This window comes from Phaeocystidibacter luteus (genome assembly GCF_008933115.1).
In the GTDB taxonomy this organism is placed as follows: Bacteria; Bacteroidota; Bacteroidia; order Flavobacteriales; family Schleiferiaceae; genus Phaeocystidibacter; species Phaeocystidibacter luteus.
On the sequence record NZ_WBVO01000003.1, the window covers coordinates 1 to 57,671 of the forward strand.

A 57,671-nucleotide genomic window follows, 5' to 3' on the forward strand; every position below is an offset into this window, starting at 1 on the left:
GGAGGTTTCTTGGGAAAAATAGGGATGAACGTGGTGAATCATCGTATTTGTTTCGCGCAAAACCGCAAAAAGCAAAACCGCAATAAATGATCATCAGAGTCCATAAAACCGCAAAAAGGGGGGCGGGGAGTGCCTAGGAACCATAAGAATGGAGTGATGGCTGGAATTGTTAGAGACAGGCACGGTGCTTTAGCGCGTGCCGGGCATTCCTAACGCCATTCCCCGCCGGCTGGCGGGGAACATTCTATTAGCCTCGTGGCTTTAGCCCGAGGTTGATTAGGGTTGATCTATGCAGCCTATACTCACAATTGATTCCCTATCCGGATTCTGCCATCCTCAAGCCTGTTTTAAGCGTAATCTAGATATATTGTGAATCTATGCTTCGTCGGATATTACCATTTTTCGTCTTATTCACAACGGGCTTCAGCGCTATAGGTCAAAGCGAGGATACTATCATTTCATCGATGGATTCTCTGGTTGTCGAAATGAAGCTTGTTACAAGGTTGTATCCAGATAGTATTTTCCGCCTTGAAATGGAGACTAATGATATTCAGGGATGTATTTTGATAAGCTCGCCCGAATATTGTGACATATATTTCAATCAGGACACAGTGGTGTTTGTGAGCCATATCGGCAATACTTCAGTTAATTACCTTACTTCCGAATTTTGGAGCTTCCTATCAAATTGGGCGGACTCGCGAATTTCAAGTAGCAAAGGTTGCGGAAGCTTGTCAAGGAGAGTTATGGGCTATGTGGTGTTTACCTTCGAGGATAAACAGTACATGATTAGTTACTGTAAGGATGACTGTGATGGGCTTAAGCTTCTCTTAGAGTATGTGGAGGCCAAGGGCGTAAGCAATCCTCATTAGACATAATTAGGTCGAATCCTGGTTAACTCTAAAATTGATAGCTCAGTCCGATATTCGCTATTCCTCTGTAGCCGTAGCCGACTTCAGCTGTTATCCCTAGCTTCTTACCGAATCGTGCGCCAATTGCATTTACATGAAAGTTGAAGAAACCATTGTCCAATTCGTCAAGCTCATCTTCAAACTCAGTGTCCGTACCAGTGTAGTTGTCCGTTTGACGTGTATAGGCAACTGAAATGCCTGAATATACTTGGAGCCAATTTGTATTTACGTAATGATAGTCAGTTCCGAATCCCACAGTGAGGAAGATGCTAGAGACAGACCCGTCTTGTGAACCATTAATAAACACATCCTTGTCAATGGTTTGGAAATAGCCATCTGCCAAGAAAAACCAATTGTCGTAAACTGAGATTGCGTATTCCAGTCCATAGGTTGGTGCCGCGTTGACGTTCTCGTACGTAACGCTTCCAGCGGAAACAGCTGTAATTGCCAGATTGGCGAAGTCTTCAACAATTTCTTGAGACGAAGCAAACCCGACATTCAAAGAGAGATCATTCGTGCCTTTAGTCTGCCCCATAGATACTAGTGCTAACAACATAAAAGTTCCGATGAAAAGGTGCCTAAGTTTCATGTAATAAAGATTTTGGTTGAAGTAAGATAAGTAAAAGATTGACTCGAATGTTTAGTGCTATAATCGACTGCCAACATTCCCTCGTAGGGGCCTGATGTGGTTGGTCAGTCGGATGGCGGGCAGGCTGCAAAACCGCAAAAAGCAAAATCGCAATTATCAAAATGCTCGTGGTGGAAAGAAAAACGCAGAACAGGTGAGGGAAACGCCTGAATCCACAGCAATAGGCACGGTGCTTTAGCGCGTGCCGGGCATTCCTAACGCCATTCCCCGCCGGCTGGCGGGGAACATTCCATTAGCCTCGCGGCGTTAGCCCGAGGTTGCGTGGTGAATCATCGGTATCGTTCGCGAACGGCAGCGAGTTCAGAAATCAGGTTGAGCAGAATCTCTCTGTGATTCCTCATGCCTCCTTTACAATACCTCCATCCTTTAGCCGGACCCTCAGCTTTTATTTGCACGAATACCGGAATCCCGCCAATGTATCCACCGCAATACGCGGTATCGGAAATCAGATCTAGATACCACATGCATAATGGAGGTCCCGCATTGACCGGTAGTTTGTACCTCATAATGCTATCTCCCTGCTGGACATACACCCACGTACTATTGTTCTTGAATAATAGGATATCAACGCTCAGAACATGTTCAGGAGTCATGGGAATACATCCGCCATGCTGTTCTGAAAAATGAATGGACACATGGTTGAAACTTGAATCCTCTTCAGACGGCTCAAACGTGGCAAGACATGAGGTCTCACTCGAATCAAGTGTACTCTGGGCAGACATGTGAATGCACAAAACTGTGCAAATGAGGATACAAACGGATTTCATGGTATAGGATTGACGAAAATACTCGGAATAGAGTTGAGGAGGAAGTCTCTCGCGGAGAAAATGGATGAACGTGGTGGGTGGCCTCACCCGCCGTTGGTCGGGCAAGCTACAGAGAGACAGAGGGCACAGAGGTTTCTTGGGGAAAATGGGGATGAACGTGGTGAATCATCGTATTTGTTTCGCGCAAAACCGCAAAAAGCAAAACCGCAATTATCAAAATGCTCGTGGTGGAAAGAAAAACGCAGAACAGGTGAGGGAAACGCCTGAATCCCCAGCAATAGGCACGGTGCTTTAGCGCGTGCCGAGCATTCCTAACGCCATTCCCCGCCGGCTGGCGGGGAACATTCTATTAGCCTCGCGGCTTTAGCCCGAGGTTGCGTGGTGAATCATCTGGTGGAGATAATTCAAGTCACATTGGTTTCAATCCTCTGTCTTTTGTCGAGGTACGAGGCAATCCCCTATATTTGCCCAACTCAATTTTCAAAGCAGAGATGAAGTACCAACGCATTCTCCTCAAGCTAAGCGGTGAAGCCCTCATGGGCGAGCAACAGTATGGAATTTCAGGCGATCGCCTGAAGGAATACGCCCTCGATATCAAAGAAGTTGTTGAAGCCGGAGCCCAAGTGGGAATCGTTATCGGCGGCGGAAACATCTTCCGCGGCGTTCAAGGTGCTTCCCAAGGTATGGATCGCGTTCAAGGCGATCACATGGGGATGCTCGCTACCATGATCAACGGCCTCGCTCTGCAATCTGCACTCGAGGAGGTTGGCGTTTACACCCGACTTCAATCTGCCATCAAAATGGATCAAATCGCCGAGCCTTTCATTCGTCGTCGCGCTGTACGACACCTCGAAAAGGGTCGTGTTGTGATCTTCGGTGGCGGAACCGGAAACCCGTATTTCACGACCGATACCGCGGCGACGCTTCGCGCTGTTGAGATTGATGCCGACGTAATCCTCAAAGGAACACGCGTTGATGGAATCTATACCGCCGATCCAGAAAAAGACAGTACCGCCACAAAGTTCGATACGCTTTCGTTCGACGAAGTGTACAAGCGCGGCTTGAACGTGATGGACCTTACGGCGTTCACACTCTCCAGAGAAAACAACCTCCCTATCGTAGTATTCGACATGAATACAAGAGGAAACCTCGCCAAAGTGGTGAAGGGAGAGAATATCGGAACACTTGTAGAAAAGTAATAGGCCTTTCAACTCGCTGAATTTCGTAGCTTTAGGTAAATCTTTCGCCTAATGCGCTCTCACTTATTCGCAACGTTGCTATTTCTTTGCTCAACTTGTAGCTATGCCTACACGTTTTGGGTTGACAACTATCAAGATACCGGGGTCGGATCTTTACGTTACTCAATAAATCAATCTGCTCTGGGCGATACCGTTGCCCTTTCAACTACCCTATTAGACATGGGGGCAGATACCATTTTTATTGATTCCCTAATACTTGTTGACCATGGATTTGTCTTGCTTGGTATACCTGCACCTTATCAACGAATCTACGTTAGCGGGCGTGGATATAATGGTATTCTGAAAAGGAAGTTGTCAGCTGGATTGATGGGGAAGTTCCACTTCAGTGACATGCATTTTATCGATTGTCTCAAGGTCGGAAATCACGGCGGAGCCATAGAACTGTACGGCTTGTCCTCACTTGAAATAGTCAATTGCTCCTTCGAACGTTGTGCAACATCAAGTGCGCCCGGAAGCGGTTTTCATCTTGGCGGAGCTGTAGAGTGCCATCAATTGGATACGGTTATTATTACTTCTTCAAGTTTTGTGGATTGCAAATCAGAGAGCGGTGGAGCCGTATCCTGCTGGCCGATGTATTTTGTAAGTATTACCGACTGTCACTTTCAGTCCAATTCAGGTCGAGCTGATGGTGGGGCGTTAAACGCTCAACTGTATGCTCAAATTCCAGGTACAAGAATCGTATTGAAGGGTTGCAATTTCGTTGGTAATGACCTCAACCTCAATCCAACTAACACATTCAACCGAAATGGTGGCGCCGCCGCGCTATATGCTAAGCATGTGCAAATAGACAGCTGCGTTTTTCAAGGGAATTCAGGTGGACTTCCAGGTTCCAATTTGGCTTGGAGTGGAGGCGGAGCCCTCAAACTAGTAGGCGAAAATTGTCTAGTTCGCAACTGCGAGTTTAAAGATAACTCGGCGCGTCGAGGCGGAGCTATAGTCTTCCAAGGAGTTGGCCATTTTTTAGATTTGACGTTCTCAGGTAATCAATCTGAATCAACAGGAGGAGCCATTGATGTTAGGACTACCCTGCAAGATACTCTTACACTTGAGAGAGTAACGATGATAGAAAACTATGCAAACTATGGAGGGGCAATTGCTACAACTCCACCGCAACAAGAGACTGTTAATCTAAATCTAATCAACTGTTCAATCTTAGAGAATACAGTCAAACTGAGCGGTTCTGCAGGGTATTTTGTTCGAGAATCAAATGTGAATGTGATAAGCTCCATCTTCACGGGTGACCAATATCAAATAACGGATTTTGAAATCGATTCTCAAGCTAGCCTTCAATCTAAGGGATATAATGTATTCTCTTCATCGCAGGTTGCGTTGAGCTCAACCGACATCGTAGTCAATAGTGCCCGAAGGTCAAGTCTTGGATTATCAACATTAATTCCCAGTCAGTATTTCACACGATCAATGCGACCTCAGCCGGGAAGCATACTCATAGACAGTGGAAACCTGAATGATGTTAGTAGGTCGCAATCTGGTCCAATCTCTGGGACTCGGGATATCGGATCGGCAGAAGGCGGCTATGTCCAAACCGACACCATCTATGCATGCGATACCGTTACCTGGTGGGGAGACTTATATTCCACACCCGGCGATTACATGAAATACCTCTACAACGCTAATGGGATGGATTCAATTGGTGTTCTGACGATTTTGCCGATTTCCGACTTGACCGTTTCTTCTCAAGGTGGTGTCTTGGGACCCCATGGAACAAGCTCTACTGCGACCTATCAGTGGGTAGATTGCGATATGCAGTACGCCCCGATCATTGGTGAAACGAATCCAACATTCACCCCAACCTACAATGGCAGCTTTGCCCTTGTTCTAAATGATGGAGGCTGTATTGATACTTCAGATTGTATTCTTTATCAGGAAGTAAGCTTGACCGAGCTTTTGACATCGGAGGAATTTATTTACCCTATTCCTAGCACTGGGCAATTCTTTATATCTTCTGAAATAGAGTATTCAAATTACCAGATCTATTCAACCAGCGGCTCTCCGATTCAATCGGGAAGTATTACGGATTCTCAGATTGATGTATCCGATGAAGTAGCAAATGGCATTTACGTATTAGAATTATCTGAAGGTGACGGACGACCACAGAGATTCTCGATTGTGATTTCTCGATGAACACTATCTTCGCGGTTAGACAATACGTCTGACTGAATCGAAAAAAGTGATATTTTCACACCATGGAAGAAGAAATAGATCTTATCCTTGAAACAACTAAGGAAAGCATGCAGCGCAGTATCGAACACCTCGAAAAAGCGCTTTTGAAAATCCGTGCCGGTAGAGCAAACCCTTCTATGCTAGGAGGAGTGAAAGTAGATTACTACGGAACACTCACACCGCTTTCGCAAGTGAGTAACATCAATACGCCTGACGCACGTACGCTTTCCGTACAACCCTGGGAGAAGTCACTCATTCCTGAAATCGAGAAGGCAATTATGAACGCCAACCTTGGGTTCAACCCCAATAACAATGGCGAAGCCGTTATCGTTTCGATTCCACCACTAACCGAAGAACGTCGTCGCGATCTAGTAAAAATCGCCAAGGCCGAAGCCGAAGATTCTCGTATCGGTATTCGTACCGCTCGTAAAGATGCAAACGACGAAATCAAAAAGCTCGAAAAAGATGGCCTCCCAGAAGATACCGTGAAGGACATCGAAGGTGAGATTCAAGAGCTCACTAACGCGTATATCAAAAAGGTGGACGACCACCTCGTGAAGAAAGAAGAGGATATCATGAAAATCTGATATCATTCATCTAGACAAAAAGAATCCCGCTCTTGGCGGGATTTTTTATTTCTTCAACCTGAGCCTTTCAGTATTTCCATCAGCTTCGGTTTCTTCATCGGCTTCACCACGTATTCCACAACCTCGGGAATAGCCTCAGCACGACTCATTTCACTCGAGTCTACAGAAGAACTGACCATGTATATCTTGACCTCTCTCAAACGTTCATCCTTCAATTGAAGAAAGTCCTCCAAGAATTGCCAGCCGTCCAAAACGGGCATGTTAATATCAAGCAGAATCACACATGGCAGCTCGCCATCCGATTCAATGAGATGGTTGATTTGGTCTAGTGCATCAAGCCCATTCCCAAAAGAATTCACCGTCAAGGTGTCATCCAGGCTCTTTAGAATTCGACGCATCCCATAAACGTAGATGTCATCGTCATCAATAATGTAAATCGACTTGACGCTCATTTTAGGTCATCTATTACAGGAATGCTCACTGTGAAGGTAGTCCCCTTGTCAGGAACACTTTCAACATCAATAGAGCCGCCTAGAGATTCAACTTGACTTTTACTGATAAAGAGTCCCACCCCTCGAGCTTCCGGATGCGAGTGGAACGTACTGTACATTCTGAAAATTCTATCTCTGTATCGATTTAAATCAATACCAAGGCCATTGTCCGCAATGGATAGCTTGACAAAGCTTGCCGTTTCTCTCAACGTAATTGTAATCTCCAAACTCCTATCGGGATGCCTGTACCTAATCGCGTTGCTCAGCAAGTTGAGAATGATGCTGTCTAAGTAAGCCGGCGTGAAATACACGTACTTCTCTTTCGGGAGATTATGATTACACGTGGCTCCAATCTGTCTAAGTTCTCCCGTGAGTATATCGAGAGTCTTCAGAACAGCATCTGTTAGATTGATCTTCTCAATGTTCTTGTCCACCGCGTTTTCAACTCTAACAACCTCATTCAAATGGTCTATAGTCTCCGAGAGATTATTCGTCACCTGATCAATTTTGTCCAGTAATTGAACGCGATCTTCTGGATCGGTACTCTCGCGAACGAAGTTGACAAGCATCTCTAGATTACTGGAGTGATTGCGAAGGTTGTGACTTACAATGTGCGCGAAATTGATCAGTTTTTCATTCTGCTCTGTCGCCACAGCGAGCGTCTCCTCCATGAGCAACTGTGCCCGCTTGCGTTCATCTATATCTTGAAAAATGCCGCGTACCTTCACCACTTGGCCTTGCTCATTCTTTACAGTGCTGCCCACCGACTGCACGTATTTAGAGTTGCCTTTTGCCGTGACGATCTGGTAGGTGTTCGAAAAGGAAGAGCCTTCTTTAATAGCTACTTCTAAATCTTTAGAAATACGCTTAGCGTCTTCAGGCTTATAAAACCCTATGGCCCTTTCAACATCAACATTCTCCGTATAGGGTAGTTCGTGAATGTCATAAATGGTCTTGCTCCATTTCAGCGTGTTGTCAATCAGATTAACTTCCCATCCTCCAACTTGCGCCAGCCTACCCGTTTCCTCAAAGAACATTTCGTTCCTCTCGAGTTTCTCGCGGACCGCAATCTCTTCGTCAATATCCACAATGGTTCCCGCCATGAATACGGGCTCACCTTTCTCATCATTTATGGCGTTTCCAGATGATAAAAACCACCGGAACTCTCCTGTTTTCATGCGCATGCGAATCGGTACACGGTATGGCCTACCATCTTCAAGGTGCGCTTTTACTGCTGTATTGACCTTTTCGACATCCTCTGTATGCAGTAAGAAGTCTATGAATGTTTTTAATTCTGGTTGGAGTTCCCCTGGTTCGTAGCCAAGAATGCGGTAGTATTGGTCAGACCACTTTTCTTCATCGGTAACCATATCCCATTGCCAAACACCGACGTCCATCAGCTCGATGGCTTTTCGAAGTCGATTTAATTCAGCTAGGTTGGTCTCTTCCACTGGAGCGTTTTGAAAGCTAGTGGAATGAAGATACTTCTTTTATTCGTTATTCCCTTATCCAATCTACGATTGACTGCGGGATTCGCGAATCAATTCCATCCATCATAGCAGCCCTTCTTTCTTCGTCTGACATATTCACACCCTTCTCCATACTGCCCACTTGAAACATAGAATGATCCGCTCCCTCCACTTCAACGTACGTTGCGGAACCTGGGTGTTCAATGTTCATCATACGTACCATTTCCTTCGGTGATTCATCCGAACAAACTTCGAAATCGGCTGTGCCATAGAAGATTAAGACCTTGCCCTCGTACGCAAGCCAAGAGGGAACAACCTCGAGTTCATCCACACTCTGGAGAGCGTCATAATTCCTGTAGAGAATGACATCGCCGCCAGTCCAAGCCAGCCCGTCTTCCATCTCATCCACCAATTCTGGATTGCTCTTCGCAATTTCTTCAGGCGATTTCTTTAAGTAGAAAAGGTGATAGGCTAAGTTGTAATAATCGCCCATGCGCTGCTCTACTTCGCTGTAGCTGAAACCCTGACGAACGAGTTGGAAGCGCCACATTTGTAAGAAGTACTCTCTCCATGGTTCGTGACGGGTTCCGTAAGCCGTTATACCAACTGAAGGAACTTCACGGGCAACGATTGGCGCGAGATAACCGCCCATAGAATGACCGAAAATGAAGAATTGCTCAGTATCCACCCAGTCAAATTCACGGACGAATTTACCAGCCTCGGTGAACGACTGTACTTCGTAGTGAAAGTCGGTGTCCATACAATCATCTGTACCCTGGCTATCACCCACGCCGGGCTTTTCTACTCTTACGAAGGCAATTCCTGCATCTGTAAATGCCTTAGCGAGCTGGCGATAGGGATGTCCAGACCAAGTGCTTTCAATACTACCGCAGGTATATCCTTGAATGAAGTAAACCGTAGGAAACGGACCTTCTCCTTCCGGAAGGTTGGCAACTCCTCGCAAGTATCCGCCGTCGAACGGTACTTCGAAGTATTTCGTTTGCGGACTGTCGCCCGATTCTAACGGAAGCGGTTCTCCAGTTCCCACCAATTCAATCGTCTCTTCACCTCTCCTAACCGTGTATCGGACCTCATCACCCTCACGTATGTTCTGTAATTCTGGACTTCTTAAGTCGTTGAAATCTTTCAGTTCAACATCGTTGATTTTGAGTAGGATGTCATTCGCCTGAAGCTTTGCATTCGTGGCCGTTCCTGCTGGCCCTGTGGTAGCAACTTGTACAGAGTTCTCTGGTCCAGGTTGGAGTCTGAATCCATGGAAGATTCGGCGCTGGAGATGCTGGCCATTGCAGCCTATGCTTAGGATAATTGAGCTGAGGATGAGGAACTTCTTCATGAAATAGTGTACTTTGGTGCTATAATACTCCTAATGGCCCTGCTACGCTTGTTCCAAATTGCGGATTATGGGCATTCCATTTTTACATGCGTCACACCGCGTTACTCCGAAGGATATCGATGCCAGCGGAAGTAGCCGAATCATTCTTTCAGAATATAAGTCTTTTGAGCATTCTCTACAGAGCGATGTACTCTCCCTAAAGTATGTTCTAGATGGGGTTGAAGAGTATACCGTCAATGGGAAATCACATCTCGTTCAAGCGGGTCAATTTCTGCTCGTTCAACCTGGAGATGAAGTGAGTGTGGGCTGGAGTTCTCCTGATGCCGTTCGCGGTGTATGTTTTTATTTTGATGATGCGTTTACTCGAGAGTTTTTCCAAAACGGCCATTCCACGATGGTGCCATCACGAGTTTTTGTGGCCGACAAGCGCATACACCAATGGTACACAGATTATCGTAATGGCGAAACTACCGCCGAAGAGTCCTGGTGGCTAGGGGCAGGTTTGACAAATGAAGTTCTGCAGCAGTATCATTCTCGTGCTCAGAAGCTCATCACCGGTCGACCGACAACCAGAAGGGCCTTGCTGCAAGCTATTTATGATGCAACTCTTTATCTGGAGAACCACGCATTCGATAAGTTTGATCTCGAAGAGTTGGCCTTCAATGCATGCATGTCGAAGTACCATTTCTTGAGAGTTTTCAAGCAGATTACGGGTGTTACTCCTCAAAACTACCATCAACAGATCCGTTACCGCAGAGCATGCGAGCTCTTGCATGAAGACGGAATGCAGATTCAGGAAATAGCTTGGGAACTAGGTTTCCATGAACTCGCAGCTTTTTCAAAGTTTTTTAAGAAACACTCGGGTTCTACACCTAGTGCGTGGAGGAGAGGTCTAAATCAACTCAAAATAGCTTGAGTGGCGGAGTTGATTACTTCCCGAACTTCATCGTCGCTCACGTTTTCAATATCGTTAAAGGGCAACACGAAGCCACTCCATCCGCCTTTGCTCTCGGGAGCTATCCATTTGCCTATTTCGTCGTGCGACTCTGTCATAGGCTTGTATTGTTCATTTTTCCAGCCATAGAGGTAAATGTACGGTTCGTCAACCATGGTATCGGCGGGAGCAACTCCTACACCCAAGGCTAATTCGGAGGTCACTTCACCATACAAACCACTATCGAAATGATGTGGCCAAACACGTATGTCTCTAGGATGTGTTAGAATACTTTTCGTGCCTTGTAGCAGTTTTTCAGCCCTTGTTCGCCACCTCATCCAAGCTCCTAGCATGTCGCTATTCGGGTTTGGTAAGGCTTCAGAGGTATAGACCTCGTCATCTGGCAATTCGTAATGCAGCTGAATTTCACTTACATCCTTTTCACCAATGGTCTTTGCCGTGGCTTCCCACCAGGATCTCACTTCCGATAATTGGGCTTGAGCGAGTTGTTTTCGTTCAACGGCAACTCGGCTGCGATCCTCCCAAATGAGTTCGTAGTCGGAAGGAGAAAGGGTCAGCCTGTACTCATTTCCAGTCGCTCTAAACCATCGCCCTTCTAGCCGTTGACGTTCATGATTCCACTCCAGATTGGTGTGAGAATCATCGTCTTCAGGTGATAAAAAGGCCTTGGCTGTCAACGTGAGGTACTGAGCTCCGCGGTGTAGCGCTATGTCTGCTTCTTTTACGAGGGCAACGGGGGTGTACTGCATCCAAAAAAATTAAGGTGAGCCGTATTCTGACTCACCTTAATGTTACGTAATTCTATCGAGAAATCTGATTTATTCAGATTCGTGAAGCGCTAGCAATGGTACTTTGCTATGGAAAGCAACCTTGTTCGTCAAGCTCGAATGGAAGAGTCCGCGGATGATACCATACTTACGGGTGAGCAATGCGAGCATATCCGCTTCTTTTTCTTTTGTGAAGTTGAGGATTGCTTCTTCGACATTAGCTTCTTTCAGAATATGGAAGGAATGCTTCACTTCAGAAAGGTGATGGTCGAACTTGTGACGTTGACCAGTGGCTAGATCAGCCTGACCTTCTTGCTGAATATGAAGGATCAGTACTTCTGCTTGGAAAAGCTTGGCTAGTGAGGCAAGTCTGCGCAGAGCACGATCGTTCTTCTGAGAGCGGAAATCGGTACAGTAAACGATTTTCTCGATCATCTCGAAGTTCGCGTCGGCAGGGATAGCAAGTACAGGCACATTCGTGCTTTGAAGAACACTTGCGGCATTTGATCCGATGAGCACTTCTTCAATTCCGCTCGCTCCTTTGGTTCCCATCACAACGATGCTTTCGGGATCCTTCCTAGTTATTTCTTTGACTACTCGGATGGGGTTGCCCATCATGCTTTTGTGCTTGGCATTTACGCCTTTAGCTTCGAGTTTGGCTACGAGTTGCTTCAAACCGTTTTCGCTGTTCTCCCTCATAATGTCAATAAGGGAAGTGCTCATTACATTTTGAGCATAAGGAAGATCATACGCGTTCAAAAGAAGGATTTCCATGTCTCCTTTTTTGGCGATATCCATGGCGAATTCTAGAGCCTTGTCGGCCGATTCGGAAAAGTCTGTGGGAAAGATGATGCGTTTCATGGTGCTGAGTTCTACTCTTATAAAATTACGAAATCGCCATCAGAAAAAAACATGATTAATGACAGCTCGGTGCTTCACCGTTCACCATTTCGGTCTTTAGCATCTCATCACCCGGACTCACATACGGAATGCTGAGGCCTAATCCTCTAAGGATGAAAAATATGGACATGATGCCAACTACCACCGGTATTGCGTAGCGCACTCGTCCTTTTAACGCATTAATAATGTACGAGCCACTTCTTGCGATAATCAGAAGCACGGGACCCGTACCCAGCCCGAAGCCGGCCATAAACACAATTCCGTTCATCGTTGTCCCACTGCCAAGTGCTCCCAAGAGGGCGGCGTATACCAAACCACAAGGTAGAAGCCCGTTGATCAGGCCGGTCATAAAGAAATGATGTGGCTTGCCATCTTTCAGTTTCTTCGTGAACGCAAGTTGCATCTTGGTGTACATCCTTCGGTAGGGCCCCCATTTCATCAATGTGGGCCACTTACTGATTAAGCCAAGCAATAGCATAGCACCAACCAATATGGAGAGCGGTTGCTGCCAGCCCGCGAGTGATAGTCCCGCACCTAAAGTGCCCACGAGTGCACCTAGCAGAACGTAAGTGGATAGTTTGCCAACCTGATGGCTGATATGTCCTAACCAAAAGCCGGAGCGTCTCACGGGTAGTGCAAGCGCAATCGGACCACACATGACAGCACAGTGCAGACTACCCATGAGACCTATAATTGTTCCGGCTATTAGAGATTCCATTAGAATCGGTCCTTAAATTCCCAACGGTATGTTTCGCCCTGACTTTCTCCCACAACTTCAACATTCCAAAGGCCTGCAGTAGCAGGACGTTTTATGCTGATGCTATTCGTCTCTGGGTTTTCAACTTCGTTTGCTACATCTAAAGCGGCGTTATCTGGACGTAAAAGCTTGATGCTGATCTTTGACCAGTCGCCTTCAGGAAGTACAATTTCTAGGCTCTGAGCGCTTTTGATGAGGTCAACCTCTCCAGCGCTCATGCCATTTTCGATAGCTCTTTTCTCTTCGTCGTACGACACTTCCTGGGCGTAGTAGTCTTCAGAAGTGAGATCAACTCGCTGTTGGAAAGTTCCATAAACGAGTGTGGCAATGAAGGCGATGAATCCCAGAAGGAATAGGGTAATGCCGTGCCCCCAGTTAAATTTAATTTTCATGGTAATGCGCGTTTAGTAGGAAGTCGACCAGAACCCGGACCTTCAAACTCGAAGTCCTGATATTCTACTGGTTCGCCATTCACAAGTATTTCAAATACAATGTTGTCTCTGGAACTGTTGAGTTCCGTTTGAGGAATCTTCACAAGCAGGGTTGCATCTACAATCCCACCGCCAGCTATGCTGTCTGGTAAGGCAGGTGCATATACAATAGTTCCATTTTTGTTGGCGAGGTTGATGGATACGTTCACCGGATTAGGCGATTTGTTGATCGTCTTCACCGTTATCATGTTCATTACCAATTCATCCTCTACAATGGTGAAGCTTTGATTCTTCGCCTTAAGGAATTTCACCTCTATAATCGGGCGATCCGAAAGCAGGAAACCCATCAATATGAGCAGTACGCCGAGTACTCCAGAATATGCTTTGGCTCGCGTCGTGAACTTCCACTTTTCACCCGTTTCGATTTCATCTTCCGAGGCGAAGCGTATCAGTCCTTTTGGTTTATCAATGCGCTCCATTACGTCGTTGCAAACGTCAATGCAAGCCGTACAGTTGATACACTCTAGTTGAGTGCCGTTTCGGATGTCGATTCCGGTTGGACACACATCCACACACTGGTGACAGTCGATGCAGTCGCCTTTACCGGCCTCTTCGCGATTTTCCTTCTTTTTGAACTTGGCTCGGGTTTCACCACGAACCTTATCGTAGGCGATAACCACACTTTTTCTATCGAGCATCGCACCTTGAAGTCGGCCGTAAGGGCATACCATGATGCATACTTGCTCGCGAAACCAGGCGAATACAAAGAAGAAGATGGTGGTGAAAACTACGAGACTGATGAAGTTCCCCCAGTGTTGGGTTGGACCTTCTTGAACCATCAACCACCAGCGGTCGGTGCCGATGAGGATCATCAAGAAGGTGTTGCCAATTAGGAAGGAGATTATCCAGAACAGCGAGTATTTGAAGCTTCTTTTTAGAAGTTTCTCACGTGAAGTCCACGGGAGTTTTCTCAACCTTAGTTGCTGACCTCTATCTCCATCAATCCAGTACTCAATGCGGCGGAACACGTGTTCCATGAAGATGGTTTGTGGGCACATCCAACCGCAAAAGATTCGTCCAAACACCACCGTAAATAGCACTACAAAGAGTACTCCGGTGATCATGGAAATGACCAACAGATAGAAATCTTGCGGCCAGAAAGTAGATCCGAAAATGACGAACTCACGTCCGAGTACATCGAGCTTTAGAAACGGCTCTCCACCAATGCGGAGCCAGGGAACTGCAAAGAAGAATACCAACAACCCCATGGCAACTCTGGTACGAGCTTTCATCCAGTAGCCGTTCACGCGTTTTGGAACGATCCACTTTCTTTTGCCGTCTTCATCCACGGTTCCAATGGAATCGCGGAAGCTGTCGTCCATGGGGGAGTAGGTTTTCATTACTCGGCTGCTTCGCTTGTTTCTGCGTCAGTAGTTTCGGTTTCGTCTGCAGCTTCTTCTACAGTCTCACTTTCTGCTTCTGCAACGGGCTCTGGTGCAACCCAGAGTTCGCCATCAGCTGGAAGTGCATCTGGTGGGTTTGTTCCTTGAAGCATCAGCACGTAGCTCGCGATCTGGTGGATTTTCTCATCAGAATAACGCGTTCCCCAAGGTGCCATAGACGTACCCGCAACACCTTCTTTAATAGTGGTGTACACGTTGGAGATCCCTCCTCCGTGCTTCCAGTATTCGTCGGTAAGGTTTGGACCTGTACTACCGCCGCCATCTGCTTTGTGGCATGATGCACAAACCGAAGTGAAAATGTCTTCGGCAAAGGCCAATTCACCCATGCTGGTAATAGGCTCCAACTCGTCGGCATTCAATTCTACAATTGCCCCAGAGGAAAGTGCTGCCTTTTGCTCAGCTTCGAAGGCCGCGTATTCAGCCGCTAGTTCTTCTTGGCTATTCATACCGTCTCCTGTAACATGGAATCGAATCAGGTACACAACGGCGAAGATGATGGATACATAGAAACCGTAAAGCCACCAAGGCGGAAGTCGGTTATCAAGCTCTTGAATACCGTCATAATCGTGGTCGGTGAGGATTTCATTTTCTCGCTCAATCGGCACTGCGGCGGTGAGGGCTTGCATAATTTGGCTTGATTCCTCAGCCTCTTTTTCTTGAACCTCTTCCCAGCGGCCTTGCGCCTTGAGGCTTACTTCCTTCATCACATCTAATGCATTCTTTACGACTGCAAATGAGATGATAAGGAATATGAGGATGGTGAAACCAATCCATACCATAGGATTGTTGAGTGCGTCCTTTAGAGCCTCGCCGGCAGCGAAGGAAGGTACGCTTACAAGTACAGCCAATAGGGAGGCTACTATTCTCTTTTTCATGACTTGTAGTTTGAGGTTGGTTCGTCGCCCTCTAGTGGCAGTGAACTGATTTCACGGATGGTTGACTTATCCTGACGGATCACATGGATGAGAAGCCCGATGAAAAAGCTGAAGAATATGAGGAAGCTGATGATCGGGAAGATCTCTACGTTTTCGATGGCCGCCATTGGGCCTTTGAGAAATTTAATCATGATTACTCGTTTTCAGCTGTTTCTTTGGCTTGGATATCGGTACCGAGGCGTTGTAGATAGGCGATAAGCGCTACAATTTCCTCTTGAGGGTCTACATCGCTAATCTTAGGATTGCTGTTGAGCATGTCGGCAATCTGTTGCGCTTGCTCGTCCATGTGCATTTCCCAATTCTCAATGTAGTCGTCGGTATATGGAACACCGAGTGTTTGCATAGCCTCGAGTTTTCCTCTCGTCAGGCTGCGGTCGAGCGTTGCATCGTTAGATGAAACGTTGCCATTCTCATCTTGAATCTCGTAAGTGAAGAGCCATGGGTAGCGAGGCATGATAGATCCTTCAGAAGTAATAGTTGGATCCCACATGTGCTGGTAATGCCATGCGGCGCCCCCGGCTCCAGGTTGGCGTTGACCAATACGGTGAAGGTCTGGACCAGTACGCTTAGAACCCCATAGGAATGGATGGTCGTAAACGAACTCGCTCGCTTTGGAATATTCGCCGTAGCGCGCTTCTTCACTTCTAAACGGACGAACCATTTGAGAGTGACAGGCATTACATCCTTCTCGAATGTAAAGATCGCGACCTTCGAGTTCGAGCACGGTGTACGGCTTCACGTAATCGTGTTGTGCAACACCGCCCTTAGACAAGATGGTAGGAACGATTTCAACGAGACCACCAATCAAGATTACCACGGTGCTGAGGATGAGGAGTTGAACAGGGCGACGCTCAATCCAGCGGTGCCAGTATTCACCTTTGTGTGCCTTGTAGGCTTTTGCAAGTGGAGCTGCTTCAGCCTCTTCGTTTGCAACCAATTTACCGGTCTTTACAGTCTTATAGATGTTGTAAAGCATGATAAGTGCACCAACTAGGTAAAGTGTACCACCAATGGCGCGAGTCACATAGAACGGGAAGAGTTCGGTAACGGTTTCGAGGAAGTTGTCGTATACCAATCCCCCATCTGCATTAAACTGCTTCCACATCAAACTCTGGGTAAATCCAGCCACATACATTGGGATGGCCCAGAAGAGGATGCCTAGGGTTCCAATCCAGAAGTGGGTGTTTGCGAGGCGCTCGCTATATAGTTTCGTTTTGTAGAGCTTCGGAATGAGGAAGTAAATCATACCGAAGATGATGAAGCCATTCCATCCGAGTGTTCCGATATGCACGTGTGCCGGAATCCAATCGGTAAAGTGAGCAATGGCGTTTACGTTTTTGAGTGAGAGAAGTGGACCTTCTAAAGTGGCCATACCGTAAGCGGTGATGGCTACCACGAAGAACTTCAGAACGGCGGAGTCACGAACTCTATCCCACGCTCCACGCAGGGTAAGAAGGCCGTTGAGCATACCACCCCAGCTCGGTGCGATGAGCATGATAGAGAACACAACGCCAAGGCTTTGCGCCCAGTCTGGCAAGGATGTGTAAAGAAGGTGGTGAGGACCAGCCCAAATGTAAATGAAGATCAATGCCCAGAAGTGGATGATTGAAAGTCGGTAGGAGTACACCGGACGATTCACCGCCTTTGGAACGAAGTAATACATCAATCCAAGAACCGGAGTAGTAAGGAAGAAGGCCACCGCGTTGTGTCCGTACCACCATTGCACGAGTGCATCCTGAACCCCGGCGAAGATGGAGTAGCTCTTCCACATTCCAACTGGAATTTCAAGGTTGTTGATGATGTGAAGAACCGCTACGGTTACCCAAGTCGCTATGTAGAACCATATCGCCACATAGAGATGTCGCTCTCTACGTTTGAGGATTGTCCAGAACATGTTGATACCGAACACCACCCATATGAGCGTGATGAGGATATCAATCGGCCACTCGAGCTCCGCGTATTCCTTGGATGAGGTAAGTCCCATCGCCAGCGTTACAGCCGCAAGCACAATGACTAACTGCCATCCCCAAAAGTGGATTTTAGACAGCAGCTTGCTGGCCATTGGAGTCTTCAATAATCGCGGCAGGGAGTAGTAGATCCCAGCGAAGATTGCGTTCCCCACAAATGCGAAGATTGCAGCGTTGGTGTGAATCGCGCGCAAACGTCCGTACGTCAGAAACTCCAGGTTGAAGTTCAAGCTAGGTGCGAACAGTTGCGAGGCAATCGTGATACCAATTAAAAACGCCACCACCGCCCAAAGCAGGGTTGCGTAGGTGAAGTCCCGCACAATGCGGTTGTCGTAGTGGAATTTTTCTAGTTCCATTAGGATTGGGATTTGTGGTCATCTTCGTCATCATCGTGCAATAGGCGTACGGAGTTTCCATAAGTGTCGTCAAACTGACCGGATTTTGCCGACCAAATGAAAGCACCTAGGAACACGAGGGCTACTAGCAAGCTGACTGAAATGAGTAAATAGATAATTTCCATGAAAGGTGTGGTCCTTTATTCGATAACAAAACTATCAGGACGCACCTCGGCGGAGCATGACATACATCAAATGCAAACATGATTTTTATCATGTTTTTGGCCGATTTGAACAACATTTACCTCTCTATGTTGGAACATTAATATATTTGAGGTCAAATACTCGCGATAATGCAGATTGGAGAAGAGATAAAACAAGGGAAGTTTGAGGACGGATTGCAGAAGGCCATCATCAACCTCATTTACACCCATAACTGGTTCAAAGAGAGCATGTCAGGATTCCTAAAATCCTATGATATCACGAGCCAGCAATACAACGTACTACGTATCTTGAATGGTCAGTTTCCAAATGGGATTACCACAGGTGAAATTCGCAACCGCATGCTCGACAAGATGAGCGATGCCTCGAGATTGGTAGATCGTCTTGAACGCATTGGCCACGTTCAAAAGAACCGCAATTCTGATGATCGCCGATTGGTGACCTGCGTAATAACCGAACAAGGCCGAACGCTTTTGTCAGACATCAGGTCTGCCGAAAAAGGTATGTACAATCCTATTCGCGACAGAATCTCGGAGGAAGAAGCCGAGGAACTGAGCAGAATCCTCGATAAAATGAGAGGATAGTTACCTCTTGCTCAGATAATAGTTAATAAGGCCGGTGGTCGATTCGTCGTGATCTCCGGCCTTTCCATTTTCTAGCTCCGGAAGAATCACATTCGCAAGTTGCTTTCCGAGCTCAACGCCCCACTGGTCGAAGCTGAAGACATTCCAAATCACTCCTTGAATGAAGATTTTTTGCTCGTAAAGCGCAATCAAACTTCCCAAGGCCTTCGGTGTCATTTCTGAGAATAGGAATGAGGTCGTGGGCTTGTTTCCATCAAAGATTTTAAACGGAACCAACTTTTCAATCTCATCATCAGACTTTCCTGCAGCTTTCAATTCTGCACGAACGGTTTCTTCCGATTTTCCTTTCATCAAAGCTTCTGTTTGGGCGAAATAGTTCGCTAAGAGTTTCCTTTGATGATCATCGAGATTATGTTGAGCCTTAACCGAAGCGATGAAATCGCACGGAATAAGAGACGTGCCCTGGTGAATAAGCTGATAGAAGGCATGCTGGCCGTTGGTTCCAGGCTCTCCCCAAACTATGGGTCCGGTTTGATAGTCGACCTTTTTACCGGCGCGATCTACGCTTTTCCCGTTGCTTTCCATATCCCCCTGCTGTAAGTACGCAGCAAATCGATTGAGGTGCTGATCGTAAGGGAGAACAGCCGTGCTTTCTGCATTCATGAAATTGCGATACCAAATGCCCAACGTAGCCATAATCATGGGAACGTTTTCGCGGAATGGTTTTTCGGCAGTGTGCAGATCGGTCTCATTAGCCCCCGCTAGGAATTGAGCAAAATTCTCGCTCCCCACAGCTAGGCAAACGGGTAGTCCGATGGTGCTCCAAACCGAATATCTACCACCAACCCAGTCCCAAAAGCCAAAGACATTTGCAGTATCAATACCGAATTCCGCAACTTTCTGGTGATTCGTGCTCACCGCCACAAAGTGCTTCGCTATTGCCGCTTCGTTAGGCGCATATTCCAAGAACCAACGTCGAGCTGTGTGGGCGTTGGTCATGGTCTCTTGGGTGGTGAACGTTTTCGATTCAATAATGAAAAGCGTGCGCTCTGGATCAATATGACGAAGGACCTTTGCGATGTCAGCACCATCTACATTCGAAACGAAATGGAATTGAAGGTCGGGTCTGCTGAACGGGTAGAGGGCTTCGTACACCATGCGCGGACCAAGGTCTGATCCGCCAATTCCGATGTTTACGATGTGTCGGATGGCTTTTCCGCTATAGCCTTTCCATTCGCCATTTCTGACCTTCTTTGTGAAGGCGTACATTTTGTCAAGTTCAGTGTGAACGAGCCTTACGACGTCTTCGCCATCAATGGTCAAAGAATCTGATTTTGGTTTTCTCAATGCCGTATGCAATACCGCACGATTCTCCGTTTCATTGATGAATTCACCCTGCAATTGCGATTGAATGGCCGATTTAACTTCAGCTTCCTCAACCAATTTTTCGAGAAGCCCTAGTGTTTCGTCGGTAATCAGGTGCTTGGAGTAATCAAAGAGGAAAAGATCATTCTGAATCGATAGGTTTTCAAACCTTCCTTTATCAGATTCAAATGCACGTTGGATGGAGAAACTGCGCATGTTTTCGGCATGTTCCTTCAATTCACGCCAACTCTGTAGCTCCGTCGGATTAATTCTTTTCAGCATGCTTAGGGTAGATTGAAGTCCAAATGTAACGACTTCAATCGTCGAATCACTAACTTTGTAGCGATGAGTACAATGAAAGACCTAAGAGTCGACACAGAAAGAAATAAGGCCTTTGCCCAGGACCTTAACAGAAGAGTTCACGCATACCTTAATCAAGACGGTAAGTCACCATATGCAGACTTCCGTTATTACCTCAAGGCGGTTTTTATGGCTGGCTTGTATTGGGTTCCATTCTTCCTTATGCTTTTTCACGTGGGGGGCACTCCACTTTTCTGGATTAGCTGGATTTTGATGGGATTCGGAATGTCGGGCATCGGTATGAACGTAATGCACGACGCGAACCACGGCTCAGTTAGCACGAAACAACGTATCAATAAGTTCTTCGGTGCGAGTATGTACCTCTTGAGCGGATACGTTCTCACATGGCAGATTCAGCACAATCACCTTCACCACAATTACACCAATCACATCGGTCAGGATGAAGACCTCGAAACTCGCGGTTTACTTCGTCTACACCCTGGTGATAAGTGGAAGAAGGGACATAAGTTCCAGGCTTGGTACGGACCGTTTATCTACGGGTTACTCACCTTGAACTGGGTGTTGGTGAAGGATTTCTCGCAGGTTGCTCGTTATAACAAGATGGGCTTGCTTGAGAAATTCAAAACAACCGTAAATAAGGAGTTTGTGAAATTGAGCTTCATCAAGGCATTGTACATCGGTGTATTTCTTGGACTTCCTATGATGATGGGATGGGCTTGGTATTCGGTACTTCTCGGTTTCGTAATCATGCACTTCCTCGCTGGGTTCGTATTGAGCTTCGTATTCCAATTGGCTCACGTTGTTCCCGAAGTTGATCACCCAACAGGTGAAGAGATTAAAGGTCCAGGCGCATGGCAAGTAAACCAACTTCTCACCACGTCAAACTTCGCAATGAAGAACCCTGTGTTAACATGGAGTTTGGGCGGGTTGAACCATCAGATCGAACACCACCTGTTCCCGCATGTGAGTCACGTTCACTATCCCGCATTAGCTAAGATTGTGGAGCGCACAGCCAAAGAGCATGGACTTCCATATTTCAAGCACTCATTTATGTTGGAGGCAGTAGCTGCCCACTTGAGGTTCTTGAATGACATGGGTAAAAAACCTGCAACGGCGTAAGCAACTGTTGTTGATAAAAATTGAACGGCGAGGAAATCCCTCGCCGTTTTTTTGTGTCCAACTCCCCGGTATGTGAACTGCTATACCATGGGTTAAATTTCCCCCACCACCCAGCGCACAAGCTACGGCTATTGCACGATCTAAGTCGGACCGTAAACGTTTACTTCCGTTTTCAAATGTTTGGCAATTTTCGGCGGTCACTTCTGCTATTTCATCCCTCGCTTTTAGTCTCAAATGGTGGTCTGCAACTCGTTGACTTCGAGACGCCCCGCTGAATTGATTAGCTTTGATTCAACAGAGAAGAAATGAGACAGACCTACCTATTGCTATTCGTGCTCTTCGCAAGCACAACCCTCCTTCAAGCGCAAACCAAGAGAGCGCTGTTCATTGGTAACAGTTATACAAATGCCAACAACTTGCCACAATTGGTGACTGATATTGCGTACTCTTTTGGTGACACGCTCGTAACCGACAAGAATACTCCTGGAGGGTATACACTTCAAGCGCATTCCACAAATGCCACTACGCTGAATAAGATTGCTCTAGGTACGTGGGATTACGTGATTTTTCAGGAACAAAGTCAGCGTCCTTCGTTTCCACCGAGCCAGGTTGCTACTGAAGTTTTACCATATGCAAGCGCCCTTTCGAACGCCGTTAAGGGTGCGAATTCTTGCACCGAAGTAATGTTCTATATGACTTGGGGTAGGGAGAACGGAGATCAATCAAATTGTGCCGCATATCCTCCCATTTGCACGTACGCTGGCATGCAGGAGAGATTGCGCAGCAGTTACCTGCTCATGGGACAACAGAATTCGGCAGAAGTGAGTCCAGTAGGGGCGGTGTGGCGTGATGTACGAGCCAACTTCCCAACAATTGGCCTGTACACATCAGATGAAAGCCATCCGAATATCAACGGAAGCTATTTGGCAGCTCTCACTTTCTATGCGTCGATTTACCACAAACCCGTTACCGGTGCCTGGGCGCCAAGTGGAGTTAATGCTACAGATGCCGCAAACATGCAAATGCAGGTGAATTCGACGGTTTTCGACAGTCTGGGTGTTTGGATGATTGATACGACCACGCTTCAAGTGAGGAGGTCCTTCTACCACAACGGATGCACAGTAACAGCTGATTATTCAACCTCTCAAAATGCGGATTCCATTTATGTTGATTTTGGGAACGGAGATTTCGGAAGTTCGTTCGTCGACTCAACCACATATGTTACGAATGGACTATATGTGATTCAATCCACACTTTATCGCGATTGCGATTCACTGTCCACTTCGGATACGATTCAAGTTAGTTGTTCAATTGGGTTGATGGAGTTTGATGATGATTTACGCCTATACCCGAATCCAGCAACGGATTTCGTCACTATTCCTGATGATTTAATCGGGCAGAAGTATTCGCTGGCTGACTTATCTGGCCGCGTAATTGAAATGGGGGTTTTAGGTGACAGGCTTGATATCCGCGGACTCAAAAGTGGTCGGTATGTGTTGAGTACTGCTTTTGGAAACCAAACTGTGTACTCGACCGTAATTCTGGTTGAGAGATAGTAGTTTTCCCTTCCTCACTTCGTTTGGTAATGCCCTTTTTTCCACTTTGTGGTCTTTCAAATAGGGTGGAAAACTAAACGTATGTATCCGTTTACGACACGACTTACATCCCACAGGATGGTTAGCTTGTGCGCTGGGAGGTGGGGGTATTATAAACCCATGGTATAAACTCTGATTTTGTAGTTCTCGCCACAAAAAAACGGTCCAACCCACTAGGGATTGAACCGTTCTAAATCTTGTTCTTCTAACAATTATCCGTTGATCGCCTCGACGTCATCAACTAACGTTGGCAACATTTTTTGCATCAAGTTCAAAATGCCATTCTTCAATGTCATTGTGGATGATGGACAGCCCGAACATGCGCCTTGAAGCTGTACTTTGACAATCTTATTGTCGTAACCAGCGTAGCGGATGTTCCCTCCATCTTGAGCTACAGCGGGCTTAACGTATTCCTCCAGAATCTCAACGATTCTAGTTTCAACTTCTCCCATATCGGCCGGATTGATATCCTCCGTGATGTTCGAAAGGGTCTCTTGAGCCGTTTCTTTAATCTCCACTGGCGCCGTCATGATTGGCTTGCCATCGCGGACATACTCAGAGATAAACCCTCTGATTTCATGGATTACTTCATCCCATTCGATGATGTCGAACTTCGAAATTGCAACGAAGTTGGTTGAAACGAAGACCTCCTTTACAAACGGGAAGTGAAATAGCTGACTTGCCAATGGCGAAGGTTTTGCTTCCTCAATATTGTGGAATTCAACACTGTCGCCCTCGATTAACCTGCGATTAGCAACGAACTTCATCACCGCGGGGTTAGGCGTCATCTCAGCATATATCTCTACAGGTACTTTTTGCGTACTCATTTTGGTGCTAATTTGCCTACAAAGGTAAGGGATAATGCCGACCTTTGTTATACCATCAAATGCCTTTCGAGGGAAATATAGACAACGTTTATGGCGCTAATTAAAGATGTTCGCGATCTCCATCCAGAAATGGGAGAAGATTGCTATCTAGCTGAGACAGCAACAATTATCGGTGATGTGAAAATGGGTGACCAGTGCAGCATCTGGTTCAACGCCGTTGTTCGAGGCGATGTGAATGCCATTCGAATGGGGAACAAGGTGAACGTTCAAGACAATGCTGTAATTCATTGTACTTACCAGAAGGCCGCCACGACGATTGGAAACAATGTGAGTATCGGACATAATGCCATTGTGCACGGGTGTACGATTCACGACAATGTGCTTGTAGGTATGGGGTCTATAGTTATGGACGGTTGTGTTGTCGAAAGCAACTCTATCGTAGCAGCTGGTGCTGTAGTTACCGAGGGAACGCATATTCCTTCTGGAACCATTTTCGCTGGTATTCCAGCCAGAAAGGTGAAGGACATTACACCCGAGCTCACAAAAGGGGAGGTTGAGCGTATTGCCAACAACTATGTGATGTACTCCGGATGGTTTAAAGACATCACAAAGCTCTAATTACTTCCAGAGTTCGTATTCCTCTAAGTGAATGCTGTCGTGAAAGAAGTGACGTGAAATGCGTTCGAATGTCGGGGTGTAATCGCTCACGAAGAACTTCGACGTCCCAAGCGATTCCTCTGCATTCAATAGGTTGGCCTCCTGCAAAACGTGATGTGCATATTCTGCAACAATGACCGGAGTATTCATCAACTGAACATCCGCTCCTAGAATATCGCGAAAGAGCTGGGTGAGCAACGGGTAGTGCGTACAACCCGGAATCAAGGTATCGATGCCTTTCATTGATTCTAAGCCCAGGTAATGTTCGGCGGTTTTACGAGCTATTTCACTCGACTCTAGCCCTTCTTCAATTACCGGCACAAAAAGAGGTGTGGCCATAGCTCGTATGTCCAGCGTTGCGCTCTTACCGGTTATCTTTTCTTGGTAAACGTTTGACGTGATTGTCGCCCTCGTACCAATTACTCCAATAGTATTCGTGTTCTCCGGAATCGCATCTACAACGGGGTCAATTACATTGATGATTGGAATCTTCGGCTCGTATTTTTCCTTGAGGACATCGGTGGCCACCGAACTGGCGGAGTTACACGCAATGACGATCGCCTTAGCTCCAGATGCAACCAAGAACTCAGCAATGCCCAAACTGTAGCTCTTAATGGCTTCAGAGGATTTCTCACCGTAAGGCAAGTGGGCCGTGTCTCCAAAATAGATGATGTCTTCCGCGGGGAGTAACTCGCGGATCGCCTTGGCGACAGTCAGTCCACCAACACCTGAATCGAAAATGCCAATTGGGTTTTTCACAAGGTGAAGATACGAAGGGATTACAAGAGTTTGAGGAAAGAAAAAACCCTCTCTCGTTTCCGAAAGAGGGTTCATTATTTGAGTAGACGTGCTTAGATGAGTCCGAGCTTCGCCAATACTTTCTGACTGATGTCGTGTGAATCTTTGCGGAAGATTACAACGCCACGGCTCACAGAGCTATCGAGGATGTAATCGTAACCGTTTTCGGTTCCAACACTGTTTACTGCGTCTTGAAGTTTTTCAACTACTGGTTCGAGCAATGCGCGCTCTTGAGTCATCAAGTCTTGCTGTGCTTCTTGCTGATACGCCTCAAGGCTGTTTTGCATAGTTTGAATCTCTTCCGCTTCTTTTTGCAAACGAAGTTGAGTCCAAGTTGAACGATTCGCCTGCGCATTCTGAATCTTAGAAGTGATCTCAGCTCTTAGATCCTGAATTTCTTGACGATACTGAGCGCTAAGGGCTTCAAGTTGAGCCATGGCAGTTTGATACTCCGGCATCTTAACGATGATAGAGTCCGTGTTGCAATAGCCAACATTGAGTTGTGCGAATGCAGGGGCTGCTGCAAGCATGAATGCTACTACCGTGAGTAATCTTTGAATACGTTTCATTTTCCTGTTTTTAATATCCTAGTTCATCGAGGACGTCATCACTGACATCCATTTCTGGATCGGCGTATAACATGGTTACCGATCCTGTTTTATCAAATACAAAGTCCAATCGTTTGCGACGTGCTACTGCTTTAATCGCGTTATAGACCTGATCTTGTATAGGCTTTACGAGCTCTGCTCTCTTTTTAAAGAGCTCACCCTCCGGCCCGAAATACTTGATACGCAAATTGCGTGCCTCTTCCCTTTTTACCTTGATGGCATCCAGTCTCTCCTGCTGCATCTCTTCGGTTAGAAGAATCTTCTCTGCATCAAAAGCTTGCTGAAGTGCATCGGCCTCGGATTGAAGCGCCTCAATCTCACCCGACCATTCTTGCGACAAACGATCGATTTCACGTTGTGCCTGTGAATATTCAGGGATTTGCTCGAGGATGTATTTCGTATCCACATAACCCAGGCGCTGAGCCCAAGTAGCCGTGGTTACAAAGATTGCAAAGAACGTTATCCAGTGTTTTAAGCGCATAAGCCCGGCGAATTTAGGGAATTTTAGAACTGTTGACCAATCACAAAGTGTGTTTGCCATCCGCTTGGCTGACCAATGTTTCCAATCGGGTCGAATCCGTATCCTAAATCCACCCCAAGAAGACCGAACATAGGCATGAAGATGCGCACACCTCCACCTGCAGATCGCTTGAGATTGAACGGACGGAAGTCCTCAAAATTGCTGAAGGAATCACCTGCCTCTAGGAAGCCTAGAACATATATTGTGGCCTGCGGATTTGGAGAGATCAAATAACGCATTTCAAATGTGAACTTGTTGAAAAGAGGATCACCCGCGGCAGAACTTAATGACAAGTTCGGGTAACCGCGCAATCCAATAATTTCTCTTCCGTCAATAGCGAAGTTCTGAAGTCCATCACCACCCACGAAGAATCTTTCAAAAGGAGAAAGGCCATAGGCATCGTTGTACGATCCCAAGAATCCAAATTCTGCATAACCGCGGAATACAGTGTTCTTGGCAATCTCCGTATACCAGTCGGCGCTGAATTTCCACTTGTGGTATTCAATCCACTCGTACTGCTCAGTTACTGGCTTGTTTGGCCAATTTGGATCCCACAATGAGAACGGTGGTGTCAATTCTGCCGTCAAGCTGAAGCTCGAACCGCGCGTTGGGAAGATCGGAACGTCACGGTTATCTCTTCGAAGCGTGAGCTGTAAGTTGATGTTTCGTGAGACTCCATCCGGCAACAAGGTGTAATTCGTTGCATCAAATACCCGGTATTCAACCCCTGTGTAAAGCGTGAAGTAGTCATCAGGCCAAGTAAGTCGGCGACCCAATCCCATGTTAATACCTGTAATCGCAATTCGATAAGAACCTACCTGGAATCCTTGGTTGATGTTGTGATAAACCGAAGCCGTAAACGATTGTGGACGCTTGCCAAACAACCACGGCTCCGTGAAACTCGCGCTGTAGCTCTGGAAGAATCTACCCGAAGCTTGCGCTCTCAAGTTGATGGTTTGCCCGTCACCCGAAGGCAAAGGCTTCCACTCACTACCCTTAAACAGGTTTCGAGCAGAGAAGTTGTTGAATCGAAGACCAAGCGTACCCACGATTTGTCCAGCGCCCCAACCACCTTGAAGTTCAAGCTGTGAAGTACTTTGTTCAACAACCGTATATTCTAAGTCTACCGTTCCCGTTTCTGGATTCGGCTGTGGCGTAACATTAATGGAACGAGGGTCGAAGTAACCTAGCTGCGCCAATTCGCGAATGGTTCTCTGGATGTCTGAACGGCTAAACAAGTCACCTGGACGTGTTCTCAATTCACGATAGATAACGTGGTCATTCGTGCGGTCGTTTCCTACAATGCGAACCTCATTCACCGTGGCTGGTCTACCTTCTCTAATTCGAATCTCAATGTCGATTGAATCATTCTCCACCAAAACCTCAACTGGAGTTACAGAAGAGAAGAGGTATCCATTGTCCAAATAGATACTGGCAATGTCATTTCCATCTGGATCGAATTGAACGCGCTCATTGAGGCGCTGAGAGTCGTAGATATCCCCTTTTTCAATTTCTAGAACACGACGCAAGAGGTCGGTGCTGTACTTTGAGTTACCAATAAATGAGATGTTTCTGAAGTAGTACTTCGGACCCTCTTCAAGGTAAACGTCAATTTGTACACGATCTGGGCTTACCTGGTAGATTGAATCTCGGACCACACGAGCATCTCGATATCCGCTTTGATTGTAGAAGTCGATGATCGTTCTCAGGTCGGCTTCGTATTCTGTGCGAATGAATTTCGAGCTGCGGAAGAAGTTGAACCAAGCATAGCGCTTCGTTTCCTCCATTTCGCCTCTCAAATCGCTGTCCTTAAAGTTTTCATTCCCAAAGAAGTGAATGTCCTCAATCTTCACTCGCTCTCCTGGATTTACCTCGATGCGCAGTGTTGCCGTACCTACGGTTCCTGAATCGATTTCAACCGATATCTGCGAAGTCGCGTTGAGGTAGCCCTTCTCGCGGTAAATCTTCTCAATCTTATTCTGAGAAGTAATGATGAGGTTCTCTGTAATGATAGTTCCTCGTGTGAGTTTCAATGCCTCACGAAGATCGTCCTGCTTACTCTTCTTAATCCCGATAAAGTAGAACCTCGATAGTCGAGGGAGTTCTACAAGTCGGATTTCCAAGAATATGACCGAAGCGTTCTTTTGAACAACTGCGATGCTCACGTCTGCGAAAAGCTGTTGCTCCCAGAGTTTCTTCACCGCATTGGTTACTTCTTGTCCAGGAATGCGAATCTTGTCGCCCACGGTTAGACCAGAAAGAAGCTGGATAACCGTTGGGTCGAGATTGTCAGCACCCACTACAGTGATACCACCAATCTCATATTCAATGGATGGATTGAGCGTGATATCTTGCGCAAACGTAGTGCTTGCAAAAAGTAAGAGTAGAGTGAGGAGGGAGAGGCTTTTTTTTAACATAAACATCAAGTGCTCTGTATCTGCTCGCTGGTTTTACCAAATCGACGTTCTCTGGATTGATACGTGCGAATCGCGTCGTACAAATCTTCTTTCTTGAAATCCGGCCACAGTACCGGAGTAAAGTAGAGTTCAGAGTAGGCAATTTGCCAGAGTAAGTAGTTGCTTATTCTATATTCACCGCTGGTTCTAATCAACAACTCAGGGTGGGGAATGTCTGCTGTGAACATGTGTTGGTCGATCACCAACTCGTCGATGTTCTCACTTTTTAATTCACCACTAGCCACCTTTTCTGAGATGCGCTGAACAGCGTTTACGATTTCTGTTTTTGCTCCGTAATTCAATGCCAACGTAAGTACCATGCGGTTATTATTACGAGTGGCCTCCATTACTTCGTTGAGTTCGGTCTGACAATTCTTTGGGAGCGCATCGAGCTGGCCAATTGAATTGAGACGAATTCCATTCTCTTGGAGCGTAGAGAGTTCCTTGCCCAGTGTAGAAACCAAGAGTTGCATCAAGGCGCCAACTTCGGCCTTAGGGCGATTCCAGTTTTCGGTTGAAAAGGCATAAACCGTGAGGTATTCAATACCAATCTCTGCCGATGCCGTGGCGATATTTCTCAAGGCTTCAACTCCAATTTCATGGCCTCGTACACGAGTCAGGAATCCCTGCTTTTTTGCCCAACGTCCATTGCCATCCATAATGATAGCCACGTGCTTTGGCACTCGTTTAGAGTCGATATCCTTGGGAGTCGAATTCATCGAGAGATGAAGTTTGTACACTTCTCTACGAAAGGTGTGAGTTCAAAGTATAGGTGCACACCCGTGAATACATACCAGTCATCTGTCTGGCTGTTTCCGCGAGCGTATCCAATGAGTTCATTCGGACGGTCAGTTCTGTTGCTCAAGGCAGCAGCTACATCGCCATGTTCGGCGCGGATGAGGTCGGGGTCGGCATAAACACCGCTCACATCATCCAAATAATCCGTCCAAGTTCTTCTAAAGCCGCATTCAACGGCCATGGTCACGGTACGACCAATATTCCATCTATAGCCCATGCCGAAGGGAAGAGACCAGGTGGCAAGGGGGTAGTAGTTTCCAGGGTTCGCAGTTGTGCGCTGGCCTTCCGTTCCAAGCGGTGCAAGGTCGTACCAATCGCCTTCGTAAAAGGCTTGAGGGTTAAAACCTGTTATACCAAAACCGGCAAAAACATAGGGTGTATGTGTGTACTTGCGGCTTCCTGCCATGTATTTGAAGAAATTCACTTCTCCTACAATGATTCCTTCGTAAATGTTAGATCGGAAGTGCAAGTCGCGATAGTTTCTATCTGGCATTCCAGAAAGTGCGTCGTCATTTGCCAAACGTCCAAATGAAAACTGCCCGCGGATAGCGTAATGGTAATCGAATTGATGGCGGTACGTAACCCCCACAACTCCACCCTGTGGCAAATGAATTCCGTAATTGCCCACATCGCCAATGAAGTTGGTGCCACCTAAAAAGATGCCCAATTCATTGGAAGATTGGCTTCGTTGAGCAAGTGCTCCGAAGCTAGTTAGTAGCAAGAAAATCAGCGCTTTACTACGCATATTCATTGTTCCTTTTACGGCAAGCCGCAAATATAGTGTTTTCAGTACGGAAAGCCTGATTCTAATTCCTTCTATCCAAGCCCCAAAGAAGCTTGTTTCGCAATGTGCTCGGGAAGTTCTGAACCTCTGTTTGTACCATCCGAATTTGGAAGTCAGATCTTTCCAAAAATACTTCAACATCACTATCGCAAGGGTAGATGCGAGAATCAACCGAAGTCAAGAACTGGTCTTCTCTCGTTTCAACCTTCATGCGAATTTTGAAGTTGTTCGGGATTACAAACGGACGAACCGTCAAATTATGCGGGGCAATTGGAGTGATAACGAAATTTTCACTCCCAGGCATGATGATAGGTCCACCGCAAGAAAGCGAGTAACCTGTAGATCCGGTTGGAGTGGCTATGATAAGTCCATCCGCCCAGTATGAGTTCAAGTATTCATCGTTGATCCACGTATGAACCGTAATCATCGATGTAGTGTCTTTGCGGCTAACCGCAATTTCATTCAAAGCAAAGTTGGGGTCAGGCTGTGGCGCGGTGCCGCTCAATTCAACCCCAATCAAATTTCTATTCTGAATGGTGTACGATCCTTTCAAAAGCGACTTAGCTGCACGGATGACCTCTTCTCTGGCAACATCCGCCAAAAATCCTAGTCGGCCCGTATTCACACCCAAAATCGGAACACCACTCTGACGCACCAAGGTGGCCGCATCTAGGATAGTGCCATCGCCACCCACCGTCATCATTATATCAGGCTTACCAGCCTCAAAGTCGGTATGACCCGAAAAGGTCGGGTAGTTCAGATCGATGTCAATGTCACAGTGCTTCACCAAATGGTCGTGCAGAGGCTTGTAAAAGAAGAGGTCCACACCTTCTGAGCGAAGCATGTGATACAGCTTTTCAATATGCGGACGAGCCTCAGGAGTGATGGTTTTCCCAAAAACGGCAATCTTCATGATTACATGTTAAGGTAGTTCATGAACTGGTCGAAGCGTTGCTTCAAATCTTGTTCATACCTGTTTTCGTGCCATGCTTGGGCAACTACGTATTCATATCGCTCAAAGGAGGCGATAATCGGACTCAAATCTGTAAAGTTGATTCGAATGGTAACCTCGAACAAGCCTTTGTCCTGGTTAACATGCATGTATGTGGCTAGAATCTTGGCGTCATTGCTCTCGACAATCTGAGCGATTTGAGCCATGGAATAATCGTATTGATTCACTTCCAAGACCAAAACGCTTCCGGGAGCTTGCAGACTGAAGAGGCCACCAATGGCGTGTAGCACATCTTGTGGAAGAATGTACCCCACGTACTTTTTATCACCATCAATTACCGGAAGTATGCTAATACGCTCCTCACCGTACTTCCTCACCGCATCGAAAAGGTGACTTTCCATTTCCACATTGGAGAGGATAAAACGCTGACGAAGAGATTCAATCGTATCGTTTTCATCCGCATCTAGCGCGGCATCTTCAGAGATCAACCCCTCGTATAAGGTTTCTTGAACAATGGGCCAGTGATGCATGCCCAAGTCTTCCATCTCACGCAATGCATCGCCAACTTTGTCTTTTGGCGTAAGCGGAGTAATGTCTATTTGTATGAGATCTTGAGCGATCATATGCTTTTCGTTACTAGCAAACTTATCGATTTTCTACCTTTGGGCTCCTTATTTTCAACGCTATCATGACACATCTAAGTGTAAACGTAAATAAAGTGGCCACCTTGCGAAATGCACGCGGGGGCAATGTACCTAATGTTCTTCAAACAGCCTTAGATTGTGAGCGATTCGGCGCACAAGGAATTACCGTGCATCCTCGTCCAGATGAGCGCCATATTCGCTACGCTGATGTTCGCGAACTCGCTCCTGCCGTAACCACCGAGTTCAATATTGAAGGGTATCCAAATGAATCTTTCATCAATTTGGTCCTTGAAAATAAGCCAGCACAAGTAACGCTTGTTCCAGATGGACCCGATGTCCTTACTTCAAATGCGGGTTGGGATACCATTACACATGCCGATATGCTCCGCCCTATCGTCGCCAGATTCAAAGCGGCTGGCATCCGTGTAAGTCTTTTTATTGAAACAGATACGGAGTTGATTCGCGGAGCTGCCGATGTTGGAGCAGATAGAATCGAGCTTTACACCGAAGCATTTGCAGTTAATCATGCTACGATGGGTGCTGAGGCCGCAAAGCCATACGCTGAAAGTGCGCGTTTTGCGCATTCCATCGGACTTGGCGTTAACGCCGGCCATGATTTGAGTTTAGAGAACCTGGCTGATTTCATAGCCCATGTTCCACATGTAGATGAGGTATCAATAGGTCATGCGCTAATCAGCGACGCCCTTTACCTCGGACTGGAGAATACGGTACAGGCATACCGACGTCAAATCGAGCTCGGCTGGCATCGCCGCGAACATTGATTCAATCCACAGGTTGATATACATATGAAGTTATTCAGCAGAATTGTAGGTGATGGTCCAGATGTGCTCATACTGCACGGACTATTTGGAATGAACGATAACTGGAATACCCTAGGCAAACGCTGGGCCGAGGATTGCGGCATGAGAATGCACATGCTCGACCTTCGTAATCACGGACAGTCTCCCCATTCTTCCGAGCACTCGTATACCGCCATGGCTGAAGATGTGCTCCAGTATCTGGATGATAATCAAATCGATTCCGCCATCGTAATGGGACATTCCATGGGAGGTAAAGTGGCCATGCGTTTGGCGGTTGACCATCCTTCTCGCGTTTCAAAGCTCGTAGTTGTGGATATTGCTCCGAAAGGCTACCCCGTGCACCATCAGGAGATCATAGATTCCCTACAGTCTCTAAATTTTGATGAGTTGTCTAGCCGTAGGGATGCCGATAAAAAGTTGGCGGAGAGCATGCCTAATTTCGCTATGCGCCAATTCCTCTTGAAAAGCCTGCACTGGGAAAAGGAGAATCGACTTGGTTGGAGGTTTAACCTCGAGGCCATCGACAAGAATATTGAAATGGTAGGTGAAGCGATGGAATCGCAAGCGCATTACGATGGTGAGACTTTATTTATCCGCGGTGAAAAGAGCGGATACATTAAAGATGGAGATATGGAGTTGATTCAGCATCATTTTAAAAATGCTGAGTTACATACTGTGGTAGGCGCAGGTCATTGGGTGCACGCTGAAAAACCGGAGGAAATGTATCGCGAGATCTGTGAGTTCCTTATTGAAGGGTAATCACTATTTTTTTGTCCCCTTTCACCTCGAATCGCTGGTCTTCTAAATCTGGCGGGCCAAACGTTCCCCTTGCGTCGTTAGAAAACCCATAAGCCTCGGTCGGGTAACCTACGGCATTGGTATTAATCTCCTTGTCCTCATTTTCGTCGTGAAAAGCCGCAGCTGTGTATGTGCCTTTTTCGACATTCGTGAAGGTGTGCGAAACCACTCCACTAGCCGGAATATCAACAATAACCTTGCGTAGGTCATTGCCATCCGCGTCGCGAAGCGCGAGCATGACCTTTCCTTCGCGGGATTCGAGGCCAGCGAATTCAATGGTAAGAGAATGTTGAGCAAAGCCCAACGTGCTAAAAAGAATGCTAAGGGATAAGAGGAATACTCTCATTATCGGATGAGTACTACGCTTCCTCGTTCATCGATGCTCACAATACGCTCTTGGGATGGCGTTTCATATCGAGCTACGAGTCTCCAGAGGTATACACCTTCTTTCAAGGTCTGTCCGTCGTAGTATCCGTTGAATGCTTCAGATGGGTCAAGCGATTCGTAAACCAAGCGTCCCCAACGGTCATAAATACGTAGGTGGTAGCTTACTGGGTTACAGTTTTCGGAAACAACTACCGGGAATAGGTCATTCACACCATCACCATTCGGGGTGAAAGCGTTAGCCGCATATACAGCGCAACCGTCGTAATTCGCCACCTGCTGAGCCGATAGGTCGCCCGCAAACAGTAGCAATGCGAAGGTGAATAATCCGAGTATGTTCTTTCTTATTGACTTCATCTCAAAGCAAATATAGCTTTTTACCTCAATAGACCTAATCTAAAATGTGTACGACCTTTCTGAATTTAGTGAAATGCGCTTTCTGATGAACTAACGATTTTAGTCAAAGTCCAAAGTGAGCTTAAATCGCAACACCCTGCCATTCCCGGCATCGCACACATAAAGTATCTCATTGTAATACGCCAAACCGCGAGGTTCGTTGAAGTTCGTCAAGCCTATGCCAGTGCCTCCAAAACTGGCAATGGCATACTTCGTTTCTCCAGAAGCTGGGGGAGGAGGAACACCTTCTAATCCGTTAGCTGTGAACTGGTAGATAGAATCTGTATTTGCATCACTTACAAAGATGTAACGACTTTCATCTCCAGCCACAGTTACGCCCATCGGATCGGTGAACTTACCTGGCTCATTCAAGTAGCCGTCGGATACCGGATCTGGACCATAAATAACCGGACGATATTCCGCACCAAAGTCCGATTCAATGAACTCAATGCGTTGAACTTTCAAGAGGTTATTGGGGTCTCTACTGGTGAAGAAAAAGTCCGGACTGTTACTCGCGCTGAATTGCGGGGCCTTTGTCAAAGTGGAAATGTCAAACGGATCTTTGAAGTAGTCGTTGAACAAGCCGCTAGAGGTTTGCACGGAAATCGGACTTAAGTAATCGTCGTCATTAGAGAAGATGATGACGGCATCATCCGGACCTTGGTTCGCGTTGTTCGGACTTGGCCCTTGGCGAGTGACATAGTATTGGTTGTTTCGCGTAGGGTTGACGTTATCTCCCATCACAGCAATGCCATTGAAGGTCACTTGTGCATCGGTAGAGGAGAAGCTGTTCTTGAAATAGAAGGGGTGAACGATGGTGTTCACAATTTCAGCATGATCTAAGCCATAACCCGAATTGCCCAATTGGTCGATTCTGTAAATGGCAGATAGGCTGTAAGCGATTCCATTCACAACCGTGTCTTTCGTTCCGATTGCGAGCAAGTCAAAGCTTCTGTCTTGCGTAACGAATTTCAAACCTGGAACGCTAAAGCGACCTTGTTCGCGGCCCGATTCATCGAGACAAATAATCTCTTCTGTGAGCTCGTCGGCTACGTAGATGAGTTCATCAAATCCGGCTACAATTGAAACCGGGCGTCCAAAGTTGTTGAGCGCGGGTTGAATAGGCACATAGGCGATATCCCGAGTAGAGAACTCTGGGACCTCAATGAAATCGAGATCGGTTTTCTCACCAAAATAGTCTTCACATGAAACAAGCGTGAAGGCGAGAGCGATAACTAAAAGCTTGAATACTCTCATTCTCGTAGGTCTTTATTCAATTCAATACGGATTCCAATATTCTGTTGGAATCCAAGATGATTCGTCGGATTGATGCTGTAATCGAAATACACAGGGTGACCACCCATTGGGTAGCGAACGCCCATTCCGAACGTTGGCCAGCTTTGTCCTGTTACATTGATCTTATACCCAGCGCGAACCGCCAAGATTCGCATGTATTCATATTCAATTCCCAAACGGTAATTTTCCGCGTTGTCGTTCGGGTGATTCAACTGAATCGCGGTCAAGATTCGGTGTCGATCTTCCTCGTAAGGTACCATCGACACACCAAGGCTGAATACGTTTGGTAAAGTGTTGTCTTCCAAATTCCCAGATTGCAATCTGTTGAACCCAGAGGCGATGTAAGTTCCCGAAAGCGATGAGTTACCTCCGAAGTTTCTTACCAAGACAGAGAATTGAAGTTCCTTCCAATCCGTTTGGTACAAGAAGCCGACATCAACAGCCGCGGTGTGGTTGTAGTAATCGGCTAGCTGCTCAAAGATGTACTTCAAGGTTACTCCGATTTCAAACTGGCTGCTCAACTGACGCGCATAGCTGATACCCACGCTGGCGTTATTTGCATAGAAGATTCTGCCTGTGCCGTTTGGCTGAAATTCCGTTCTCTCTTCCAATGCTCCGCTGTTCAACATGTTGAACGAAGCGCCGATGGAACTTGCATCATCGATAGGGAAAATACCAGAAAGCCAGCTCTGATTGATTCCACCTCCAATGAAGTAGTGGCTCAATGAAATGGCCGTGGCATCGAGGTTGGTCATTCCCGCTGGATTGTGGTAAATGGCATAAGCATCTCCACTTAATGCTGTGGATGCTCCACCGAGTGCTTGGGAACGTGGACTCATATCATTCTTGAGGAAACTCAAGGCAGATAGACCCGCTCTCTCTCCACCGTAAGTAGGCAGGAGCTGAGCTTGAGCAAGTGCTCCGCTCAATACCAATAGTAGTATGTATGTGGTCTTCTTCATGATTAAAATCTGAATCCTATTCCGTACAAAATTTGACGTGGCGCGAGATAGCGTGCTGGGTTGCGCGGGTCAACTCCCGATTCCTGCGGACCGTTGTATTGAGGTCTAGGATCTCTCCAAGTGTTTGGCACATCATCGCCGTATTCATACGCTCTACCCGTAACCGGGTTGATGATTTGTGCGTTGTTCCAATCCAATAGGTTTCTAACCTCAAGCGAGAAGGTGAGTCCAGAGCCCGATTTCTTATCTGTAAAGAGGGTGTAGCTCAACTTCAAATCACTTGTAATCCATGGCGTTGCTCGCTCCTGCAAGTACTGGTCATTTAGCACTTCGTACTCGGGACGACCCAAATCGTTCTCGCCAATTTTTTCTTGTGGAGTGTATCTGAATCCAGATGAGTAACCAAATTGTAAGAAGGCTTCAAAGCCGTTGAGGTTCATCCCCAAGATTCGCATGGTAGAGTCTGGCGCGAACACGGTTCCCAAGTTCACATTCCAAGGTCTGTCCCAAGCCAAGAATTGTTCTCTCGTCAAGGCTACCTCTCCGTTTTGCTCAATCTGAAGGGAAGATTCTCTCGCGGAGTTCGACTTACCGCGCGCCTGCTGGTACGATACGTTTCCAAATACGCGGAAGTGCTTTCCAATTCGGTAGTTCGCACCCAATTCAACACCAACTACTTTCGCGTAGTCTTGGTTGATGTACATGGTCTTCGTTACTGGTCGGCCCGTTTGGTCTTCCACAATTACTCGGCGAGAGACAATGTAGTCGAAGCGGTTGTTGTTGTACGCTGCAACTGTAAATCCAAAGTTCTTGGTTACCGCAGCTTTGTAGCCTACCTCGTAACTCACGTTTACTTCTGGGTCCAAGTCTGGATTACCCAAGAAGCTCAGGAACGACCTGTCTTGATACACTGGATCAAGACCCGCATACATAAAGCGAGGGTGCGGCAAGCGCATGCTGTGTCCGTAGTTGAAGTACAACACATTGTTTGCTGTAACCGGGAAGCTCACATTGATTCTAGGAAGCAATCTTGCCTTCCAACGCAATCCCGCGAATCCCACGGTTTTGTCCATGTAGTCTTCACGTACCTGGTCGATAACCGGCGCATTCGGGTCAGCTACAGCGTCATCAGCAAACTTGCCAGGCGCCCAATAATTCATACGAACACCAATGGAAGCGATGATTCCTTTGTAGGTGATTTTATCTTGAACGAAGATGCCACCGCGAACCGGATTTACCTTCCAAATGTCGTTGCTAGAACCAATGGATATAGATGGGGTGGTCAACGTATCGTTAATGATAATCGGAGCTCCTACCCAAGGGCGAGTTACATCCACCCATTGGTACTCGTTGAATACATTCTCAATACCCATGCTCACTTCGTGAACCTTGCTTTCTGGAATCCAATGCGCTTTTGCACGAATGGTGTATTCTTCCGCGTAGTGGTCGTGCCATGTTGGAGTGATTCCTCCGTTGTTTACGAGGCCGTCGCCAGGACGAACGAAGAAAATTCCCGAAGGGTCATCAGGATTAAACACGCCTACCGGATAGGTGATGATATTGTCTTCATCCAAAATTCGGTCGACCGTTGGCGTTCTAAACTCACGTCCGTTAGCGTCTGCACGAAGGTTGGTGAATAGTCTACCCAAGCTCACGTTCAATCCCCACTGCTTGCTCAATATCTGATTGATGTTGATGGCCGTAAGGTTACTGTGGTGGGTGTAGGTTGTCGCGTTGTCGAGGTTGTTGCTGCGCTCGTATTGATAGCCCGGGGTAAGAATCGCATCGAAGCCTACAATTTGAAGGGAGCGCGTATTCTGGTTGATATTCAGGGAGTGCTGATTGGTCAGCGTAATCTTCGTTCCCGGACGAACGGCCCAAGCGAGCTTTAGTGTGTGAGTCCAAGCATTGGTTTGACGAGGAGCCCAAAGCTCAGGATTGCCAGTAAAGAGCGATGATTGCAATTGGCTAGCCTGATTGGGGAAGTACTCATCCGTCAGGTTCATGGTTACGTTGTTGAACATCGTGACCTTCTTATCCGTGCCTGGAATTGGAAAGCCGAACGTCAATTCAGCAATATCTGTATTGAAGGATGTTGCCGCGTTTGGATCAAACAAATGGTCGGTTTGAAAGCGGCCACTGATCGCAAATTTGTCGCCAGCCTCTCGAATCTTGGTGTTGATGACACCAGAAGAGCCTCCACCGAATTCGGCGCCAGCGCCACCTGTGATTACATCGATTGAGGAAACGGAACTCGAGGCGACATTCACACCAAATCCAGTGCCGGCGAGGGGGTCTTGGGCAGAAATTCCATCGACGATGTATTCTGTTTCGTACACACGAGCACCGCGAATTTGCAGGCCGTCCTGCGTCTTCGTAATACCCGCTTGCATGGCTACGACTTCCTGAACGTCGCGGACGTTCATTTGGGAAATCTCGGTCTGACGAATGGTAATCTCCGACCCTGCAACTTCTAGGTCTACCTGGTTCTTTTGACCGATTACGGTAACTTCTTCGAGTACGTCCCGAGATCCTTCCATCCTGAAGTTGATCTCAGTTTCCTCGCCAGCGGTAACGGTCACCCCGTTAATTTGCTGAGTTCCATATCCCAAGATTTCAACCTTCACGCTGTAATCTCCCGGAGGTACGTCTTCAATATTGAATTGGCCACTGAATGAAGTGACTTGTGCAAAGTAGGTTCCGACAACGCGCACGCCAGCCTGGAAGATTGGCTCTCCCGTTTCGGCATCGATTACTTGTCCTTTGATGGAACCTGTTTCGTCCTGTGCCCACAAGGCGGTTGAGAACACGAACGCTATGCTCAGTAGTAGTGCTCTCATTTTACCAGTCGAAATCATTGGTTAATATTTCGTCGATGAGGTTTTCCACATCCTGCGGAGTTCGGTTGAAACGCCACAATTCCATGGAGAATAGTACTTGCGATACATTCCCGCTAAATCTTCTGCGCACCCCTACGAGGTTATCTCCTTGCCATCCACTCAATGGAGTGAGCTCGGTGCGGTAGTAGTTTTCTGCATCGGCAGATTTCACGATAGGTGTAATTCCTACTAATACGTTGTTGGATTGCAACAGTGGATAGGTTGCCGAATCCGTTACCGGATAGGTCGCACTATCTGGGTAAACACGTACGAGTCCAGAACTTCTTACCACATCAGTCATCGGGTAGGTTCCGACAATGCCTGATAGGTCTGAAAGCGTTCCAAATGAAGTGGTCACCAAGATTTTCTTTCCCGCATCTGTGTATTCCTGGACCGCAGGGCCCATCAAGGCAAGTAGAGGACCGGTCTGACCTGTCGCCTGATTTTGGAATACCTGTGCGTCGGAATGAATAAACAGGCGGTCGTATTGTTTCAATATATGGTTGACGGTTGGCGACCAGAAGGCAGGCTGTAGTTCGCCGCCATTGATGCCGTAGTCGAGAAAGTCGTAGTTGATATTCAAGTTTGAGAGAATCGTAGCATATTGACTCGTCACACTTGAACTCTGTCCGCTCACAACGAGCAGGTCGGATGTAGGCAAAACGAGGGTTACCGCGTCGGCTGTATCCACTTCGGAATAGCTGTTGGCAATATCCTTTGTTCTGAGGTACATGGTGTTGGTTCCTCCAGCTTCGAGTCCGTCTATGGTCATCGATTGTGGAGAGTTGTCGTTGGCGAAGTACACTTCGGCCGTAGTTGGTCCCGATGGGGTGTTCGGGTCGAGCACAAAGGTTAGAAGCTTTTGATTCGGTGGAATTTGGTACCAAGTACCGTTGTTGAATCGCACTTCGGCTTCAATGATGGTTTCGTCCCCATCTTGGTCGGTAGCATTCCATCTGTACGTAGCTACGCCGATGGATGTTCCTTTTGTTTGAACGTCGGTATCGATTTCAGAAACCGGCGGTGTGTTTTTAAGCGGAATACGCAAGTCGGCTGGTGATGGATCACGGAGTGAGTCGTTGTCTAGCGCTCTCACATAAAGGTTGATGTCAACCGAATCCTGTCCAGCGGGGATATCGAATTGGAAAGTGCTGTCCTGGAGAGTAGTAAATCCCCAGTTTTGGTTGTCGAGGCTAACTTCATAACCAACAACGTAACCGTCTTTATCAGTTCCGTACCAACTCAATCGAACAACAGAGTTCAATCGGTTTTCTCCAACCAAGTTTATTTCCTCCACGGAAATCTTGGTTTGAGGCGGGGTGTTGGCCACCGGTTCACCTTCGTCGCATCCAAAGAGGAATGCCAGTGAAGAAAGGAGTAACAGTCTTTTCATAGGTCGGTATCCCGAGATAGAAAAAGAAGGAGGGCACCGAGGCACCCTCCTTTCAAAATTTATTGAGCTACAACGATACGCGCACTGTGAATGCGGTTCTCATTGTCCATAATTCTCATGATGTATGCACCTTCGCGCAATCCTGCAAGGTTCAATTCAACACGAGAGTCGTTTGTTTTTTGATCGATAATCACACGACCCGAAAGGTCGAATAACTGTACCGCTACAATCTGGCTTCCTTCAAGCTCCACGTTCAAGCGTCCTGAAGTTGGATTCGGGAACGCGCGCAACTCAGCTTGTGAGTTCCATTCGCGAACTGAGATTGAAGATTGTGGAAGGTCAGTAGTGTCCAATGTGATGTTAGCTCCGATGAAGTCATCGTTGTTTCTAGGAAGCAAACGGTAGTTTGAGAATCCGTAGAAAAGTACACCGCGAACGGCGTCGAAGGTCATCGTATCCGCCACAACAATCGCAGGAACTTCCATTTCACCGTCAACTGTTTCATAAACTGTGTCGGTTACGAGCTGAACGTAAAGTGAAGACTGCGAAGAGCCACTCTGACGACCCGCTAGGATGCGTCCAGATGTTTGACGTGAGGCCCCAACAACGTCTGATACGCTGTAGTCACCAAAGCCCATGTTCTCTTCGTTGATGGTAAGCTTCTGGTTGTTCGGCAAACGGTATTCTACCAATACACCTTCGTACTTCTCCCAACCAAAGTTGGCTTGAGCAGCGCTGTCGGTTGGATCGATAACTGTAGGCTGGATAGTCGCACGGTTTCCAGTAAGCTGGATGTTTGAAACAACTACCTGAGTCATTCCAAAGTTTTCGTTAACCTGACCAGTGATGATTACTTCCTCATCGCGGAAGTAGTTGCTGATGCCAGCACCAATACACCATACACCACTCCATTCAGATCCGCCTTCGTCCTGTACGTAGAGGTAGCCAAGGTCGTGGCGCTTCGTAGAAGCAGTAACGATTCCTCTGAAGGTAACCGTCTGTCCAACAAGTGGAGAGTTTCCGCTTCCGTCCAAAGAGAACTGGATGTCAAAGATTTTCAAACCGCCATCGCGCACGAAGTAGTACTCGAAGTTTGGCTCTGCAGCTCCAATTGGAGTAGTCGGGTAGTAAGAGTCGTTTCCTTGGTCATCCGTAGACTTGATGTAGTAGCGTACCAAAGTTCCATCAGGGTAGTTCGGGATGGTGAACTCGTACTCGTCAGTTGTTCCACCTACAAGGCTCAAAGGCTGACGTGGGAACTGAGACGGGTCAAGCGTAGTATCGGCAGTGAAGTAAACAAAGGCAGAATCAACAGTACCGTCGAAGTCTGTAATGTTCATCGTCAAGTCTACCGACTGGTTGCTTGTTGGAATGGCAGGGTCACGGTCAAAGTTGCTGATGTACGGAGGTGCAAAACCTACGTCGTAGTGAGCACTGTCGAACGGATTAAGCTCGTATCCGCGAGATCCGCTGTTGAGGAAACATCCGTTTCCGTCGTGGCGAAGGATACCGCTCAAGCTGTTGTAGAAAGTACCTGGAACTGGTGGGTTAAACGAACCAGTTGCCTGTGGTGAGAATGGGTTTACCGTTTGGTGAGAAGGGAGCTTCTGTGCCAAGAAACGGTCGGATACGTTAATCACGTTTCCATTTCCATCAACTACGTTAAAGCTAACACGGCTGTTGCCGCTGAAGTAAATCACCTCTGTAACGGTTACGTTTTGAAGGGTGATGTAGGTGTTCTCCCACTGCTCTCCAGTAGTTGGAATGTTCACACGGTTGTTGTCATTCAAGTCAGCCAATGGAACAATTGCAGATGACGGAGCTGTGGTTGAACCAAGAATGGTGAATGAGTTTCCATCAATTGGTTCGAGCTGAGTTCCGTTGTTGAATGCATTAACCACACCGGTGAACTCGATGATGTCACCCGGAAGGGCAGTCTCGATGTTCGGAAGTGGAAGCAAGTTTCCTTGCGCATTCTGATAAGCACCCATAACCTCAATACCTCCAAACGGAGTTGTGCTACCGCCGTTCGCAGTATCAGCAATGAAAAGGAAAGGACGGTGACCACCTTGAACAGATCCTGAAGCAACTTCAGAAACGTTACCAGGAGTTACAACCACACCACGCGTAGTGATGGTGTCGCCAAAGTAGGCGCTTGTGTCATTACAGTTTGCCAGGTCGGTCTGACTCACAAACTGGATTTGGTTGATGTCTACATAAGGATACTGCGCTTGGGCCGCGAAGCCTGCGAAGATCATCATGCAGAGGAGTAGAGCTCTTCTCATACTGTGTGAAGTTTGATGTAGATAATTGGACATGTGTTACTTAATTATGACAAATTGCCCGGTGTACGAATCACCGGTGTCGAGGTCTTCAACCGAGAACATGTAGAGTCCGCGGCTGATAATCTGGGAATCTCTCGAAAGAAGGTCCCAAGCGTGTTCGCCTCCAGAGAAAACATTTTCATCTGGATTCTCAGATCCGAAGGTTTGATACCATCGAATATCTCCGCCATCGTAGTTGGCGTCGTGCTGTATTTCGTCAATGAAGTCTCCCGCCGCAGTGTAGATCCGAATCACGCAACGCGCTGGTAGGTTTGCAAAAATGAGCTTGCGACTTTCTTCCTGGAAGTTCGATTGACCTTCCCAGCTTGCGCCAGCATAGTATGGGTTCGGGTACACGAATGGCTCTTTCGCATCCATGTCTTCATTCGGCGTAGTTCCCGCGAAGGCGCGGAAGTCATTCGCCAAGAAGCTCGATTCCAATGATTCCAAGTTGCTCTCCGGGTTACCTTGATCAAATGCCGTTACTGCCACTGCGTTTTGCCATCCGTTCTGAACGTTATCAATCACATATAGATAATGATAGGCCGTTGTGTCGCCTTCAAAGAATACGGGTTGATCGAGGCGAATGCTCTCTAATCCAGTATCGTAAAACAGACCGTTAGCCGGCAGGTCATATTGTGCAACTTCAATGAAATCGCGGGCGAGATCAGGCGTTCCGGTAACGTCGAAACCAAGTCGGCTCAAGTAAACGCGGTACCCTTCGAAGTCAATTTTTTGAGTGATTGGGTCAACCGAACGCTCTGAGTTGTCCGACCAGTAGATTTCAATTTTGTTCTCTTGCGGTACTACTCTTGTGCGAGGAGTTTCTGGCGGACTAGGAAGAATGAAACGCGTGATTTCACCGTCTCCATCCTTGTCTTCGCCCTCATCTAGAATACCGTTGAAGTTGGTATCCTCACCGTTGTAAGCAGTTTGAGCCCAATCGGCATTGCTCACCAATATTTCTTTTTGCTCTGCGGTGTTTGCAGAATTGGGATTGCCATCATCTTTCTTTGCGCCTAGCACAAAGGCAAAAGAGATGTTGATTTCATCTCCTGGTTCAAATCGACGGAAAGGTCCCATGGAAACGAGGTCAGAACGGTTTCCTGAGGCGCCCAACAAATCCTGAATATCCACTCCAGCACCTTGCTGGCAAGGTCCGCCAGCTGGGTCGTCCCAACAAGGGTTGTCATTCAAGCCAAGCGACATCTTTTGATAGCGCTGGTTGTCGTCTTGTGGGAAGAAGAAAAGCGCTTGAGAAGAGTTGTTGAAGATCCAAGAATTGTAGTGTACTGTGTTGTCCTGATCCAACTCCATTTGCCCGGTTACAGAATTGAATGCCGAATCGATTGCAGGGTGATGGAAGCCGTACTTGTCTTCCGCTCCCAAGAACTTTTGGGCAATGTAACTGTCCGTGAAACCTGGGTCGCCAGTTGCATCGAAACAGTAGGCCATCGTTAGGCTGTCGATGTATCCGTTACCACCTTGAGAGTAGAAGGCAGCGCCGCCAGCACCAGCAGGAGTAATGTTGATGTTTCGTACTACCGTATTCGCCCAAAGTGCGATGTACACATCGTCAAAGTAACTCTGACTCGTATTCTTAAATGTGAGGTTCACAATGACGAAGAAATCGCTGAAACGGTAGTTCCAGTTATACGTTTCCATAGTCACCTCAACGTTCATTGGGTTGAGGTGATTTTGAATAGGAATGCTGGTTCCAGGGATCTGGATGTTTTCGTCAGTAAAGGTCGCTACGTAGTCCTGGTGGGAAACGGCGTCGGGAGTAAAGTTGGGGTTGTCGAGAAGTGAAGATCGAACACCTAAACCGTCGCCCGGCTGTGCCGTAAACTCGAAACCTGAACGGCCCGGCGCATATCCTTGAGGAGCGTCGTATGCGGATGTAGACACGCGGACGTTACCACCGTTTTCCAAGCCGCCAATCCAAATTCCAGATTCGAACAAGTGCTCGACTCCAGAGCCAGCAGGGTATTCTCCGGAAGGGTCTCCAGATCCATCTCGATATCCGCGGAAAGCGTTTCCGAACGTGCCAAGATTTGTGATAGTTAAACGAACGTTACTTGCATTCGTTACCCGTTCCTCGAAGCTGGTTTGTCCGATAACCTGTGCGGTAATCAAACTGAAGAATAGTATGAGGGATACGCTGTGCTTCATATTATCGCTTGATGAATTTTGTCATCGCAACACGACCGTTCTGTAGGGTAACACGTGCGAATAGAAGCCCGTTTGGCAAGCTTCCAACATTCATTTCAATTCTTGTATTATCAGGCTTTAACTCCATGATTGTGCGTCCGTTGAGGTCGACAATTTCCAACTTGGATGCTTCTCCAAGGTTATGTGGCCATTCAATCCTGATTAAATCTTCCGTGAGCTGAGCTACTCTGATTTGGTCTCCACCAAATTTTGATTCAGGCAACCCCACCGATTTCTTTTCAATATCAATTTCAAGAACCACGGGAAGGTGGTCGGACATTCCATGAAGCGCGGAAAGCACATTGGCCGGCACACTTAGGTTTACACCATCGGTGATATCATCATTAAAGTGCTCGCCATCATTACCAATTACCTGGAAGCTGTTCACTACGTATTCGATTCCCTCGGCTCCGTTCAAAATTTCATCCGACACGAGGATGTGGTCATAGCGGTCGTCAAGTCCACCTCCTGAGAAACATCCGTTGTTCGTATTTGAGGTACGCGTGCTTTGTGTGTGAATATATCGACTGCCGTAATCGTTGTACCAGTTTCCTACTTCATTTAATGGATCGTAAAGTCTTACTCCAGCAACAGAATAGCTCACAAGGTTCTGGAATGCGGTGGAAGCACCCGTGTTAATGTTGAGGTCGCCACATAGAATCACATTGTCATCCTGTACCTGAGTTTGGATGTACTGCATGGTGGCTAGCGTGGCCGCATTTCTCTGATTCTGGTCTGATGTCGAAGAACCCGCTTTGAGGTGAACTCCAATTACCGTGAAGAATGTAGTGTCAGGGTCCAACCCTCCGAGTAGAGAATCTTTGTAGTAGAATCGGTAGAAGTCGATGACGCGAACCAAGTTTTGATTGTTGCCATCAACGCTGATGTAGGATTGTGAATGTAGCCCAACGTAACGCGTGTCGTAAAAGGCTGCATTAACTAAATCCGAAAAGCTGTTGTTGGTGTATGTTGCCTTTGCCCAGTGATTTACCCCATTGGTGTTGAGGGCGTTGGTCAGTATTCTATCGGTCGGCACACCCGAGTTTGCACCTACTTCCTGGCAAATGAGGATATGTGGAGAAATGTGATTTACGATGGTTTCGAGATACCCATCTTTCTGACTCGATGAGTTGTTCGTACCGTCACACCAATTTGTTGTATTTCTGTAATTCAACAAATTGTATGTCATGACCTTGATTCGCTCGTTGTTTTGAGCCTGAGCGAAAATGTTAAAAAACAAGATGGTCAGAAGGAGTCCGTAGACTTTCTTCATGCATACTATTCATTTACCCGTTCCCGCTGAAAACCAGCCCGATTCTAGGTCCCGATAAAGGAGAACAAAGGTAGATATGTGGGCTAAATCCGACAAGCCCTAATGTTAACCACAGTTTAATTTTTAACGACGCTTGGTGGTGTCACGAGTGTCGTTCCACTCGAAAATGTACTCTGGTTCTGGCTCCGCGTTATCTTCCTTCCCATTTAATAAGTCGCGAAGTTCTTGACCTTCCGCTCGCCATTCGTCTTGAATGCCTTGTTGAAGAAGCGAACGATCTAGTGTTATACTCGGATTGTCGAGGGTGCCGTAAATGCGGACAGGGATTTGAGGCTGCTCTCTTGTGGATTCTTGGATGAACTCGCTCAGCTCATCGTTCGTACGGCGTCGAGTGCCCAGGGCATCAAGGAGTTTCAACTTCAGGGAATAGTCGATATCGTTGGCAAAACTGTGATCACCTTCAACCCAAAGCTCGAGTACGGAGCTTTTCACGGTCATTCCCGGAATGTGAATGTTTTCGTTGTTGATGCTAAGATGATTCTCGAGAGTTTCAAAGTGTACGTCTCGCAGTTCGGATACATCGGCGAATCTAGACAAAGACTCTAGCGGCTTGTAATTTACCAGTCTACCGTTCCGAATCTTGAAGTCGGTTTCGGATTTCAAGCTTGGAATAACCGGTTTCATGTCCTCGTTAAAGTAGATGCTAACGGCGTAGTCGACATCAGCTTTGCCGTATATATTGTCTGCGGTGAGACTTTGCTGACCGAAGTTTTCGAATTGTGTGAAGAGGTCGGTGATATCCACATTTACAAGCGAACCATTTGTGGTTAGCAAGAAATTGCTGCCCTCTGGATGCCAACGGAAGTTGGATTTCACGTTTCCACCAGCTGCCGCGAAGCGAAGGTTGTTCCCAATGATGTCTTTGCCTTGGCTGTAAAATTGTCCGGCAAGTTTCGTGGCAGAGAAGGTTTTGTGTTCAAATTCATCAACGGTAAGGGCAACGTTGAAATCAAATCGAAAGGGCTCTTCCTTCGGCGCGGATTCTTCTCTGTGATTCAGTTCCCATGCGAAGATGTCTTCTAGGTTGAGGTGGTCGGAATGAAGAGACATTCTAAATGTAGGCATTGGAGTTTCTCCGAATACCAGGGCGTTCTCAATCGTTCCTCTCGCTTTGAAATCCGAGCTTCCAGATTCGAAAGCTAGGTTCTCCACTTCGATATTTGCTCCGGCAAAGGTCAGTGCCGCAGATAGATTGGCCATATCGAGGCCTGAGTTGCGGACTTTCAAGCTTCCTTCCGTTAGGTTCATTGACCCTTTTAGGTAGGCCCCTTGAAGGCCGTCAGCTTGAATGTCGCCAAAACTCGAATAGCGCTTTCTGATGTCGAAGCTACCTGAAAGCGTTCCACTAGCGGATTCCCAGAAGTTTGTACCTGCCAGGGTGAGTGCTTCTTCAAAATCGAGATTGAGATTGCCGTTTGTTGAAACGGTTGGAGAGGTGAAATTTCGAATACTGAGGTTGCCACTCAGTTCGCCGGTTTTTGTTCGCGCGGAAATTCGCTCTATTCGGAGTATCGCATCTTCCAGTCGACCTCGCTCTCCATTGTCAAAGTGGCCGTCGAACGACATTCCCGACAAATGAAGACCGGATTTTTTGAGGTCTAGGCGACCACCGCTTACGCGTGTGTCGGCCGAAATAAACGCTTGCTTGTCTTCGATGTGAATCTGCATATCCAACGCGAAGGTTCCGTCGGCATCCACGAGTGACTTATCCGGTAAGAACTGCTTTGGAAGCATTGAAATGAACCGAGCTAAGGGAAGCGATTGTCCGGTTAGTTCCCAGTGATTTGTGGATCCTGAGATATAGCCGTTTGCATTCATGGCAAGACCTTCGAGTTCAATTTGTCCGTCTTCAATAAAGGTGGAATCGCCTGTACTTCTGAAATTGAGCTGTGCGGCAATCTTTCTATTGGGTAGGTATTCAACTTCTTCAGTCGTGAGCGATCGAATGGCTCCACGCCAAGTGAGCGAGCTCGCAAACTCTCCGGAGGTCAGTCCACCTTTGAGTCTGAGGTCGGATGCTTGCAGAATTGTTTCAACCTTGGCGCCTTGGTCGTAGAAATAGATGCGCGTGTTGTTGAAATGGACATCTTCTAAGGCAATGTTCAGTGCGTTTTCTGAAGTATCGGCACTCTCCTTCCAGAAGTGGAAGTTATCTCGACCGGTTCGGTAGATTCGAAGCTCGACGTTGCCTTCATCGAAGGCGATGCCCTTGAGTTCGTATTCCGATTGAATGAGCTTCCAGAGGTTGAATTCGAAGTACACATTCTGGAAGTAGAAAAGAGTATCTTCTGAAGTGGTGGGATATACCTCTTTGCAGAAGACTTCGCTGAAGCGGAAGCTTACATCTGGAAAGCGTGAAAAGAAATCGAGCTCTATGGAGCCCACTTTTAAATCGGTGTCGAGGTACTCATTCACCTCTGAAACGAGGGCGCCTCGAAGCTTTTCCTGGTTGGTGTATAGGTATGCGAATGCGATTCCGAGAAGCACGATAACCGTGAGTAAAACACTCACGGTCCATCGTACAATTCGTTTTAGGATTTTCCTTTTTGGAGCCCCTTGTTCGCTCATTTTTGCGCTGCTGTGATTCCGGATGTGAAATTACAACCGGATGCTAGGGCAACGAAAGAGGTAGTTCGGATATTTTTCAACGACCGAACGTTAACGGGTTTTAAGGAAGTTTACCTCGTCCTTGGTAAGGAAGCGATAATGTCCGCGGTTCAAACTTTTCTTGGTCAGGCCGGCAAACGACGTTCTGTCCAATTTGATTACCTCATAGCCGAGGTGTTCAAACATTCTACGAACGATTCTATTCTTCCCAGAGTGAATTTCCACGCCGATTTGGGATTTCGACTTATCGTCGATGTACGAAAGCGCATCTGGCGCAATCTTTCCGTCTTCGAGTTCGACCCCAGCAAGGAGTGCGTCGAAATCACCACGCTTAAAGTTCTTATCGAGCTGTACGGCGTAGATTTTTCTCGCACCGTGAGAAGGGTGTGTAAGCTTCTTGGCAAGATCACCGTCGTTGGTGAAGAGCAAAACCCCTGTGGTCGCTCTATCGAGACGCCCTACTGGGTAAATTCGCTCTTTGCAAGCTCCACCGATCAGGTCCATAACCGTCTTTCTCGCTTTTGGGTCGTCCATAGTCGTAAGGAAACCTTTTGGCTTATTGAGAAGGAGGTATTGTTTCGCTTCGGCGCGGATCAGTTCGCCGTTGTAGCGTACTTCATCGCTTGACTTCACCTTAGTTCCGAGCTCTGTTACCACCTTTCCATTGATGGAAACAAGTCCGGCTTGGATGAGATTGTCGGCCTCCCTACGGCTGCTGATTCCTGCAACCGAAAGGAATCGGTTGAGGCGCATGTCCTGGTTGAGGTCGCGAATGCTCTCAGCTTGTCTACGTTTTGGCTTGTAGAACTTCTTTGGTGCTTCAGAAGAGGATTCAGCATGAGCGGGTTTGCTACCACGTTGTTGTTGTGGTTTGTTGCCCCGTGCCTGCGGTCCTCTCGGATGGCTCGAAGAGTTGGGCTTACGTCCGCCTCCTCGATTTGGCCTTCTAGTATTCATATCCTCTGTTGTTTTAAGGGGTGCAAATGTACGTATAAGATACGGACTGAAAATACAAGAACCCTTTTATTTTCAGTGGCTTATGCTCTGGGATAGAACGCGTCCTGAATGTGAATCACTTGCGGTTTTGGACCTGCATAGTACACTGCCACAAGATCAAATCTGGTGTCGCCATTCCAGTCGTGATCTTGGATATATCTATCGGCTGCCCTTAACATACATGCTTCTTTCTGCGGAGTGATGAAATCCTCTGGTACGCTGTACGTATTGGTTGCCCTAGTTTTCACTTCTACAAAGATGAGTGTGCTCCTGAATTTTGCCAGTATATCGATTTCATCTCGGCCAAGTTGGAGGTTTCTTCCGATTATTCGATAGCCGATTCCTACGAGATAATCTACGGCAGCTTGTTCGCCCTCGGCTCCTTTTCGTTTGTTGTGCATGGTGTCCATGTGGCAAATATGGAGGAAGGTGAGTGGTGTAGTCGTGTGTTAAACGTTTACTTGCGTTTGCAAACGGGTAGGGGCTGGGTGTGTTTCTTGCTCGGTGTTTCTCCCGACTACCGGCGAGAGAACCCCATGACGCCCCTGCGATCTCTTTCCGCCACGCAAATCCTCAATATTCTCCGCGAGAAACCTCCGTGCCCCCTGTGACTCTGTGTGAGGTTCCCACCCCGCTTCGCGAACTCTCCCCACTCCCACACATCTCATATATTCTCTGCGAGAGATCAATCAATTCCCTCCTTGAGATTCCTAAGTTTCATTTTGAATTACTCAACTTGCAGGAGAATTGTGATACCCTTCCTCTCGGCTTTTGTATATTATGTAGGCTTTGCGATGTACGAGGAGTCGAAATCAAACCAAACCTCGCTATCATGACTTTATCTGAAAGACGAAATCAACTTCTAACGATGCTTAAAAATGCAGACGACCTGCTAATCTCTAAACTCGAGTTGGTCGTTGCGAATCATATAAAAGGAACTAGTGGGTCAGTTGAAGAGCTTCCTGAAGACATTCAGGCTATGTTGACCAGAAGCCTAGATGATATTAGGAATGGAGAAGTACGCTCTCACGAGAATGTGATGTCTGACTTCAGAGAAAAGTATGGAAAGCCCAAAAAGAAATGAATGTCATCTGGTCGAGAACGGCTGAGACATCCTTTCAAGAAGAGTTAGACTTCATCCAGCGTAAATGGGGCTCCATCCAAGTAATTGAATTTCTCAACCTGGTCGACAAACACATTAATACTCTTAAGTCAGGTTTAATTCTTGGAACTTCATTGATGGGATACGACGCATATAAGTGGGTGATCTCGAAGCAAACATCTCTCATCTATATGGTAGACGAGGATACCATTTACCTTATTCTGTTTTGGAACAATAAAAGAAGGCCGTCGAGCTTCAAAAGATATCTAGAAAGATAAGGGAAGGTGTTTTTCGCCCGACGGTGGTCAGGCAAGCCGTAAAACCGGAATAGGCAAAACCGCAAATCATCAATATTCTCCGCGAGAAACCTCCGTGCCCCCTGTGACTCTGTGTGAGAACCCCAACCTGCTCCACATTCGGCATGTGCTAAAGCAACATGCCTGTTACCTTGGAGTATAGTTCAGCATTCGATTTCATGACATCATTGGGCGCTCTCCATGTTCCTTTTGCCTTTTACGCATCTCGATGATTTTGGAATTGAGTTTTTGCGGCTTGCCTGACCACCGGCGGGAGAACCCCATGACGCCCCTGCGATCTCTTTCCGCCACGCAAATCTTCACATTCTCCGCGAGAAACCTCCGTGCCCCCTGTGACTCTGTGTGAGTATCTCCACCCCGCTTCGCGAACTCTCCCCACTCCCACACATCTCATATATTCTCTGCGAGAGCCTAATCTCCGTAGATCAACCTCGCCCCACCATCAACCTCCAACCGCACCCTGGCCCCAATTTCAACCGCCCTATTGTCTTCAAGATGACCAATCGGGAAGCCAAAGCCCACTGGAATTTTGAAGGGTTTTAGATGACGAGCAATGATTTCTTCCGCGTGCTCACCAAACGAAACTGTGTTGTCATTCATGGCCGTCATTCCACCTACGACCAGCCCAGAGATTTTATCAAACCAACCGTTTCTTCTGAAATTCATCATCATTCTATCGATGTGATAGAGGTATTCATCTAAATCCTCAATGAACAGAATATTGCCATCCAGATTAGGCTGTGAAGTAGAGCCGAGTATTGAGTACAGCATGGATAGGTTGCCGCCAACTAATACCCCCTCTGCGGTGCCGGGTTGATTGAGTTCATGAGGCCGTGCACTTAAATCAATTGCCCTTGAAAACAAAGCCTGCTTGAGCGAATCGAGTGCTAGTTCTGTGTTTGAGTTCACATTTATAGGCATGGTGGCGTGAAGTGTGGAATAGCCAAATCGACTGGCTTCGCCGTGAAGAGCTGTCACATCACTGTAACCGATAATCCACTTTGGGTTCTGCGCAAATCCTTCCCAGTTTAACTCGTCTACAATCCGAACTGTTCCATATCCTCCGCGGCAGCACCATATTGCACGAGCAGTGGGGTGGTCCAAACACCATTGTAAGGCTTTCCGTCGAGTTTCATCATTTCCAGCAAATTGATTTTCAACCTCATGTAGACCAGGTGCCTTTTCCCATTTCAATCCATTTTTTTCCAACCAAGCAATGGCGGGTTCTAGCTCTTCGGGACTTATTTTTCGTGCCGTTGATGTAAAGAGTACGGTGTCTCCCGGAGCTAGTGATTGTGGGCGTATCATGTAAATTGAATGTGCAGTTTCGAGTCATTCGAAGGTACGAAACTGAGCATTCGCTTCTTCGATGTGTGGATTGTACTTTTGTGCTTCAAATTATCAAGATGCAAGATCCCAAGAGATATACGATTACGGCAGCTTTGCCCTATGCCAACGGCCCGATTCACATCGGTCACCTTGCAGGATGTTACCTTCCGGCCGACATCTATGTGCGTTACCTTCGTCTGAAAGGAAAGGACGTGCAGTTTATGTGTGGGTCCGACGAGCACGGCGTAGCTATCACCATGAAAGCTAAAAAAGAGGGGATTACTCCTCAAGAAGTGGTTGATCGATATCACACAATGATGAAAGATGCCCTGAACGATTTTGGGATTTCTTTCGATCATTATTCCCGCACGAGTAGCGAGGTTCACAAGGAGACCGCATCGGAGTTTTTCAAGAATCTTTATGAGAAAGGTGTTTTTGAAACTCGCGAAACTGAACAGTATTTCGATGAAGAAGCCAATCAGTTTTTGGCAGATCGATACATCATGGGTACTTGTCCCGTGTGCGGACACGAAGATGCCTATGGCGACCAGTGTGAGAATTGTGGTTCAAGCTTGAATCCGACGGACCTAAAGAATCCAAGATCAACACTTTCTGGCGCATCACCCGTTCTCCGAAAGACCACTAACTGGTTCCTTCCCTTAGATAAGCTTGCGCCTAAGATTCGTGAGTTCATTGAGAAACACAGCGATTGGAAGCCCAACGTTTATGGTCAATGTAAGAGTTGGCTCGACGCAGGGGATGGTCTACAGCCAAGGTCCATGACGCGCGATCTCGATTGGGGCGTGCCCGTACCTGTAGAAGGTGCAGAAGGTAAAGTCCTTTACGTTTGGTTCGATGCGCCGATTGGGTACATCAGTGCAACGAAGGAGCATTTGGGTGATGACTGGGAGAAGTGGTGGAAATCTGAGGATACGCGACTTATCCACTTCATCGGGAAGGATAACATTGTGTTCCACTGTATCATTTTCCCTGCAATCTTGATGGAGCATGGCGAATTTATCCTCCCGGACAACGTGCCAGCCAATGAGTTCTTAAACCTCGAAGGCAAGAAGATTTCAACCTCCCGAAACTGGGCGGTTTGGTTGCATGAGTATCTCGTCGATTTCGAGAACAAGCAAGACATTCTTCGCTACACACTCGCGGCATCCATGCCTGAAACGAAGGATAACGACTTTACATGGGGCGAATTCCAAACCCGCAACAACAGTGAATTGGTTGCCGTGTTTGGAAACTTTGTGAACCGCGTGATGGTCCTCAATCAGAAGTACTACAACGGCGTAGTTCCGTCGCCTGCGGTACTTACAGATGCCGACAAAAGTGCACTCACAGAAGTGAAGACTTCTCTTGAGAAACTTGAAGCATCAATTGAGAACTTTAAGTTTAGAGAGGCACTAAGTGCTTTGATGAATATAGCTCGTACCGGCAATAAGTATTTGGCGGATGAAGAGCCTTGGAAGACTCAAAAGACTGATCCTGTTCGTACGGCGAGCGTTATGCATTGGGCGACTCAAATCACATCTATCTTAGCCGTGGCTTGCGAGCCGTTCTTACCGTTCACATCTCAAAAAATGAGAGGTTTCTTGAATTTAGGTGATGATGTGAATTGGGCTGCTATCAATCGTGGGGTCGAATTATTGAAAGAAGGACACCAACTAGGTAAATCAGAACTTCTCTTCGAAAAAATTGAAGATGAGGAAGTTCAGAAACAATTGAATAAATTGGAGGAATCTGCAAAGTCTCAGGAAGTGGAAACAGTTAATCTTGAACCAGCAAAGGACGAAGCTACGTTTGATGATTTCATGAAAATGGACATCAGAACGGCGACAATTCTGGAAGCTGAGAAAGTAAAGAAGGCTGATAAACTGCTGAAATTGAAAGTAGATACGGGACTCGACGTTCGCACCGTTGTCTCTGGTATTGCGGAACATTTCTCTCCTGATGAAGTTGTAGGTAAGCAAGTGTGCTTGTTGGCAAACTTAGCTCCACGAAAAATTCGCGGCGTAGAAAGCCAAGGCATGATCCTCATGGCAGAAAATGCCGAGGGAAAACTCGTTTTCGTTCGTCCAGAACAGGCAATTGAGAACGGGATGGTAATCGCATAAATCCAAATGGTATGAAGACAAGAGTTTTATGGATGCTTTCTGCAGTAGCCCTCCTGTGGGCCTGTGCTGATGAAGATCCAATTGAAAATCCAAATGACCCAGGTGTTGAGGGCCGATACACCCAGGAAGTTTTCGCTTCAGTAACGGTTCAAGAAGTGCAATATGACGCAGCGAATGACCTGTGGTACGACGTCTACATGCCGGAGAATGACGATGACACCGAGCGACGAGTAGTGATTTTAGGTCACGGTGGAGCATTCGTAGGCGGCAATCGCAAGAACGACTTGATGGCTGACTATGCGACGCGCCTGGCGAAATACGGCTACGTCGTTGTGAGTTACGAGTATCGATTAGCAGCAGGAATAAATGATATGTTGGATAGTACTTCATCGATTGGAGTCGTGGCCAGAAGTTTGGCAGATGCTACCACGGTTTTTGATGAAATCAAAGCCTCTGCATCCAACGGAAACCCGTACGGAATAGATCCAATGAATATGGCCATTGGAGGGAATAGTGCCGGTGCTGTATTGGCGCTGCACATGGGATACTTGGATGAGAATGATGTGATTTCTTCAAACCTTCAAGCGGCGTTAGACGCCGAAGGGGGGTGGGACTCTTACTATAATCCAACCGCTGCCACCGAGGTGAAAGCGGTCATTTCGCTTGCCGGGGGAATCTTGAAGACACACTATTTGAACAGTTACGGGCCACAGTTGATTATGGCGCATGGTACGTGGGACAATATTGTGCCTTACGGTTGCAACAACGTTCTCAACTTTACCCAAACGGCCATTGAGCTTTGCGGCACGCAACCACTCGCAATAGAAGCAGAGGCCCGCTCAATAACCCATGCTGAGCTTCTATTCCCAGAAACGCAGCATTGCCCTTGGATTGACGACTTGGCGATACGAGATCAACTCTATGATTTCCTAGTAACGGAACTCGACGAGGCTATGGCCCCATAGTTTTTGCGGGTATCCCGATTCAGTGGTGGTCTCATAGTTCAATGGATAGAATAGAAGTTTCCTAAACTTTTGATCTAGGTTCGATTCCTAGTGAGACCACCAGTGTTATCGGGGTGTATTGCACAGACGGAAATTCACATCTCCAGCATTTCGTGGACTTCAATTTCGCAGCTCTGCTCCCAGCCCGAGTTGTGCGGGTGATCTTTTAAGAGTTTTAGAATTTCATCCATGTTTTCGCCTTGCATGATGGAGTAGCCACAAAGTTGTTTGGTCGAGTCAGACGTATCGCCCCCAACTGCTATTCGCTTTCCGTAGGCCAGTGGATTTCCGAGATTGACGACATGTCCTTCGGCTTTTGCGGCCCAGTCGGTCCACATCTTCATTCCTTCTTCTCGCTGTTCAGGAGTAGAGTCGCTCATCTGAGTTAGAGCGTCCAGTCTTGCGTAATATGTAACCAGGTAGTTCTTCATGGCCATATGAGTTTTAGTTTCCTGTAAATTAATCAATTGAATCGACAGGAGGACTAAACTCACGTTACGGCAGCGATGCTTTTGAGCTTATGAGTGGGAAGAAGTGACTCCGCCAGGAATCGAACCTGGATCTTGGGTTCCGGAGACCCACGTACTATCCATTGTACTACGGAGCCGGGTTTGCGAAAGTACGGAGTTTGAAAGAAGTTCGCCGATTTGAGGGAACCTAATTTCAATAGTTTTAGTCAAACTGAACGGTCAACCCAAAGTTTACCAACTCTGGAAAACCGAAGCCCACTTGTATACCGACAAAATCTACTTCGGGGTGGTACCTGTATCCAAAAGCAACACTCGGAAGCGCGCCGCTTTGGTCTCGCTTTGTCTCTACGAAACCCATCAATCCAATTTGAGTTTCAAGCCAATGACCGTTTCCGCCGGAGACATCATACAGCGCTTGAAAGCGAGTACTCAATCCAGCAAAATCACTAAAGAACAGGCCATCATCGTTCGTGGCATTAAAGGAGACGAGATACGTCGTGA

Annotated in this window: 53 protein-coding genes and 2 tRNA genes (1 of these 55 running past the window's edge); 15 read left to right on the forward strand and 40 right to left on the reverse strand. The window is 47.0% G+C overall.

The annotated features are described in order from the left end of the window. Positions 1–897: 897 nt before the first annotated feature. Positions 898–1,497, reverse strand: coding sequence for a hypothetical protein (locus F8C67_RS05395; protein WP_151666798.1), 600 nt, complete (start codon positions 1,495–1,497; stop codon positions 898–900). 329 nt (positions 1,498–1,826) lie between these two features. Continuing rightward, positions 1,827–2,324 (reverse strand): hypothetical protein, encoded by a 498-nt coding sequence (locus tag F8C67_RS05400; protein ID WP_151666799.1) that lies wholly within the window; start codon positions 2,322–2,324, stop codon positions 1,827–1,829. A 491-nt stretch (positions 2,325–2,815) separates the two neighbouring features. On the opposite strand from F8C67_RS05400, the gene pyrH reads away from it, so the two are divergent. From pyrH to frr, 3 genes are all read left to right on the forward strand, one after another. After that, positions 2,816–3,523: a UMP kinase gene (pyrH, locus tag F8C67_RS05405; RefSeq protein ID WP_151666800.1), complete on the forward strand. Its 708-nt coding sequence runs from the start codon at positions 2,816–2,818 to the stop codon at positions 3,521–3,523. Between the two features lie 51 nt (positions 3,524–3,574). Beyond that, positions 3,575–5,725 (forward strand): T9SS type A sorting domain-containing protein, encoded by a 2,151-nt coding sequence (locus F8C67_RS05410; protein WP_151666801.1) that lies wholly within the window; start codon positions 3,575–3,577, stop codon positions 5,723–5,725. 62 nt (positions 5,726–5,787) lie between these two features. Next, positions 5,788–6,351, forward strand: coding sequence for a ribosome recycling factor (frr, locus tag F8C67_RS05415; protein WP_151666802.1), 564 nt, complete (start codon positions 5,788–5,790; stop codon positions 6,349–6,351). Positions 6,352–6,404: 53 nt separating this feature from the next. Here frr and F8C67_RS05420 read toward each other — a convergent pair whose 3' ends face one another. Genes F8C67_RS05420 through F8C67_RS05430 form a run of 3 tightly spaced genes read right to left on the reverse strand, consistent with a single transcriptional unit; the run spans position 6,405 to position 9,665 of the window. Next, entirely contained in the window at positions 6,405–6,803 is a 399-nt protein-coding gene (locus F8C67_RS05420; RefSeq protein ID WP_151666803.1) for a response regulator, read from the reverse strand. Continuing rightward, positions 6,800–8,293, reverse strand: a complete 1,494-nt coding sequence (locus tag F8C67_RS05425; protein WP_151666804.1) for a sensor histidine kinase — start codon at positions 8,291–8,293, stop codon at positions 6,800–6,802. The genes F8C67_RS05420 and F8C67_RS05425 overlap by 4 nt, the downstream gene beginning before the upstream one ends. A 46-nt stretch (positions 8,294–8,339) precedes the next feature. Next, positions 8,340–9,665: an alpha/beta fold hydrolase gene (locus F8C67_RS05430; RefSeq protein WP_151666805.1), complete on the reverse strand. Its 1,326-nt coding sequence runs from the start codon at positions 9,663–9,665 to the stop codon at positions 8,340–8,342. A gap of 67 nt (positions 9,666–9,732) precedes the next feature. On the opposite strand from F8C67_RS05430, the gene F8C67_RS05435 reads away from it, so the two are divergent. After that, positions 9,733–10,581 (forward strand): AraC family transcriptional regulator, encoded by an 849-nt coding sequence (locus F8C67_RS05435; protein WP_151666806.1) that lies wholly within the window; start codon positions 9,733–9,735, stop codon positions 10,579–10,581. On the opposite strand, the gene F8C67_RS05440 is transcribed toward F8C67_RS05435, so the two are convergent. The 9 genes from F8C67_RS05440 to ccoS all read right to left on the reverse strand — a co-directional run bounded on the left by F8C67_RS05440 (position 10,563) and on the right by ccoS (position 18,360). After that, on the reverse strand, positions 10,563–11,369 hold the full coding sequence (locus F8C67_RS05440; protein ID WP_151666807.1) for a hypothetical protein: 807 nt from the start codon (positions 11,367–11,369) through the stop codon (positions 10,563–10,565). The genes F8C67_RS05435 and F8C67_RS05440 overlap by 19 nt on opposite strands. Before the next feature lie 69 nt (positions 11,370–11,438). Beyond that, complete coding sequence (locus tag F8C67_RS05445) at positions 11,439–12,248, reverse strand: universal stress protein (protein ID WP_151666808.1); 810 nt, start codon at positions 12,246–12,248, stop codon at positions 11,439–11,441. A gap of 55 nt (positions 12,249–12,303) precedes the next feature. Further along, complete coding sequence (locus F8C67_RS05450) at positions 12,304–13,005, reverse strand: sulfite exporter TauE/SafE family protein (RefSeq protein WP_151666809.1); 702 nt, start codon at positions 13,003–13,005, stop codon at positions 12,304–12,306. Continuing rightward, positions 13,005–13,436, reverse strand: coding sequence for a FixH family protein (locus F8C67_RS05455; protein ID WP_151666810.1), 432 nt, complete (start codon positions 13,434–13,436; stop codon positions 13,005–13,007). Before F8C67_RS05455 ends, F8C67_RS05450 begins: the two co-directional genes overlap by 1 nt. After that, a complete protein-coding gene (gene ccoG / locus F8C67_RS05460) occupies positions 13,433–14,875 on the reverse strand; it encodes a cytochrome c oxidase accessory protein CcoG (RefSeq protein ID WP_151666811.1) in 1,443 nt (480 codons plus the stop codon). Before ccoG ends, F8C67_RS05455 begins: the two co-directional genes overlap by 4 nt. After that, positions 14,875–15,813: a cbb3-type cytochrome c oxidase N-terminal domain-containing protein gene (locus F8C67_RS05465; RefSeq protein WP_151666812.1), complete on the reverse strand. Its 939-nt coding sequence runs from the start codon at positions 15,811–15,813 to the stop codon at positions 14,875–14,877. Before F8C67_RS05465 ends, ccoG begins: the two co-directional genes overlap by 1 nt. Beyond that, on the reverse strand, positions 15,810–16,004 hold the full coding sequence (locus F8C67_RS05470) for a CcoQ/FixQ family Cbb3-type cytochrome c oxidase assembly chaperone (RefSeq protein ID WP_151666813.1): 195 nt from the start codon (positions 16,002–16,004) through the stop codon (positions 15,810–15,812). Before F8C67_RS05470 ends, F8C67_RS05465 begins: the two co-directional genes overlap by 4 nt. 2 nt (positions 16,005–16,006) lie before the next feature. Beyond that, positions 16,007–18,196 carry a cytochrome-c oxidase, cbb3-type subunit I gene (ccoN, locus tag F8C67_RS05475; protein ID WP_151666814.1) on the reverse strand — a complete coding sequence of 730 codons (2,190 nt, stop codon included), beginning with the start codon at positions 18,194–18,196 and terminating at the stop codon, positions 16,007–16,009. Continuing rightward, positions 18,196–18,360: a cbb3-type cytochrome oxidase assembly protein CcoS gene (ccoS, locus tag F8C67_RS05480; RefSeq protein ID WP_151666815.1), complete on the reverse strand. Its 165-nt coding sequence runs from the start codon at positions 18,358–18,360 to the stop codon at positions 18,196–18,198. Before ccoS ends, ccoN begins: the two co-directional genes overlap by 1 nt. Positions 18,361–18,528: 168 nt before the next feature. Between ccoS and F8C67_RS05485 the strand changes: the two genes are divergently transcribed. Further along, on the forward strand, positions 18,529–18,981 hold the full coding sequence (locus tag F8C67_RS05485; protein ID WP_151666816.1) for a MarR family winged helix-turn-helix transcriptional regulator: 453 nt from the start codon (positions 18,529–18,531) through the stop codon (positions 18,979–18,981). Here F8C67_RS05485 and pgi read toward each other — a convergent pair whose 3' ends face one another. After that, complete coding sequence (gene pgi, locus F8C67_RS05490; RefSeq protein WP_151666817.1) at positions 18,982–20,628, reverse strand: glucose-6-phosphate isomerase; 1,647 nt, start codon at positions 20,626–20,628, stop codon at positions 18,982–18,984. A gap of 63 nt (positions 20,629–20,691) precedes the next feature. Between pgi and F8C67_RS05495 the strand changes: the two genes are divergently transcribed. Together F8C67_RS05495 and F8C67_RS05500 are read left to right on the forward strand one after the other, a co-directional pair. Continuing rightward, a complete protein-coding gene (locus tag F8C67_RS05495; protein ID WP_151666818.1) occupies positions 20,692–21,786 on the forward strand; it encodes a fatty acid desaturase family protein in 1,095 nt (364 codons plus the stop codon). A gap of 305 nt (positions 21,787–22,091) precedes the next feature. Further along, positions 22,092–23,342 (forward strand): DUF4886 domain-containing protein, encoded by a 1,251-nt coding sequence (locus F8C67_RS05500; RefSeq protein ID WP_151666819.1) that lies wholly within the window; start codon positions 22,092–22,094, stop codon positions 23,340–23,342. 251 nt (positions 23,343–23,593) lie between these two features. Here F8C67_RS05500 and F8C67_RS05505 read toward each other — a convergent pair whose 3' ends face one another. After that, a complete protein-coding gene (locus F8C67_RS05505; RefSeq protein ID WP_151666820.1) occupies positions 23,594–24,208 on the reverse strand; it encodes a NifU family protein in 615 nt (204 codons plus the stop codon). Positions 24,209–24,298: 90 nt separating this feature from the next. Here F8C67_RS05505 and F8C67_RS05510 point away from each other — a divergent pair, with 90 nt between their 5' ends. Beyond that, the gene (locus F8C67_RS05510) at positions 24,299–24,826 is read left to right on the forward strand and encodes a gamma carbonic anhydrase family protein (protein ID WP_151666821.1); all 528 of its coding nucleotides are present in this window, start codon (positions 24,299–24,301) and stop codon (positions 24,824–24,826) included. Here F8C67_RS05510 and murI read toward each other — a convergent pair whose 3' ends face one another. The 8 genes from murI to F8C67_RS05550 all read right to left on the reverse strand — a co-directional run bounded on the left by murI (position 24,827) and on the right by F8C67_RS05550 (position 32,404). Further along, on the reverse strand, positions 24,827–25,624 hold the full coding sequence (murI, locus tag F8C67_RS05515) for a glutamate racemase (protein ID WP_223277518.1): 798 nt from the start codon (positions 25,622–25,624) through the stop codon (positions 24,827–24,829). A gap of 92 nt (positions 25,625–25,716) precedes the next feature. Then, complete coding sequence (locus F8C67_RS05520; RefSeq protein ID WP_151666823.1) at positions 25,717–26,232, reverse strand: OmpH family outer membrane protein; 516 nt, start codon at positions 26,230–26,232, stop codon at positions 25,717–25,719. Between the two features lie 10 nt (positions 26,233–26,242). Beyond that, a complete protein-coding gene (locus F8C67_RS05525; RefSeq protein WP_151666824.1) occupies positions 26,243–26,752 on the reverse strand; it encodes an OmpH family outer membrane protein in 510 nt (169 codons plus the stop codon). 23 nt (positions 26,753–26,775) lie between these two features. Continuing rightward, complete coding sequence (bamA, locus tag F8C67_RS05530; protein ID WP_170266374.1) at positions 26,776–29,208, reverse strand: outer membrane protein assembly factor BamA; 2,433 nt, start codon at positions 29,206–29,208, stop codon at positions 26,776–26,778. 5 nt (positions 29,209–29,213) lie between these two features. Further along, on the reverse strand, positions 29,214–29,966 hold the full coding sequence (locus F8C67_RS05535) for an isoprenyl transferase (RefSeq protein ID WP_151666826.1): 753 nt from the start codon (positions 29,964–29,966) through the stop codon (positions 29,214–29,216). Then, positions 29,963–30,790 (reverse strand): type IX secretion system protein PorG, encoded by an 828-nt coding sequence (porG, locus tag F8C67_RS05540; RefSeq protein WP_151666827.1) that lies wholly within the window; start codon positions 30,788–30,790, stop codon positions 29,963–29,965. Before porG ends, F8C67_RS05535 begins: the two co-directional genes overlap by 4 nt. Before the next feature lie 61 nt (positions 30,791–30,851). Then, a complete protein-coding gene (locus tag F8C67_RS05545) occupies positions 30,852–31,742 on the reverse strand; it encodes an NAD kinase (protein WP_151666828.1) in 891 nt (296 codons plus the stop codon). A gap of 2 nt (positions 31,743–31,744) precedes the next feature. Then, a complete protein-coding gene (locus F8C67_RS05550; protein WP_151666829.1) occupies positions 31,745–32,404 on the reverse strand; it encodes a CBS domain-containing protein in 660 nt (219 codons plus the stop codon). A gap of 65 nt (positions 32,405–32,469) precedes the next feature. On the opposite strand from F8C67_RS05550, the gene F8C67_RS05555 reads away from it, so the two are divergent. Together F8C67_RS05555 and F8C67_RS05560 are read left to right on the forward strand one after the other, a co-directional pair. After that, complete coding sequence (locus tag F8C67_RS05555; protein ID WP_151666830.1) at positions 32,470–33,207, forward strand: pyridoxine 5'-phosphate synthase; 738 nt, start codon at positions 32,470–32,472, stop codon at positions 33,205–33,207. A gap of 24 nt (positions 33,208–33,231) precedes the next feature. Beyond that, a complete protein-coding gene (locus F8C67_RS05560; protein WP_151666831.1) occupies positions 33,232–34,005 on the forward strand; it encodes an alpha/beta fold hydrolase in 774 nt (257 codons plus the stop codon). Here the strand turns inward: F8C67_RS05560 and F8C67_RS05565 are convergent. The 12 genes from F8C67_RS05565 to F8C67_RS05620 all read right to left on the reverse strand — a co-directional run bounded on the left by F8C67_RS05565 (position 33,992) and on the right by F8C67_RS05620 (position 51,235). Next, positions 33,992–34,390, reverse strand: a complete 399-nt coding sequence (locus tag F8C67_RS05565; RefSeq protein WP_151666832.1) for a DUF2141 domain-containing protein — start codon at positions 34,388–34,390, stop codon at positions 33,992–33,994. The two genes, F8C67_RS05560 and F8C67_RS05565, sit on opposite strands and share 14 nt — an antisense overlap. Further along, positions 34,390–34,785 carry a T9SS type B sorting domain-containing protein gene (locus tag F8C67_RS05570; protein ID WP_151666833.1) on the reverse strand — a complete coding sequence of 132 codons (396 nt, stop codon included), beginning with the start codon at positions 34,783–34,785 and terminating at the stop codon, positions 34,390–34,392. The genes F8C67_RS05565 and F8C67_RS05570 overlap by 1 nt, the downstream gene beginning before the upstream one ends. A gap of 99 nt (positions 34,786–34,884) precedes the next feature. Next, the gene (locus F8C67_RS05575) at positions 34,885–36,081 is read right to left on the reverse strand and encodes an NHL repeat-containing protein (RefSeq protein WP_151666834.1); all 1,197 of its coding nucleotides are present in this window, start codon (positions 36,079–36,081) and stop codon (positions 34,885–34,887) included. Further along, positions 36,078–37,082, reverse strand: coding sequence for a PorV/PorQ family protein (locus F8C67_RS05580; protein ID WP_151666835.1), 1,005 nt, complete (start codon positions 37,080–37,082; stop codon positions 36,078–36,080). The genes F8C67_RS05575 and F8C67_RS05580 overlap by 4 nt, the downstream gene beginning before the upstream one ends. A 2-nt stretch (positions 37,083–37,084) precedes the next feature. After that, on the reverse strand, positions 37,085–39,922 hold the full coding sequence (locus F8C67_RS05585; RefSeq protein ID WP_170266375.1) for a TonB-dependent receptor: 2,838 nt from the start codon (positions 39,920–39,922) through the stop codon (positions 37,085–37,087). Position 39,923: 1 nt separating this feature from the next. Next, positions 39,924–41,354 (reverse strand): hypothetical protein, encoded by a 1,431-nt coding sequence (locus F8C67_RS05590; RefSeq protein ID WP_151666837.1) that lies wholly within the window; start codon positions 41,352–41,354, stop codon positions 39,924–39,926. 59 nt (positions 41,355–41,413) lie between these two features. Next, positions 41,414–43,639 carry a T9SS type A sorting domain-containing protein gene (locus F8C67_RS05595; protein ID WP_170266376.1) on the reverse strand — a complete coding sequence of 742 codons (2,226 nt, stop codon included), beginning with the start codon at positions 43,637–43,639 and terminating at the stop codon, positions 41,414–41,416. Between the two features lie 36 nt (positions 43,640–43,675). Next, positions 43,676–45,850, reverse strand: a complete 2,175-nt coding sequence (locus F8C67_RS05600) for a hypothetical protein (protein WP_151666839.1) — start codon at positions 45,848–45,850, stop codon at positions 43,676–43,678. Position 45,851: 1 nt separating this feature from the next. Beyond that, a complete protein-coding gene (locus tag F8C67_RS05605) occupies positions 45,852–47,162 on the reverse strand; it encodes a T9SS type A sorting domain-containing protein (protein ID WP_151666840.1) in 1,311 nt (436 codons plus the stop codon). A gap of 123 nt (positions 47,163–47,285) precedes the next feature. Further along, entirely contained in the window at positions 47,286–49,790 is a 2,505-nt protein-coding gene (locus F8C67_RS05610) for an AsmA family protein (protein ID WP_151666841.1), read from the reverse strand. 90 nt (positions 49,791–49,880) lie between these two features. Beyond that, positions 49,881–50,786 (reverse strand): pseudouridine synthase, encoded by a 906-nt coding sequence (locus tag F8C67_RS05615; RefSeq protein WP_151666842.1) that lies wholly within the window; start codon positions 50,784–50,786, stop codon positions 49,881–49,883. Between the two features lie 80 nt (positions 50,787–50,866). Next, complete coding sequence (locus tag F8C67_RS05620; RefSeq protein WP_151666843.1) at positions 50,867–51,235, reverse strand: YraN family protein; 369 nt, start codon at positions 51,233–51,235, stop codon at positions 50,867–50,869. 422 nt (positions 51,236–51,657) lie between these two features. Here F8C67_RS05620 and F8C67_RS05625 point away from each other — a divergent pair, with 422 nt between their 5' ends. Beyond that, positions 51,658–51,909 (forward strand): hypothetical protein, encoded by a 252-nt coding sequence (locus F8C67_RS05625; protein WP_151666844.1) that lies wholly within the window; start codon positions 51,658–51,660, stop codon positions 51,907–51,909. Beyond that, the gene (locus tag F8C67_RS05630) at positions 51,906–52,205 is read left to right on the forward strand and encodes a type II toxin-antitoxin system RelE/ParE family toxin (protein ID WP_151666845.1); all 300 of its coding nucleotides are present in this window, start codon (positions 51,906–51,908) and stop codon (positions 52,203–52,205) included. The genes F8C67_RS05625 and F8C67_RS05630 overlap by 4 nt, the downstream gene beginning before the upstream one ends. A 450-nt stretch (positions 52,206–52,655) precedes the next feature. Here the strand turns inward: F8C67_RS05630 and F8C67_RS05635 are convergent, their stop codons facing one another. After that, positions 52,656–53,552, reverse strand: a complete 897-nt coding sequence (locus F8C67_RS05635) for a S66 peptidase family protein (RefSeq protein WP_151666846.1) — start codon at positions 53,550–53,552, stop codon at positions 52,656–52,658. 98 nt (positions 53,553–53,650) lie between these two features. On the opposite strand from F8C67_RS05635, the gene metG reads away from it, so the two are divergent. From metG to F8C67_RS05650, 3 genes are all read left to right on the forward strand, one after another. Next, positions 53,651–55,696, forward strand: a complete 2,046-nt coding sequence (metG, locus tag F8C67_RS05640) for a methionine--tRNA ligase (protein WP_151666847.1) — start codon at positions 53,651–53,653, stop codon at positions 55,694–55,696. A gap of 11 nt (positions 55,697–55,707) precedes the next feature. Then, positions 55,708–56,661, forward strand: coding sequence for an alpha/beta hydrolase (locus tag F8C67_RS05645; RefSeq protein ID WP_151666848.1), 954 nt, complete (start codon positions 55,708–55,710; stop codon positions 56,659–56,661). A gap of 27 nt (positions 56,662–56,688) precedes the next feature. After that, a tRNA-Arg gene (locus F8C67_RS05650) sits at positions 56,689–56,763 on the forward strand. A 32-nt stretch (positions 56,764–56,795) separates the two neighbouring features. Here F8C67_RS05650 and F8C67_RS05655 read toward each other — a convergent pair. From F8C67_RS05655 to F8C67_RS05665, 3 genes are all read right to left on the reverse strand, one after another. Next, the gene (locus F8C67_RS05655) at positions 56,796–57,131 is read right to left on the reverse strand and encodes a hypothetical protein (protein WP_151666849.1); all 336 of its coding nucleotides are present in this window, start codon (positions 57,129–57,131) and stop codon (positions 56,796–56,798) included. Positions 57,132–57,235: 104 nt separating this feature from the next. Next, positions 57,236–57,307 (reverse strand) — tRNA-Arg (locus F8C67_RS05660). A 65-nt stretch (positions 57,308–57,372) separates the two neighbouring features. Next, positions 57,373–57,671: the 3' portion of a hypothetical protein gene (locus tag F8C67_RS05665; protein WP_151666850.1), read on the reverse strand. Its footprint extends 196 nt past the window's final position; 299 of the gene's 495 nt are visible here — the last part of the coding sequence; the start codon falls outside the window, past its right edge; its stop codon occupies positions 57,373–57,375.

Excerpts from the sequence above, each read along its gene's own strand:
- F8C67_RS05575 (WP_151666834.1), bottom strand. The coding sequence starts at position 36,081 with ATGAGAGTATTCAAGCTTTTAGTTATCGCTCTCGCCTTCACGCTTGTT.
- F8C67_RS05495 (WP_151666818.1), top strand. The coding sequence starts at position 20,692 with ATGAGTACAATGAAAGACCTAAGAGTCGACACAGAAAGAAATAAGGCC.
- F8C67_RS05615 (WP_151666842.1), bottom strand. The coding sequence starts at position 50,786 with ATGAATACTAGAAGGCCAAATCGAGGAGGCGGACGTAAGCCCAACTCT.
- ccoS (WP_151666815.1), bottom strand. The coding sequence starts at position 18,360 with ATGGAAATTATCTATTTACTCATTTCAGTCAGCTTGCTAGTAGCCCTC.
- F8C67_RS05635 (WP_151666846.1), bottom strand. The coding sequence starts at position 53,552 with ATGATACGCCCACAATCACTAGCTCCGGGAGACACCGTACTCTTTACA.
- F8C67_RS05565 (WP_151666832.1), bottom strand. The coding sequence starts at position 34,390 with ATGAGAGTATTCCTCTTATCCCTTAGCATTCTTTTTAGCACGTTGGGC.
- F8C67_RS05455 (WP_151666810.1), bottom strand. The coding sequence starts at position 13,436 with ATGAAAATTAAATTTAACTGGGGGCACGGCATTACCCTATTCCTTCTG.
- porG (WP_151666827.1), bottom strand. The coding sequence starts at position 30,790 with ATGCGTAGTAAAGCGCTGATTTTCTTGCTACTAACTAGCTTCGGAGCA.
- F8C67_RS05445 (WP_151666808.1), bottom strand. The coding sequence starts at position 12,248 with ATGAAACGCATCATCTTTCCCACAGACTTTTCCGAATCGGCCGACAAG.
- metG (WP_151666847.1), top strand. The coding sequence starts at position 53,651 with ATGCAAGATCCCAAGAGATATACGATTACGGCAGCTTTGCCCTATGCC.
- F8C67_RS05465 (WP_151666812.1), bottom strand. The coding sequence starts at position 15,813 with ATGAAAAAGAGAATAGTAGCCTCCCTATTGGCTGTACTTGTAAGCGTA.
- F8C67_RS05585 (WP_170266375.1), bottom strand. The coding sequence starts at position 39,922 with ATGAGAGCACTACTACTGAGCATAGCGTTCGTGTTCTCAACCGCCTTG.
- pgi (WP_151666817.1), bottom strand. The coding sequence starts at position 20,628 with ATGCTGAAAAGAATTAATCCGACGGAGCTACAGAGTTGGCGTGAATTG.
- F8C67_RS05400 (WP_151666799.1), bottom strand. The coding sequence starts at position 2,324 with ATGAAATCCGTTTGTATCCTCATTTGCACAGTTTTGTGCATTCACATG.
- F8C67_RS05505 (WP_151666820.1), bottom strand. The coding sequence starts at position 24,208 with ATGAGTACGCAAAAAGTACCTGTAGAGATATATGCTGAGATGACGCCT.
- F8C67_RS05600 (WP_151666839.1), bottom strand. The coding sequence starts at position 45,850 with ATGAAGCACAGCGTATCCCTCATACTATTCTTCAGTTTGATTACCGCA.
- F8C67_RS05430 (WP_151666805.1), bottom strand. The coding sequence starts at position 9,665 with ATGAAGAAGTTCCTCATCCTCAGCTCAATTATCCTAAGCATAGGCTGC.
- F8C67_RS05520 (WP_151666823.1), bottom strand. The coding sequence starts at position 26,232 with ATGAAACGTATTCAAAGATTACTCACGGTAGTAGCATTCATGCTTGCA.
- F8C67_RS05655 (WP_151666849.1), bottom strand. The coding sequence starts at position 57,131 with ATGAAGAACTACCTGGTTACATATTACGCAAGACTGGACGCTCTAACT.
- F8C67_RS05500 (WP_151666819.1), top strand. The coding sequence starts at position 22,092 with ATGAGACAGACCTACCTATTGCTATTCGTGCTCTTCGCAAGCACAACC.
- F8C67_RS05395 (WP_151666798.1), bottom strand. The coding sequence starts at position 1,497 with ATGAAACTTAGGCACCTTTTCATCGGAACTTTTATGTTGTTAGCACTA.
- F8C67_RS05610 (WP_151666841.1), bottom strand. The coding sequence starts at position 49,790 with ATGAGCGAACAAGGGGCTCCAAAAAGGAAAATCCTAAAACGAATTGTA.
- frr (WP_151666802.1), top strand. The coding sequence starts at position 5,788 with ATGGAAGAAGAAATAGATCTTATCCTTGAAACAACTAAGGAAAGCATG.
- F8C67_RS05590 (WP_151666837.1), bottom strand. The coding sequence starts at position 41,354 with ATGAAAAGACTGTTACTCCTTTCTTCACTGGCATTCCTCTTTGGATGC.
- F8C67_RS05625 (WP_151666844.1), top strand. The coding sequence starts at position 51,658 with ATGACTTTATCTGAAAGACGAAATCAACTTCTAACGATGCTTAAAAAT.
- F8C67_RS05580 (WP_151666835.1), bottom strand. The coding sequence starts at position 37,082 with ATGAAGAAGACCACATACATACTACTATTGGTATTGAGCGGAGCACTT.
- F8C67_RS05620 (WP_151666843.1), bottom strand. The coding sequence starts at position 51,235 with ATGGACACCATGCACAACAAACGAAAAGGAGCCGAGGGCGAACAAGCT.
- F8C67_RS05595 (WP_170266376.1), bottom strand. The coding sequence starts at position 43,639 with ATGAGAAGAGCTCTACTCCTCTGCATGATGATCTTCGCAGGCTTCGCG.
- F8C67_RS05560 (WP_151666831.1), top strand. The coding sequence starts at position 33,232 with ATGAAGTTATTCAGCAGAATTGTAGGTGATGGTCCAGATGTGCTCATA.
- pyrH (WP_151666800.1), top strand. The coding sequence starts at position 2,816 with ATGAAGTACCAACGCATTCTCCTCAAGCTAAGCGGTGAAGCCCTCATG.
- ccoG (WP_151666811.1), bottom strand. The coding sequence starts at position 14,875 with ATGAAAACCTACTCCCCCATGGACGACAGCTTCCGCGATTCCATTGGA.
- F8C67_RS05555 (WP_151666830.1), top strand. The coding sequence starts at position 32,470 with ATGACACATCTAAGTGTAAACGTAAATAAAGTGGCCACCTTGCGAAAT.
- F8C67_RS05420 (WP_151666803.1), bottom strand. The coding sequence starts at position 6,803 with ATGAGCGTCAAGTCGATTTACATTATTGATGACGATGACATCTACGTT.
- F8C67_RS05570 (WP_151666833.1), bottom strand. The coding sequence starts at position 34,785 with ATGAAGTCAATAAGAAAGAACATACTCGGATTATTCACCTTCGCATTG.
- F8C67_RS05435 (WP_151666806.1), top strand. The coding sequence starts at position 9,733 with ATGGGCATTCCATTTTTACATGCGTCACACCGCGTTACTCCGAAGGAT.
- F8C67_RS05510 (WP_151666821.1), top strand. The coding sequence starts at position 24,299 with ATGGCGCTAATTAAAGATGTTCGCGATCTCCATCCAGAAATGGGAGAA.
- ccoN (WP_151666814.1), bottom strand. The coding sequence starts at position 18,196 with ATGGAACTAGAAAAATTCCACTACGACAACCGCATTGTGCGGGACTTC.
- F8C67_RS05550 (WP_151666829.1), bottom strand. The coding sequence starts at position 32,404 with ATGATCGCTCAAGATCTCATACAAATAGACATTACTCCGCTTACGCCA.
- F8C67_RS05535 (WP_151666826.1), bottom strand. The coding sequence starts at position 29,966 with ATGAATTCGACTCCCAAGGATATCGACTCTAAACGAGTGCCAAAGCAC.
- F8C67_RS05410 (WP_151666801.1), top strand. The coding sequence starts at position 3,575 with ATGCGCTCTCACTTATTCGCAACGTTGCTATTTCTTTGCTCAACTTGT.
- F8C67_RS05525 (WP_151666824.1), bottom strand. The coding sequence starts at position 26,752 with ATGCGCTTAAAACACTGGATAACGTTCTTTGCAATCTTTGTAACCACG.
- F8C67_RS05645 (WP_151666848.1), top strand. The coding sequence starts at position 55,708 with ATGAAGACAAGAGTTTTATGGATGCTTTCTGCAGTAGCCCTCCTGTGG.
- F8C67_RS05470 (WP_151666813.1), bottom strand. The coding sequence starts at position 16,004 with ATGATTAAATTTCTCAAAGGCCCAATGGCGGCCATCGAAAACGTAGAG.
- F8C67_RS05605 (WP_151666840.1), bottom strand. The coding sequence starts at position 47,162 with ATGAAGAAAGTCTACGGACTCCTTCTGACCATCTTGTTTTTTAACATT.
- F8C67_RS05450 (WP_151666809.1), bottom strand. The coding sequence starts at position 13,005 with ATGGAATCTCTAATAGCCGGAACAATTATAGGTCTCATGGGTAGTCTG.
- F8C67_RS05440 (WP_151666807.1), bottom strand. The coding sequence starts at position 11,369 with ATGCAGTACACCCCCGTTGCCCTCGTAAAAGAAGCAGACATAGCGCTA.
- F8C67_RS05545 (WP_151666828.1), bottom strand. The coding sequence starts at position 31,742 with ATGAAGATTGCCGTTTTTGGGAAAACCATCACTCCTGAGGCTCGTCCG.
- F8C67_RS05485 (WP_151666816.1), top strand. The coding sequence starts at position 18,529 with ATGCAGATTGGAGAAGAGATAAAACAAGGGAAGTTTGAGGACGGATTG.
- F8C67_RS05630 (WP_151666845.1), top strand. The coding sequence starts at position 51,906 with ATGAATGTCATCTGGTCGAGAACGGCTGAGACATCCTTTCAAGAAGAG.
- bamA (WP_170266374.1), bottom strand. The coding sequence starts at position 29,208 with ATGTTAAAAAAAAGCCTCTCCCTCCTCACTCTACTCTTACTTTTTGCA.